We start from the raw sequence: 57467 nt of genomic DNA on the forward strand, positions 1-57467 counted from the left end.
CCGAGGAATTGCCGGTGGAAGAACTGGCGAACCTGATCCGGGATGCATTCGAAAGTCGTGAGATCTGGGTCGCCGGTGATCCGGTCGATTGCTATATGTCGGTTGATCCCGAGCAGCAGAAGATTGGCGCGCTGTATTGCAGCCGAACGGGGCAAGGCATCGGCAAGCGGTTCATCGATATCGCCAAAGAGGGAAGAGGGTTTCTTTGGCTGACGACCCACAGGCCCAACACCGCGGCGCAGCGCTTTTACCGCCGCGAAGGGTTTGAAGTGACCGTAGAGGAGCCTCCGGTACCGCCAGACACTGTGCCCGTCTATCGCATGGAGTGGCACGCATGAAGCAGGTCGTTGCCATACTCACAGTTGTCGCTGCAATCGCCCTGATTTGGTACGCGGCTTGTGTTCCGATGAATATCAAAGGTGTTCTGAGTGAGCTTGAGCGTGGCGGGGCCGAGGTTCAGCCGCCCACTGCAAGCGCGCGCCGCGACTTGGGCGAGTTTGGGCTGGTGGTAAACAACACGTTTGCGATCCCCGCCGCGTGGGAAAAGAAAAAACCCCGTTTGCCTTCGCCCCATCAGGTCGTGATTGAATTGTGGGAAACGACTGTCGAGAAGAAAATCACCTCGAAACGATCGTTGATCTATCATGGTTGGGTGACGCTCAGCGCGACGATGCTTGGCTTTGTGATCGGCACGGGGTTGGGCATCTTGCTGGCTGTGGGGATCGTTCATAGCCGCGTGATGGATTTGTCTGTCATGCCATGGGCCATTGTGAGCCAGACGATCCCCATTATTGCACTGGCACCAATGATCATTGTTGTCCTGTATTCGGTTGGCGTTCAGGGGATAATCCCCAAGGCCATCATATCGGCTTACCTTAGCTTTTTCCCGGTTGTCGTTGGTATGGTCAAAGGGCTGCGCAGCCCCGATGCGATGCAACTGGACCTGTTGCAAACCTATAATGCCAGCCGGTCGCAAGGCTTTTGGAAACTGCGCTTGCCTGCGTCGATGCCTTACCTTTTCACGTCGTTGAAAATCGGTATCGCGGCGTCTTTGGTCGGCGCAATCGTGGGGGAACTGCCGACAGGGGCCGTCGCCGGGCTGGGTGCTCGTTTGCTGGCTGGCAGTTACTATGGCCAGACGGTGCAGATTTGGTCGGCCTTGTTCGCGGCCGCCATTCTGGCTGCCTGTCTGGTTGGATTGCTCGGATTGGTTGAGCGGATGGTCCTGAAGCGGATGGGGATGGCGCAATGATGTTGGTTATCTTTGCTCTGCTGCTGTGGGCTTTTGGCTGGTGGTTGAACAGCCGCCTGGCCAGTGGACCGCAGGCGGACAGTCGGATCGTACGCTTTCTGGCGCCGGTGATTTTCGGGCTGACCGTCGTAGGTGCGTGGGAGCTGTTGGTGCGCGGACTAGAGGTTCCGTTGGTCATCCTGCCAGCACCTTCCGCCATCGCGCTGCGCTTTGCCGGTAGCCTTGACATTCTGTGGGCGGATTTTGTTCAGACAATTCTGAAAGGTGCGCTCAGCGGATATGTCATCGGCTGTGGATCGGCATTTCTTATGGCCATTGCTGTGGATCGGTGGGACTTCCTGCGCCTCGGTCTTTTGCCTGTGGGGAATTTCGTAGCAGCTCTACCCATCGTTGGAACGGCGCCGATCCTGGTCATGTGGTTCGGGTTTGATTGGCATTCCAAAGCGGCGGTGGTCGTTGTGATGGTGTTCTTTCCGATGCTGGTCAACACCGTGGCCGGGTTGCGTGAAGCCACGGCGATGCAGCGCGATCTGATGGAGACTTATGCCGCAACCTATTGGCAGAGTTTTGTGAAACTGTGTTTGCCTGCGGCGATGCCTTTCATTTTCAATGGGTTGAAGATTTCAACAACTTTGGCTTTGATCGGAGCCATTGTGGCAGAGTTCTTTGGCTCGCCAATCGTGGGGATGGGCTTTCGGATTTCTACCAGCGTAGGCCAGCTGTCGCTTGATATGGTCTGGGCCGAGATCGTGGTGGCAGCGCTTGCCGGCACCGCCTTTTATGGCCTCGTCGCAGGCATCGAGAAGGTCGTGACGTTTTGGCATCCGTCACAACGTGGATAAGAAAAGGAATAATTCAACAGACCTCGAAAACGGGGCAACCAAAAGCAACTAGGAGATATGAAGATGAACAAGCTACTTAGCGGGGCGGTTGCCGCCTTCAGTTTGGCAGCCACTACGGCGCTTGCGGCGGACGAAGTGACGTTGCAGTTGAAATGGGTCGGGCAGGCGCAATTTGCTGGCTACTTTGTAGCAGAAGCGAAAGGTTTCTACGACGAAGAAGGGCTTGATGTCACAATCAAACCGGGCGGTCCGGACATCGCACCGGAACAGGTTATTGCTGGAGGTGGTGCCGACGTCATCACCACTTGGATGGCCGCTGGTTTGGCTGCGCGTGAACGCGGTGTTCCGCTGGTAAACATTGCACAGCCGTTCAAAACCGGAGGGCTTCAGGTCAACTGCCTGAAGTCCACCGGCGTTGAAACGCCCGAGGATTTCCCCGGCCGCACCATGGGTGTTTGGTTCTTTGGCAATGAGTATCCCTTCTATGCCTGGATGGCGTCCTTGGGCATCGAAACGGATGGCGCGGACGAGAACGGGGTTACTGTTCTAAAACAGGCGTTTTCCGCAGATCCCCTGATTCAGGGGCAGGCGGATTGCATCTCCACCATGACGTACAACGAGTACCGCCAGATCCTTCAGGCCGGTATCACGCCCGAAGAGCTGGTGACTTTCAACTATCTTCAGATGGGTTTTGGGATGCTCGAGGACGGCCTGTATGTCATGGAAGAGAACCTGAGTGATCCTGAATTTGTCGACAAGATGGAACGGTTCGTTCGTGCCTCGATGAAGGGCTGGAAATATGCAGCTGAAAATCAGGAAGAGGCCGCCGAAATCGTGCTGGAATTCGATGAGACCGGCGCGCAGGAGCTGGACCATCAGGTTTACATGATGGGTGAGGTCGCAAAACTGATTGAAGGATCAGACGGTGCGCTGGATCCCGCTGACTACGAGCAGACAGTGAAAACACTGCTCTCGGCCGTTTCTGCAGAGAACCCGGCAATTACCAAGCAGCCCGAAGGTGCCTGGACGCACCAGATCACGGATGCAGCCTTGAACTGATCCAAGTTGTCAATCCGAACAATTTCAACGCGGTCCCGATTGGGGCCGCGTTTCATATTTCCTATGCCGGATTTGTGTCTGTACTCATTCGAAAAACAGAGTAGTATTAATCTGAAAATAAACGCATTTCGTACGAAACGCAGGCATCACGGTAGAAAATGCAAAGTTTTGCATCAGAATTCAACTCTGCCATTTCTCTGATCCTGCATGGGGACTCAGAGCTTTGGGCGATTGTGCTGTTGTCTCTGAAGGTTTCACTGTTTGCCGTGCTGATTTCCGCGCTGATTGGGATGCCTGTGGGGGCTGCTTTGGCCGTTGCCCGGTTTCCTGGAAGACGCATTTTGATCGTGCTGATGAATGCACTGATGGGGTTCCCGCCCGTGGTCGTGGGCCTGCTGGTCTATCTGATGTTGTCCCGTTCAGGCCCTTTGGGTGTACTGCAACTTTTGTACACGCCGACTGCGATGATTATCGCGCAAGTGGTGCTGGTCACACCAATCGTCGCGGCATTGACGCGGCAGGTGATCGAGATGCTGGCCGAGGAGTATTCGGAACAGTTGCGATCCCTAGGCGTGTCCAGGCTGGCTTCGGTTCCGGTTTTGTTGTGGGACGCAAGGCTGGCCTTGGTTACGGCCTTGCTGGCAGGCTTCGGACGCGCCATCGCCGAGGTTGGCGCGGTGATCATTGTCGGGGGCAACATCAACCACGTGACGCGCGTGATGACCACAACCATCGCGTTGGAAACTTCAAAGGGAAACCTCGCATTGGCGTTGGCATTGGGGGCGATCCTGATCGGGATTGCTGTGGCGGTGAACGCAATGGTCAGCGCCGTAAGCTTGAAGGCCGAGCAAGAGGGGTTGCGCCATGCGTGATGGCATCTGCAACTTGGTGAGCCGCCTTGAGGTCAAAGATCTTCGGATTCGCAGCAAAGGCCGTTCGTTGCTGGATGTGCCGTCGCTGGTTCTGGATGGTCCCGGACCAACCCTCATCCTTGGTCCGAACGGCGCAGGCAAAAGCCTGCTGTTGCGTTGTTTGCATGGTCTGATCGCACCGGATCGTGGGCGCGTCGTCCAGGACGGACTTCCGCTGAGCACGGCACAAAAGGCGCGCCAGGCTATGGTGTTCCAGCAACCGGTTTTGTTGCGTCGTTCGGTCTCTGCAAATCTGGACTTTGTTCTAAAGCGTCAGAGTATGGGGCGCACAGACAGAAAAAAACGCATCGCCGAATTGCTGGTCGAAGGGGGGCTGGACGGCAAGGCGCGACAGCCGGCTCGCTCACTTTCCGGGGGTGAGGCGCAGCGGCTGGCAATCCTGCGCGCCCTGGCGACTGAGCCCGAAACTCTGTTTCTGGATGAACCGACCAGTGCCCTGGACCCGAGCGCCACACAAATGATCGAGCGGATGATCCGGCGCGCCTCGGCACGTGGGGTGCGGATCGTTATGGTGACACATGACATCGGACAGGCGCGACGTTTGGCTGCGGATATTGTCATGATGCAGGGCGGTCAAGTGGTAGAACATGGGCCCGCGAAACAGGTATTGGATGCCCCCGAAAGCGAAGCATCGCGTCGCTATCTGGCGGGTGGGTTGGTTACTTAATAAGAAAAGACGGAGAACATGATGTTCCGGGCATTTATTCGGGCAGCAGCAGTTGCACTTGGCCTATCGGCAGGGGGGGTTTCAGCAGAAACGCCGTTCATTGTTGTTCAATCCACGACATCGACGCAGAATTCTGGACTGTTGGAACACATATTGCCGTGGTTCGAGGCTGAGTCTGGCATAGATGTGCGCGTTGTCGCGGTTGGAACAGGTCAGGCCATTCGCAATGCAGTCAACGGGGACGGGGACGTTCTGCTGGTCCACGCCAAACCAGTCGAAGAGAAATTTGTCGCGGACGGCTGGGGCGTTGAGCGAAAAGACCTGATGTATAACGATTTTGTTCTGGTCGGCCCAAAATCTGACCCGGCCGGTATTCGTGGAGGCACCGATATACTGGTTGCTCTGACGGCCATTGCAGAGGCCGAAGCCCCTTTTGCATCGCGTGGCGATGACAGTGGGACGCATAAGGCCGAGCTGGGCCATTGGTCGTCTGCCGGGCTTGATCCAAAGGGTGCTTCCGGCACGTGGTATCGTGAAACCGGATCGGGTATGGGCGCGACCCTGAACGTGGCCGGGGGCATGGACGCCTATACACTTACAGACCGGGCCACGTGGCTGTCTTTTGGCAACAGAGGCAATCTAGAGGTGTTGGTCGAAGGCGATCCGCGCCTGTTTAATCAATACGGTGTGATCCTTGTGAACCCGGAAAAGCACCAACATGTGCGGGCGGCATCCGGTCAACGCTTTATCGACTGGTTGACGGGGCCGGACGGGCAGGAGGCGATCGCGTCCTTCAGGCTGGAGGGACAGCAGGTGTTTTTCCCCAATGCCCAATAAGTTGGCCTGCAGCCAACACCTGCGGGGCGAGTATTTCTGAAAAGATGAAGCGGTTGGCGGAGGATCAGCCGCTGGCACCATTGTGATGGATCGTACCGAGGCCCGACAGGTCATAACCGCCGAATTCGCGGGCCCGTTGTGTGAAATGATCCGAGCGTAGCAGCGACATCAGTTTTTGCATCGGTGGATCGAAAAACGATCTGCGCCAGATCGCCAGGTCCAGTCTTTCGGAATGGGTGGGGACAAAGCCGAGGTTGTAAAGCCCGGCCAAAGCACCCAGGCCAAAGCCTGCTTCGGCCTTTTGATCGTGCAGGGCGATGGCCAACTCTTCTTCGGTGCGGGCGCGGCCGGGAAAAGTGTCAAAATCGTCGTAAGTTAGGTTATGTGCTTCAAGTTGCGCATTGAACAAGTGCTGGCTGGCTGCACTGTCTTGCCGCAGGATGATGCGTCGCGATTTGAGGTCCTGGAACGATCTGATGTCCAATGCGCCCGGTGCCAGTAACAAACCGCGTTCTCGACGGGCGACTTCATAGAGGATCACCGGGGCTTCGCCCAATGAGTCGCGCAGGGATTTGGTATTGAACCCACCGTCCTCGTGGATGTGCAGCACAGCGGCCTGCGCGCTGCGCTCGCTCAATCGTGTCAATCCGTCGAAAGAGCCATCATAATACGTTGCCAGCCCCGATCCGCTTTCGCGCAATGCCCAGTCCAGAAGGGGATCATGGCTGCCAGCAACGATCGGGGGCAGGGGCGGTTCCGCCACTTGAGGCCCAGACCGTGACGCGTTGAGCCAGGCGATGATCTCGGCCCGTGGGAACAAAAGCTTGCCCATGGCGCGCACACAAGGCACCTCGCCGGATGAGGCAAGGTCATAGGCTTTACGCTCGCCAATGCGCAAAAGATCGGCCAGTTCGCGGGTGGTCAGGTATTGAGACATTCAGTCCAGGCGCACCGCAGAACCAGATGTGCTGTCCGCGGCGCTGAACCCGATCTGGTCCAACGTCGTCGGGGCTGCAACTGTAATCACGACCATCGCGACAACCGCGGCTAAAAAGGCTTTCATAGTCTCCTCCGGTTCAGTTCTGGTCGTCCGTCGCACGGCGCAGAAAAGCGATCAGGTCGTCCCGGTCCTGCTGTTCTGTAATCCGTTGCATCGGCATCTTCGACCCCGGAATGTAATGATCCGGCCCCTTATCGAAAAGGGCATTTATTGTTTGTTCATTCCAAACAATATCAGAGTCTTGCAGCGTATCCGAGTACAAATATCCCGGCAGCGATCCGGCGGGTCGCCCAAAGATACCGTGCAGTGTTGGACCCGCCCGACGTTCGCCTTCGGGTGTCAGGCTGTGGCAGATCGAGCATTTGCGGGCGAATTGACGTTCGCCATTCTCCATTTCGTCGGGATCTTTCAGAAAACTGGGCTCGGTCGAAGCCATTTGCTGTTCATCCGACAGCGCACCCACGGGCCAGCTGTACATCGCCGCGTCTATGCCCCCTGCATGGATGTTCTGGCCATCATCAGAGAATGACAGCGCCCAGACCGGTCCGCGCAGCGTTGCGCGGAAATCCTGCGTGATGCGCCATTCGGTCGTGTCGATCATCATGATATAGCCTTCGCCGTCACCGACCGCCAAAAGGCTTCGGTCCGGGCTGAGCGCAAGGGCCAGGATCGGGCGGCGGTCCAGAGTGAAGTCGCGTTCTTCACCGGTTGTCAGATCGAGGATGCGCGTCACCCCGTCCACCGCGCCATAGGCGATCCAGTTTTCCTGCGCGTTGAAAATCAATTCGTTGATGCCAAATCCGTGCTCAACCAGCCGGTCCGTTTCTTCGCCGGTTGCGACATCCCACACGCGTAAGGACCCATCGACGCCAGCGGAAAAAAGCTTTGATCCATCCGGTGAAAAAGTGACCGCATTCACGCCACTGCCCGTGGGGCCGAACAGGGCGGGGGCAGTGCCATCGACGGGCCATAATCCGATTGTTCCGTCCCAACTGGCCGTTGCGACATGCGTTTTTGAGGCAGCTACAGAAACGATCTTGCCTTTGTGTTGGCCGACGATCTCTCCGCCCGGCCAGCGGCGGAGGGTAAAATCGTCTCCGGCGGAATAAATTGCTGTACCGTTGAAGACGACCGCGTTGACGGCTGCTTCGTGACCTTCCAGCCATTCGGGTGTCTGGTCCGACCATAGCCCGACAGAATTGTCGAAACTGGCTGTTGCGATCCGTCCATCAGGGGCCGTTGCGATACCCATGATCGGCCCGCCATGACCTTTGAGCGTGAAGAACTCCGCCCATGCGGGCAGGGGGATCAACGCACAGGCAAGGATCAGCCAGCGCATCTATTCGGCGGGTGAGGCCGCTGCCTTGCCAGCCTCTTTTTCCTGCACCTCTTCCAGCCACAACGAGTGGTGTTCGCGCGCCCATTGCTCTTCGACTTCACCAGTACCCATTGCATCAAACGCGCCCTCCATCCCGACCGAGCCGAGGTAGATATGCGCGATGATGATGGCGATGAAGACATAAGCGACCATCACGTGCCAGACTTGGGCGTATTGCATCTCTTCCTGAGGCGACATTTGCACGGGCAGGTTCAGACCAAGCGCCTGTGGAATGCCGGTGGCATTGGCAACCGAGAAGGTCTTGGCGAACATCGGCAATTCAAACGGAAACAGCAGCGACAGGCCGGACAGGCTGATCGAGACTCCCAGCAGTATGCAGGCCCAGAAGATGATTTTTTGACCTGCGTTGAATTTCTTGGCGGGTGGGTGGCTGTTTTTGCTGAATAAACCCCCACCGGCAGCCAGCCATTTCAGGTCTGTGCGGTTGGGGATGTTATGGGCAATCCAATTCACCGTGATGATGATCAGCCCCAGCATGAAGGCCCATGCCAGATTGTTGTGAAGCCATTTGCAGCCTTGCGCGATGGTTGCGAAACCTTCCTTGCCGAAGATCGGAATCAGGAAGTCGCGGCCATAGAGTGTCAGCAGGCCGGTGATCGCAAGCACGATGAATGATCCTGCAAACAGCCAATGCCCGAAACGTTCAAAACTGGTGAAGCGCAGAACGGTACGGCCGGTCTTTTCTCCGTCGATGCGAATCTTGCCTCGGATCAGGAAAAACAGAACGATGATGGCCAGCATTCCAGCGATGATGTAACCGCCATATTCGCGTAACGGCCCTGTGCGGAATTCCCACCACCAAATGCCGCCGTCTTGGATCAGCACACTGTCGGCAGGTCCGCGCGAGGACACGGTGACGTCCGCCGAGCCAAAGCGCAGCGCGCGGTATACATCACTGTCGGACGATACGCCGCTGGGTCCAAACTGGCCCAGAAGGCCTTCGACATTGCCTTGGCCAGTGTTTTCCGAGCGATAGGTGTTATCTACTTTTTCGCCGCGTTGACGCGCGAGAATATCCTCAAGCGTGGTCGCACCACCGGTCGAGGCGCGCTCATTCGTGGTGGCTGGTTCCCCAGCTTCGTTTGTTTGCGCAACGGTGGCCTGTGCCAGCCCAATGGTGAACAGCAATGCGATGAGTAAGCGGAACATCTGAACCTCGGTCAAAATCCCTGATCAGGCGACCCACGGATGCGGGTCGCCTGTTTGGTTCATCAAAGACGGTCCTAGCCGTCTTTCTGGTCGTAGGCGGTGCCCCAACCCCATGCGCCGGACCCGAAGCCACGGGCGACAACACGCTCGCGGTAGATGGCCGACACAACGTCGCCGTCACCAGCGAGCAGGGCCTTGGTGGAACACATTTCGGCGCAGATGGGCAGTTTGCCCTCGGCGATCCGGTTGCGACCATATTTGGCGAACTCTGCGGTCGAGTGCGTTTCCTCGGGACCACCAGCGCAGAAGGTACATTTGTCCATCTTTCCACGCGATCCGAAGTTGCCCGCCTGCGGGTATTGCGGCGCGCCGAACGGGCACGCGTAGAAGCAATAACCACAACCAATGCACAGGTCCTTGGAGTGTAGGACGACCCCTTCTTCATTCTGATAGAAGCAGTCGACCGGGCACACCGCCATGCAGGGCGCATCCGAGCAATGCATACAGGCCACCGAAATCGAGCGTTCGCCCGGGTCACCGTCATTGATCGTTACCACCCTGCGGCGGTTCACGCCCCACGGCACCTCGTGTTCGTTCTTACACGCGGTGACGCAGGCATTGCACTCGATGCAGCGTTCGGCGTCGCAGAGAAACTTTGCTCTTGCTGCCATGTTCTCTTCTCCTCCCTTACGCTGACCAGATTTTGCAAAGAGTCGCTTTGGTCTCTTGCATCTGGGTCACGGAATCATAGCCATAGGTCTGGGCGGTGTTGGTACTTTCACCCAGCACATAGGGATCGGCACCTTTCGGGTATTTCTCCCTCAGGTCCTCGCCCTGGAAATGGCCGCCAAAGTGGAACGGCATGAAGGCCACGCCGGCACCGACCCTGTTGGTCAGCATCGCCATCACCTTGACCTTGCCGCCTTCAGGACCTTCGACCCAGACCTGTGATCCGTCGCGAATACCAAGGTTGTTGGCATCGCGTGGATTGATCTCGACGAACATGTCCTGCTGAAGCTCGGCCAGCCACGGGTTCGACCGTGTTTCATCCCCGCCGCCTTCATATTCGACCAGACGACCTGACGTTAGGATTATCGGGTAATCCTTTGAAAAGTCGTTCTTCTGAATCGAAGCATAAAGGGTGGGCAGGCGATATGCGTGCCGGTCCTCGTAGGTCGGATAGTCCTCCACCAGGTCGCGCCGGTTCGTATAAAGCGGCTCGCGATGCAGTGGGATCGGATCCGGGAAGGTCCAGACAACCGCGCGGGCTTTGGCGTTCCCGAAGGGCGCACAGCCATGCTCGATCGCGACCCTCTGGATACCGCCGGACAGGTCGGTTTTCCAGTTGGTCTCTGGTCCCGCAACGGCGTCGATGGCTGCGCGTTCCTCGGCCGTCAGATCGCCATCCCAACCAAGGTCCATCAGCATCTGCATCGTGAACTCGGGATATCCATCCTGAATTTCCGATCCAACGCTATAGACCCCTTCGGCCAACAGGTTGTCGCCATCCCGCTCCACGCCAAAGCGCGCACGGAAGGTCAGGCCACCTTCGGCCACCGGTTTGGACATGTCATAGAGGTTTGGTGTCCCCGTATGACCCATCTCCGGTGTTCCCCAGCAGGGCCAGGGCAGACCGTAATATTCGCCGTCGTTGGGCCCACCAATGGCTTGCAGCGTGGTTCTGTCGAACGTGTGCTGGTTGGCCATATGGCTTTTCAAACGTTCTGGCGATTGACCGGTATATCCGATGGTCCAGAGACCCGCGTTGAACTCACGCGTGATGCTTTCAACATTGGGGGTTTCCGGATCGTCCATCTCGATATTGCGGAACAACCGATCCGCCCAGCCAAACTTGTTGGCGAACTTGGCCATAATGACCTCGTCCGGCAGGCTTTCGAACAGCGGTTCTACCACCTTGTCGCGCCATTGTAGCGACCGGTTCGATGCCGTGACCGAGCCACGGGTTTCGAACTGCGTACAGGCGGGCAACAGGTAGACGCCATCGGTGCGGTCATGCAGCACGGCCGAGACGGTGGGATACGGGTCGATCACGACCAGCATGTCCAGCTTCTCCATCGCCGTCTTCATTTCCGTCATGCGGGTCTGCGAGTTGGGCGCGTGGCCCCACAGAACCATGGCGCGGACATTGTTGTCCTGATCCATGTTGGCCGGGTCTTCCAGAACACCGTCGATCCAGCGGGAGACCGGGATGCCGCGCTCGTTCTGAAGCGGTTTATCCTTGCCTTCCTTGTCCTTGATCGTGGCGAACTGGCCCGCCAGCCATTCGGGATCTTCACCCCAGACACGAGCCCAATGACCCCATGCACCCTTGGACAGGCCGTAATAGCCAGGCAGGGTGTGGGACAGAACACCAAGGTCCGTTGCGCCCTGCACGTTGTCATGACCACGGAAGATGTTGGTGCCACCCCCCGAAGTGCCCATGTTGCCCAAAGCAAGCTGGAGCACGCAGTAAGCGCGGGTGTTGTTGTTGCCGTTGGTGTGCTGCGTACCACCCATACACCAGATGACTGTGCCGGGGCGGTTGTTGACCATGGTCCGGGCAACGCGCTTGAGCTGCGAGCCGGGCACGCCGGTTACACGCTCGGTCTCTTCCGGGTTCCAGTTGGCGACCTCGGTGCGGATCTGGTCCATTCCCCAGACACGGGTGCGGATGAACTCTTTGTCCTCCCAGCCGTTGTCGAAGATGTGCCACAGAATGCCCCAGATCAGAGCAACGTCTGTACCGGGACGGAAGCGGACATATTCATCCGCATGCGCCGCGGTGCGCGTAAAGCGCGGGTCGCAGACGATCAGCGGTGCGTTATTCTGCTCTTTCGCGCGCAGAACATGAAGCAGCGAGACGGGATGCGCCTCGGCCGGGTTGCCGCCGATGATGAAGATGGCCCGTGAGTTGTGGATGTCATTGTACGAATTGGTCATGGCGCCGTAGCCCCATGTATTCGCAACACCCGCAACAGTGGTCGAGTGGCAGATACGGGCCTGATGGTCCACGTTGTTCGTGCCCCAGTAGGCGGCGAACTTGCGGAACAGATAGGCCTGTTCGTTATTGTGCTTGGCCGAGCCCAACCAGTACACGCTGTCCGGCCCGGATTCCTGGCGGATGTTCATCATGCCGTCGCCGATCTCGTTGATCGCCTCTTCCCAGCTGATGCGCTTCCACTCGCCGCCTTCCTTTTTCATCGGATACTTGAGGCGGCGTTCGCCATGGGCGTGCTCGCGGACCGAGGCCCCTTTGGCGCAATGCGCACCCAGGTTGAACGGGCTGTCCCAGCCGGGTTCTTGCCCGACCCAGACACCGTTCTGCACTTCGGCAACAACGGTACAGCCGACCGAACAGTGGGTGCATACGGATTTAATATTCTCAACGGCGGTGTTGGCCGCTGTTTGGGCGCTGGCAGGCGTCACGGTTCCACCCGTGGCGCTGATCGCGGCAAGGCCGCCGATCGTCAGGCCCGAGCCACGCAGGAATGCGCGGCGATCGACGGTTTTCTCGCCGATCTGGGACAGGATACTTGTCCGCTGGGGGCGTCTCGCAACCCCGTTGGTCTTTTTCCTAAGCATTTCTTTCCTCCCTTGCTGGCCATGAGGATCACGGCTGGCTTGGTAACTGCGAAACCGACGTCAGGGCCAATCGCAACCGTCAGTCGGGTAAGTGACATCGTCCGGCTGGTGCGCCGGGCGCAGTCGAGGCGGCTTAGAAGCGCGCGCTTTCCAGATATGCGCGGGTATGCGCTGTATCTTGCATGCGGGTCTCGTCCGTCGGCAGCTCGGCTGCTTCGGCTTGACCGCTCAGGCTGGCGGCGGCAACGGCAGCGGGCGCTGCGGTTCCGGCCAGTTTGAGGAAGTCGCGGCGCGTTGCGCCTTCTTCCTTGGTCTTGCTCATGGGCTTCTCCTCTCCCATTTGCGATCTAGCGCCAATTCAGGCGCTGGCGAGTGGCGGGTTATGCCGCCATCATTCGGAAGGCCTCGCGTTCGATTTCCATGAACACTCGACCGGCGGTGCCGACCGAGGCATAGAGAACCGACGCTTCGGCGGCTTCCAAATCCGAATAGAAATGTGCGGCCCAGGGGCCGATATGTTTGTTCCAGAACGTTTTCTGGTCTTCTAACGTCGCCGGCGATCCGAAACGGCCTACGATCATGCCTGCCATCATCTCCATCAGTGAGGCAACGTTGTCTTCGGGTTCAAAAACGTTCTGCGTACGGGTGATCCCGCGAACAGCCATATCATTGCGCAATTGCGCCAAAGGTTTTTCGTTCAGGAACCCGGTCAGATAAAAACTGGCGTAAGGCAGTAATTCGCCACGTCCCAAACCAATGAATAGCGCGTTGAACTCACGCTCGGCAGCGGCGGGCTTGGTCACCTTGGCAACACGCGCCATAGCCTGAATGGCTTGGCCCAGATCAGTGTCGTCTCCGCTCAGCCCCGACATCTGGTCCAGAAGCAACTGATCAGGCGGGCCGGCCAAAAGCAAACCCAGAAAATTGTAAAAATCCGCGCGCAGCCGGTCTTCGGCTGAAATGTCTAAAGTCTGCGCGTTATCTGCGGTCATGGGTTATCCTTCGAATTCAAATCTCATGCGGCGCGGGGACGGGGGCAGTTCGACCTCTTCCTGCGTGTAGGCTTCGGCCAAATCCACTTCAGGTGTTGTGGGGGCGGCTTCTGTTTCTTCCATGGCGACCGAGGGTTCGGACATTGGTTCATCCTCCGAGGGGGTTTCCTCTTCGGTGTCGTCTTCACTTGCGGCCAAGGCCTCGACATGGGCCAGCATCCCTTTGCCCACCTGGTAGGCGGTCTGAAGGTTTTCGATCACACAAGCTGCGTCGGTATAGTCTTCGCCGTAATCAACCAGACCGTCCACGTTGGCCAGAACCGGATTCAGTCGCCACAACCGGCGCAAGGCCCGGCGACGCAACCGATCAGGCACCGCCTTGGCCATGAACCCCGTGACATCGTCGCCCGCCTGTAATTTATCCGGGTCAGGCAGGTTTAACTCGGCCAGAATGTCGGCGTCAGTCTTTTCTTCCAGTTCGGCGTGTTGTGCGGCTATGACGTGTTCTTCTGCCGCTATGACCTCAGCTTCGGCTTCTGCCTGTACGGCGGCCTTGCGACGGGACCAGAAATCGCGCGCCTGGGTCATTGCACAAGCCTCCGAGGTGCGCGGTAGACATCCGAGGCCTGTCTGATCCGTGGGTCGCCCTTGCCGTCCTCGACCAAATCCGTGCGTTTCTTGTCGCGGCGGCGCTTGATGAAAACTTCGTCTTTATGATGTTTGAGCGCGAAATCCCGCACCCAGGCAATCAGCCCTTCGGTCATGGGGATCTTTTCGACGATCTCTTCACCTGTGTCGGCATAGTCCTGCCCCTCAAAAGGCGAGGCCGTGATAAGCACCGCGTTCAAAGGGACGTCCCCCTTCAATTCATCCCGCAACACCAGATAAAGCGAGGGTTGTCCGTCTGACAGGTTGACCATGTAGGCTTCGGTCTCATCCGCCCAAAGGGTCAGGGGCAGGGTGGCTGCATGGTATTCAACCGCATCGCCTTCACGACGCAATTCCTGCCAATCGGCAGGACCAGCACCCGGCAAAACGGCTATGGCACGCCAACTCCATCGGGCCCAACGTGTGATCCCGGGTTTCTTGCGCACTATGACGCCAACTGGCATTTCGATCTGGCTTGCGGCCTTGGCCACTGGCTCCTCCCCGAAAGGCTCTCCCCTGCCTTTGCATGAACACTATGGTACACATTGTGTCTTTGTGCCAAGCCTGTGTCCTTAGACTTTGGTCGTATGTTTTGGTCGCAACTGCGTGAACGGAGCCGAAAACGCGTTTGTTTCCTTCGATTTTCTGCGCGAATGAGGGGTAAATAACTGCGCACGGCAGGGGGTTGAAGTTGCCGGGATGTGCGTACAGCCTAAGGTTCATGGGATGGGGAGAGCATCCCGCGGGAGGGAAAATGGGCACCAAACTACTGCTATGCGATTGCGCAGGAACTCAGGAATTGGATCCCGACAGGATCGAAAGCGCCTGTGGTGTTAGTTGTTCTAAGGTGCATACAGCGCTTTGCACGACCCAACTGCAATCTGCTGCCGAACTGATGCAAGACGGAGATACCGTGATCGCCTGCCTGCAAGAGCAGGACGTGTTCCAGTCCCTTGCCGAAGATTTGGATATCGACGTGCCTGGCTTCTTCGACCTACGCGACCGTGCGGGTTGGTCTGAACAGGGTACGGATGCAACGCCAAAGATGGCTGCACTGGCGGCTGAGGCGCTGTTGCCGCAGCCCGTCACACCCAGCGTCGATGTTATCAGCGAAGGAACTTGTTTCATCGTTGGCCCCGGCGCGGTGGGTTTTGATCTGGCTGAGAAGTTGGTGGGAACTTTGGCCGTGACTGTTCTGGCTACGGATCAGGCAGAGCCGACCTCGCGCGCTTTCGATGTGGTACGCGGACGGGTGAAGTCCGTGTCAGGGGCGCTGGGCGGGTTTTCACTGCGTCTGGACGCCGTGCAACAGGTCGTGCCGGGCGGGCGTGGTGCCTTTGCCTGGACCGAGCCCAGGAACGGAGCACAATCTGCCTGCGACATTATTCTGGACCTGACAGGCGGCGCGCCGTTCGTCCAGGCCCCCAACAAGCGCGAAGGGTATCTGAGGGCTGATCCAAAAGACGTGGTGGCCGTTGAACGCCTGGCTTTTGAGGCCATTCAGCTTGTTGGTACCTTTGAAAAGCCTTTGTACGTGAGATTGGAAGAATCCTTGTGTGCGCATTCACGGGCGGAACAGGTGGGTTGTACAAACTGTCTGGATATCTGCCCGACCGGGGCGATAACACCAGCGGGTGAGCATGTGAGCATCGACCCGATGGTATGTGCCGGATGCGGTGCGTGTGCCGCACTGTGTCCGTCGACGGCGATCACTTACGAGGATCCGACCGTTTCGGCGCTGTTGTCCCGGATGCACGTCCTGGCGCGCACCTATCGACGAGCAGGAGGGGCCGCGCCCCGGCTTTTGATTCATGATGCGCATGGGGCAGAGATGATCCGGTTGGCTGCGCGCTTTGGTCGTGGTTTGCCTTCGGATGTTATCCCGCTGGAACTAAATGTTATATCCGGTTTTGGCCACGCCGAGATGCTTGCCGCTTTGGCGCATGGTTTTGTCCGTGTGGATGTATTGCTTGCACCCACAACCGAACGGGATTCGCTGGACCACGAGATTGCTCTGGCGCGCGCGATCGCAGGCGCTGATGGGATTGGACTGATTGATGAGGCTGATCCGGACGCCATGTCTGATCTGCTCTATGGTCAAGACGTGCCGCAACCTTTGGCCGAACCGGTTCTTCCATTGGGGAACCGTCGACAGATCACACGCTTGGCCGCGCAGGCGCTAAATCCGCAGGCAGACACTCCATTGCCACTGCCCGATAACGCGCCTTATGGTGCGGTTGCAGTGAACACGGACAGTTGCACCCTGTGCCTCAGCTGTGTGTCGCTGTGTCCATCAGGGGCTTTGATCGACAATCCGGACAAGCCGCAGCTGAACTTTCAGCAGGATGCCTGCCTGCAATGCGGAATGTGCAAGACGATCTGCCCCGAAGAGGCAATCACTTTGGTTCCACAGCTTGATCTGAGCGATGCGGCCCTGTCCCAGCAGGTACTCAACGAAGAAGAACCTTTCGCTTGTGTTGAATGCGGTGCGTTGTTTGGGGTGAAATCCACTGTGGAGCGGATCATGGAAAAGCTTTCGGGCACACACCCGATGTTTGCCAGTTCGGATCAGGCGCGGATGATCCAGATGTGCGACAATTGCCGGGTTAATGTGCAGTTTCAGCAGCAGGACAATCCCTTCCAGTCAAAGCCTAAACCACGGGTCGTTACGACTGACGATTATTATTCAGATAGAAAAGATCATTGAAGCTGCAGCGGAGCCCCCAAATCTGCGGCTTTCATCCGCGAGACAAACGCGAGGATTGCATCGAGATCGTCCAGAGTCATCTGAACAGGATGGATCGGAGAAGGGCGCTCGGGGTCAAATGGCGGCGTCAGTCCGTCGATCTGTGTAAACGCAGGATGGGGGTTGAGAGCAAAGAAAGCCTCGAACCGTTCGGACCAGTCCGGCATCGCGCGCAGGACGGCAAACGATGGGGTCGAGCCCAGCCCGTTCATTCGGTTTTTGGGTCCGATCACATGGCATCGTCCGCAATGGGTCATCGACAGTTCTTCGCCAAGCACGGTATTACCGTCAACGGTTTCCTCCGACTCAGTGACCGTCAGATCGAAGCTGGCGGTAAAGGGCGCGCCTTGTGCTGGCGCAAAACTTTCAACGGTGCGCTTTCCAATATCCGAACGCAGCCAATCGCGAAAGCGGGCCTGCCGCTTATTGTCTTCGATGGTCAGATGGTAGATCACATCATCGCGGGCAAAGACCGGATCGCCGGGCGGAGCGGGATTCAGGACCATAACACCTGTGTCATCCGCAATAACGCGAATCCCGGTCTTGAGAGAGAAGCGAGGAAGAATATGTTGCAACAGACCCGAGTCTTTCACCTCGGCCGGGGCCGCAAGGCCAATCGCCTCCTGAGACAAGGAGGGGGTGGCAGAGAACGTGAGGCTCAGGCACAAGAGGACAAAGCGCATGGCTCAGCCTAACGGGGCAGGGCGCGGTGCGTCAAATAAACTGAAAGAGACGGAGACACATGCAATGAGCGGCGACCAGAATTTGGTGACACGCACGCCCCTGTCACACGGGCATATCGAAGGGGGCAAGGCATGAGTGTTCGTGACGCGGTTCTGGCGAACCTGAAAAAGATCACTGACCCGGTGTCTGGTCAAGATATTGTCAGCGCAGGTATCGTGCGTGCGCTGAATGTCGAAGGTGATACCGTACGATTTGTGCTTGAGATTGATCCAAAGCACGCGGAAAAGATGGAGCCCGTGCGAGCGACGGCCGAGAAAGCCGCGCAGATGGTCGCCGGTGTGGCCAATGTATCGGCGATGATGACCGCGCATTCCGACAAGGCTCCGCCGGATCTGAAACCGAAACCCAAACCGTCGCAAACCGGGCCGCAGGCCGTTCCGGGTGTTGATCGGATTATTGCTGTTGCTTCGGGTAAGGGCGGTGTCGGTAAGTCCACTGTCTCTGCAAACCTTGCCTGTGCGCTGGCCGCTGAAGGACGGCGCGTCGGTCTGCTGGATGCGGATGTTTACGGTCCGTCGCAGCCCCGGATGCTGGGTGTGTCCGGTCGCCCGGCCAGCCCCGATGGCAAAACCATTCTGCCTTTGCGCAATCACGGCGTGACCATGATGTCCATGGGGTTGATGACCAACGAAGGTCAGGCTGTTGTCTGGCGTGGACCCATGTTGATGGGCGCATTGCAACAGATGATGGGGCAGGTGCAGTGGGGCGCGTTGGACGTTCTGATCGTCGACCTTCCACCGGGAACGGGCGATGTGCAGCTGACGCTGAGCCAGAAGTTCCAGGTGGACGGTGCCATCGTGGTCTCAACCCCGCAGGACGTGGCTTTGATCGACGCCCGCAAGGGGATCGATATGTTCAATCAGCTCAAAACCCCGATCGTGGGCATGATCGAAAACATGTCGACCCATATCTGCTCCAACTGCGGGCACGAAGAACATGTGTTTGGTCATGGCGGTGTTGCGTCCGAGGCGGAATCTCTGGGTGTACCGCTGCTGGGTGAAATCCCACTGCATCTGGACATCCGCGTGGCCGCTGACGGAGGCGCGCCCATCGTGGTCAGCAAGCCCGATAGTCCACAGGCCGAGTCGTTCCGCAAGATCGCACGCGACCTGATCTCAAACGGTTTCGCATGAGCCAGCCGGTCTTTCCCCCTTTGCTGACGGGTCACCCGGTTCAGGGTGGGGAAGACCCGTTTGACAGGGCGCAGGCAATGGCCGCGCTGGGATGCGACGCGGGAACGGTCGTTTACAACATTCAGGCCGACCGTCTGCGCGTTGCCATCGTCTTTGCGCCTGAGGTGCCGTTGCAGGACGCGATGGCAATGCTGCCACTGTGTGCCGTAGGGTTTCAGAACGCGCTGGGCGCTCTGGCCCCGCCAGAGGTTGCTGTGCATTTGGGCTGGGACGGATTGATCTGCGTGAATGGCGCAAAATGCGGGAAGTTTCGGGTGACCTCTTCGGATGTGTCCGCTGATCAGGAGCCGGACTGGTTGATCGTAGGTTGGGAACTGGCGCTGCTGCAAACCAGCGAGGCCCCGGGTGAAACACCAGATGTCACCGCGCTTTACGACGAGGGATGTGCAGACGTATCCGCCACACAATTGGTTGAAAGCTGGTCGCGTCATACTTTGACCTGGCTGAACCGCTGGCAGGAAGATGGTAACGCGCCGCTGCACGCTGAATGGATGGGTTTGCTGCGCGGTGTAGGAGATCCGCTGGATCATGGCGGTGTTTTTTTGGGTACGGATGAACGGTTTGGAATGTTGATCCGGGACGGATCCGAAACGCACCTGCGTCCCCTGACCGAAGTGTTGGAGAACGGAAGATGAAACTGGCCCGAGCAATTCACTTCGACGAAAGCGACATGAACGTGTTTCATTCTCCGGCGCGCACCGGGGAATGGTGTGTGTCTGGCGGGTTCGAGTTCTCGAATTGGAGCGATGCAGATCTTGAAGGCAAGGCGCGTCAGGCCTTTGCGAATGGCTGGCTGGGTCTTGAAACCTTTGGCCGCGTGACATTTGTGGCCGTGACGCAGATCGAACCGGCAGAGAAAGATCAGATCGCCCGCAATCTGGCCGACCATTTTGTGCAGTTCTATGGTGCGCCTTCAGTTGAGGCAGCGCTTGGCGTGGCGCAGGCGGAAGTCGATCATATGTCAGAGCTGTGCGAAGATCATGCGCCCAACACGCTGTTGACCGTGGCCAGAGAACTGTCTGAAACTGGCGTGCACGAAGCCTATCGTGTGATCACGCCGCAGGATGCGCAGCTTGAGGCTTTGGCAGTTCATGGATCCCTCGACGACTAGATCAGATCGACAAACCCGCCGAACTGGCCGCGTTTGAAAATCAGGCCCTTTCCTGTGCGGTACATAACCTGTTCCACTTGTCCCACAATGATCAGATGATCACCAGCGTCGTGCCGCGCGTGCAGACGGCAATCGAACCGCGCCAGACATTGGGTCAATTGCGGGCGACCGGTCTCATCCTCAGTCCAATCTGCATGTGAGAAGTCTGTGCCGTCACGCGCAAAGAGCAGCGCCTGCTCTTGCTGATCCTGTGCCATCACATGAATCGAATAGTGTTCGCAGCTGCTGAAAGCGTCGAAACGGAACGATTCCTTGGCCAGACACCACAACACCAGCGGAGGGTCCAATGAGACCGAGGCAAAGGAATTCACGGTGATCGCGCGCGGTCCACCTTCGGTTTGCGTGGTAATCACAGTGACACCGGTGCCAAAACACCCCAGGGCCTCGCGAAAGGCCGGGCTTTGTTCCGGGGTGGGTATGAAAGTCTTTTCGGTCATTGCGCGCGTATTCCTTGGCCGCGCATCAGGTGCCACGCGAGGCTCGGATTGTCCATGAAAAGCTGACTGCTGCTTGCAATTTAAGCTGTCAGTTCAGGTCTTCCAGCAAGCGCCCGTGTTTTCGTGTTTCGATTATGACTTCACCGAAGGTCGTCATGCCGCGTGCCTGCAGAATCGGCAGCATCTTGACCAGCGCTTCGGCCGTGGCGACCGCATCGCCCAGCGCAGTGTGGCGCAGGGCCTCGGGGATCGTGATTTCCAGCCGTTCACACAGCGCGTCCAGCGTGTGTGTGTCGCTGGCTCCGAACAGCACGGCAGACAGCAGAACCGTGTCGAGGATCGGGTGATCCCATTCGACCTCCATCCGCTTGGCGTGACGACGCAGGAACGCCATATCGAAGGGTGCGTTATGCGCCACGATCACCGCGTCGCGGGCGAACTGATGAAATACGCGCCCGGCCTCAGTGATGTCGGGTGCGCCCTGAACCATACGGTCACTGACCTTGTGCACTTTGGTCGAAGCAGGTGGTATCGGGATGCCCGGATTCACCAGCATGTCCAAATGTTCACCCTGAACGATCTTGCCGTTGAGCACGCGCACCGCGCCGATCTGAACGATTTCATCTTTATGAGGAAGCAGCCCGGTGGTCTCGGTGTCGAAGACGACGAAACACAGATCCGACAAGGTGCGATTTTCAAACGCGTCATCCCCTGGCGTGTCGAGCAGCTCAAAATCGTAAACCAGAGGCCGCGCCTCATCAGGGGACATTTGGGCGGCACTGTCTTCGAAGACCAGCATGTAGCCGGGCGCGTCGCCCAGGGGCTTCATCCGCGCAGAATAGGTTTGCCGGCCATCTACGCTGTTCAGCGTACAATAAACGTCTTTGCCGGTTTTTCCCATTTTGGCATAGGCATCCGTCAGGCCTGTGGCCTCGATGTACTCGAAAAGCGACGCGTTCAGTCGAGGATGTGCAATCTGGGCCAGAACCTCGGCGGCCTGACCATCATACAGCACAATCTGATGCTTTGGGCTGGCCAGCAACATAGCGACCGGTATCTCGGTCAGCAGGGCGGTGAGACGTTGTTTCTCTGCTGCTAAGTACGCGGTTTCCGATGCTACGGCTTCGGCGGTTCGCATGGCGTTTGACGCCAGTTGTTCCGCCAGACCTGCCGCTGCGGGGGCCAGATCCCCCAGATAGCGCGCAGCCTGCATGTCCAGATCCGTACTGACCCCGGCATGCGCTCGGGCCCGTAGTTGGGCCGACAGGCGTTCAATTGGCTTGGCAATATTGTCGTCAAACAGCAGCCAGACACCTGCGATCAAAGCAAGCAGCCCAAACGCGATCAGGATTTCTGCAAAAATGAAGTCACCCAAAAGGTCGGGATTTCCTGCGCGGGCATAGGAAATCCACAGCGCAACTGCGCTGATCGCAATCCCGCCGAATGCCAGCAAGCAGAAGAACAAAAAAATCCTGAGCCTAAGGCTCAAATTGGTGAGCATGATCAGACCCCGCAGGTGGTCTCGATGATTGGATCGTTGGCCTCGGCTGAAATCCAGTCCGCGTTAATCAACCGACCATCATCAGCGAATTCAGCACCGTCTGCTAGATTGGCGCGGCTATTTTCAACACAGTTGACAGCCACCGGCACTTTTGAAACTGGAGCCCAGCGGCCAAAGAAGTATAGGTCGACAAGTCTTTGATCTGGAACATTTTCATTGCTGCGAACCGATATCGTGTCAATGGCGGCAAAACGATCTACGAAGGGCACCGCGTATGTCCAGGGGCGATAGAAAGCACGGCTTTCCACCTCTTGCACGATGGCCATTTCATCCGGCAGTTGATCGCGGGTGCGGTCGTACCAGGAATACTCGCTGGCAATGGTCATGCCGATCATGCCCAGACCCGCCGCAACCGGAGTGGTCCATTTCGGCAAGCGCCCACCGGTCAGCTTGTTCAGCACAAGCACGACGCCCGCAAACGCGAAGCCCGCAAAGATAGTGCCGATCAATTCCAGAAACATGTGGTCTCTCCGTTCTAGGGGGTCTTAGCCCAGCATACCCTTGCCGTGGCCAACCGCCGATTGCATTGTTTTTACCACAACAAATGCATCGCGTAGATGACTTCGCTCAAAGTCCGAAAGATCGGACGGTGGCAGATAATTGTCGGGTTTTTCACCTGACTTAACCAGCCGAACCTGATGCTCCAGGCGGGTTTCAGCGATCAGGTCGTAAGCGTCCAGCAGATCCCGAGCCCCAGACGGGCTGAGGACACCGCTGGCCTCGGCCGCTTTCAGGCGGGCACGGGTGTTGGCTTCGGTCAGCTCGCCCTGCAACGTGTATATCCGGGCCAGATCTACGACGGGCACAACACCATTGTGTTTGAGGTCCAGCGTATTGCGGTGTTCGCCCGAGCGAATGGTGGCGAACCCGCGCAACAGGCCAAGCGGGGGCGTGTGTTTCAGCGAGTTCGAAATCATATGCGCCACAAAGATCGAGTTCGCTCTGGCCGCTGCCAGTGTGTCGGCCTGAAGGTCGGCAAACAGCTCAAACGCGCCGCCGATAGGGCGCAGGTCGAACATGACCGAGGCCAGCATCTGCGCCTCTGGGTTTGGTTTGGCGATCCATCCTGTGAAATAATCGCGCCAGACGCGCACCGGCTGACACCAGCGCGGATTGGTCGCCATCATGTCGCCGGGGCAGTAGAAGTACCCGCAAATGTCCAGCCCGTCCGAGACGAATTTCGCCAACCTGGTGAAATAGGCCATGTCTTCATCGGTCACGCTGTCATCCAGCATCAGACAATTGTCCTGATCCGATACGCCGGTTTGTTCCTGCCGTCCCTGAGACCCGCATGCAAGCCACAGATAGGGTACCGGGGGCGGGCCCAGTTCAGCTTCGGCGAGTGCTAATAGGCGTCGCGTGGCGGTATCCGCGATATCGGTGATCAGTCGGGTGACAATTTCGTGCCGGTTCCCGCCGGCAACCAGCTGCACAAGAAGCTGCGGGATCTCTTCGGTCACGCGTGCCATTTCTTCGGCCGTGTCAGCCTGCGCAATGCGGCGCACCAGCTCGGCCGAGTTCACGGCCTGATAATGGGTCAGATCGGTCTGCGTCACGATCCCGACCAGCCGACCGCCTTCGGAGATCGGGATATGGCCAATGCCGCGCTCCATCATGATGTGCAGCACATCCGACCCGATATCGCTGGGCGACAATGTAACCGGGTTCGCGGTCATGATTTCAGAAATGGGCGTGGAGGCGGGTAGGCCGTCTGCAACGTATTTGCCCGAGATATCCCGCAGGGTCGCAATGCCCTGCAAGCTTTCACCGTCCGTGATGCAGAGCGACGAAATATGTTTGTCGCGCATGATCCGCGCGGCGTCCTGAACCGACGTGTCAGCGGGGCAGGTGGCCGGGTTATGCGCCATCAATACGTCGATCGAACTGGTAGCCAGGCTTTGCGGACCACTGCGGTCGCCACGTGTGCGGTCAAAGAACTTTGCCACAACATCATGGTTATCGATCAAACTCCGGACCAGATCCGGTGGCAGAACCATTAGAACTGACGGCGTATGCGCGCGGGCTTTGGTGGCGGCTTTGCCGTCTTTCAGCAGGCCCCTTTCGCCAAAGGAATTGCGCAGACCCAGATGAGAGACGATGGCACCGTTCTCATCGGTAATTTCGACCTGTCCTTCATAGATCACGAACACCCCGGGTAACTTGTGGCCCAGCTCAAAGACCGAGGCGTCTTCCTCAACTTCCCAGACCTCGATCTGTTTGACGATCTGATCCAGGGCGTCGGAAGGCAACGCGTCATAGGGATGAACGGATTTCAGAAACCGGGCTATTTCGTCATGGGACAGGGGCATGTGTCGTCTCCGGTGTTCTGGTTAAAAAATCCCGCCCAGTGATGTGCTGGGCGGGAACAGTGGATCGAAAGACGCGGTCGAAGGCAAGAACCAACGACCGCATCAAGCTCATTTGTTCTGAGCTGCGCCCGCACCACGGGGAATGCGTACGCTTTCGACCAGATCCTTGATCTCCTGCGGAGTCTCTTTGGTCGCGCCTGCAACAACGTAGGCAACCGCAAAGTTGATCATCGCACCGATTGCGCCGAACGAGGTCGACTTGATCGGACCCAGCAGCGGGTCAGCATCGGTGAACGAGTTGGTACCCGGAATGAACAACCAGCCCTTGTGCAGGAAGATGTAGACCAGGGTCACAACCAGACCAGCCAGCATACCTGCAACCGCGCCGGTGTTGTTGATGCGGGTCGAGAAGATCCCCATCATCAGCGCCGGGAAGATCGAGGCTGCCGCAAGACCAAAGGCCAGGGCCACGGTTTGCGCCGCAAATCCGGGTGGGTTCAGACCCAGGTAGGTTGCGACAACGATGGCGACGGCCATTGCGATACGAGCAGCCAGCAATTCACCCTTTTCAGAGATTTGCGGGTTGATCGCACCTTTGACAAGGTCGTGGGACACCGCTGACGAAATCGCTAGCAAAAGACCCGCAGCGGTTGACAGAGCAGCCGCAAGACCACCGGCAGCGACCAGACCGATCACCCAACCCGGCAGGTTGGCGATTTCGGGGTTGGCCAGAACCAGGATGTCACGGTTGAACTTGGTCAGCTCGTTACCGACCCAGCCGTTTTCTTCCGCAATGGAAGCCATGGCTTCGGACTTGTCATTGTAGTACTGGATTTTGCCGTCACCGTTCTTGTCTTCCCAATCCAGAAGACCGGTTTTCTGCCAGGTTTTCATCCAGTCATAGCGCGGATCGGTGTCGATTTCCTCGACCGAGACAGCGCCACCTTCGATGCCACCATTGGGCCACATCATGTCGGTGATGTTCAGACGTGCCATTGCGCCAACCGCAGGGGCGGTCAGGTACAGCAGCGCGATGAAGACCAGAGTCCAGCCAGCCGACCAACGTGCGTCAGATACTTTCGGCACGGTGAAGAAGCGCATGATCACGTGCGGCAGACCGGCGGTACCGATCATCAGCGACAGCGTGAACAGAACCATGTTCAGCGTGTTCGAATGGTGGGCGGTGTACTCGTTGAAGCCCAGCTCGGTCACGATTGCATCCAGCTTGGTCAGCAGGGGCTCACCGCTTGCGGTGTCACCAAACAGACCCAGAGCAGGGATCGGCGTGCCGGTCAGCTGCAGCGAGATGAAGATCGCCGGGATGGTGTAGGCTGTGATCAGCACGCAGTACTGAGCAACCTGGGTGTATGTCACACCTTTCATCCCGCCAAACACCGCGTAGGCAAAGACCACACAAGCACCGATCAGCAGACCGGACGTGTTCGACACCTCAAGGAAGCGGCCAAAGGCCACGCCAACACCGGTCATCTGACCGATAACGTAGGTCACCGACGCAACGATCAGACAGATCACCGCAACAACGCGTGCGGTCTGGCTGTAGAAACGGTCGCCGATGAATTCCGAGACAGTGTATTTGCCGAACTTGCGCAGGTAAGGCGCAAGCAGCAGAGCCAGCAGCACGTAGCCACCGGTCCAACCCATCAGGAATGTCGAGTTGTCATAGCCGGTAAAGGCAATCAGGCCCGCCATCGAGATGAACGAGGCCGCAGACATCCAGTCCGCCGCTGTCGCCATACCGTTGGTGACCGGGTGAACGCCGCGACCGGCGGCGTAGAACTCCGATGTGGAACCCGCGCGGGCCCAGATCGCGATGCCGATGTATAGCGCGAATGATGCGCCAACAAACAGCAGGTTGATGGTAAACTGATCCATAATCCCCGCTCTCCCTTATTCTTCGTCTACGCCGAATTCGGCGTCCAGCTTGTTCATGCGCCAGGCGTAGTTGAAGATCAGCACCAAGAAGACCAGGATCGATCCCTGTTGTGCGAACCAAAAGCCCAGATCGGTTCCGCCAACGGCGATCCCCGACAGCAATGGACGCAGCAGAATGCCGAATCCAAACGACACCAGCGCCCAGATTGCGAGGCTGATGTAAATGAGGCGCAGGTTGGCTTGCCAATAGCCCTTATCGGCTTCGGACGCCTGCGCGGAGTTTGTTGAATGATCCGCCATCGCGGGTTCCTCCTTCGCTTCCTCGTTGGGCGGCCCGTGCCCAATTCCTCCAGTGACGCGGACCGCTTCTCGATTGTACCAAACGCCCCGTGACGTCCGGCAAAACTTCTCTGTTCCGCCAAGGCGGTTCATTGAAGTATTCTTTTAAGGATCAAGGCCTTGCGGCCGATCTCCTCCCCTTACTTCATCGCGCCGCTGACGATTTCCTCCAGGTCGCGGGCGATGTCTTCAATCTTGCCCATGGCGTTGGTGCGTTGCAGCACGCCATGGCCTTTGTAATAGGTGATCAATGGCGCGGTCTGTGCGTGATAAGCTGCCAACCGCGACGCCACGGTTTCGGCATTATCATCCGCACGGCGCTTGAATTCAGTGTGACCACACTTGTCGCATGTGCCGTCTTCGACAGGCTTTTTGAACGTGTCGTGATAGCCTTCGCCACAGCCGGCGCAGGTGTAGCGACCCGAGATGCGGATCACCATTTCGGCGTCTTCGACCTCAAGGCTGATCGCAGCGTTGATCTTCTGATTGTTCGACGCAAGCAGTCCGTCCAGCGCTTCGGCCTGAACCGTAGTGCGGGGGAAGCCGTCCAGAATGACGCCCTTGGCGCAATCTGGCTGGGCCATACGGTCGCGTAGGATGGCGATGACGATGTCGTCACTGACCAGGTCGCCCGCTTCCATGACGGCTTTGGCGGCAAGACCTGCTTCTGTACCAGCCGCGACAGCCTCGCGCAGCAAGTCGCCGGTGCTGAGTTGAACCAGCCCGAATTTCTCTTCCAACATACGGGCCTGTGTGCCCTTCCCGGCGCCCGGAGGGCCGAGAAGGATCAGAACGGCGGGAGTGGTGATCGTGGCAGCGTCCATCACGTCCTCACTTATTCGCACGGTTTTCGATCAGGTCTTCGACAACCGACGGGTCGGCCAGTGTCGACGTGTCACCCAGGCTGCCAAAGTCGTTCTCGGCAATCTTGCGCAGGATACGGCGCATGATTTTGCCCGAACGTGTTTTGGGCAGGCCAGGGGCCCACTGGATCACATCCGGCGAGGCAATCGGGCCGATTTCCGTGCGGACCCAGGTGCGCAGCTCTTTCAACAGCTCATCCGAAGGCTCGCGGTCATTCATCAAGGTGACGTAGCAATAGATGCCTTGCCCTTTGATTTCATGGGGATAGCCGACCACGGCAGCCTCAGCGACTGCGGCATGAGCGACCAGCGCGCTTTCGACCTCGGCCGTGCCCATGCGGTGACCGGACACGTTGATCACGTCATCGACGCGGCCGGTGATCCAATAGTCACCATCTTCGTCACGGCGGCAGCCGTCACCGGTGAAGTAGTAGCCTTTATAGTCCGAGAAATAGGTCTTCTCGAACCGCTCATGATCGCCCCAGACGGTGCGCATCTGACCGGGCCAGCTGTCTTTGATACACAGAACACCCTCGACGCCGTTGCCCTCGATCTCGACACCCGACTGAGGGTCCAGAACGACAGGCTGGATGCCAAAGAACGGCTTCATCGCGGAACCGGGCTTCATCGCATGTGCACCGGGCAGGGGGGTCATCAGGTGACCGCCGGTTTCCGTCTGCCACCAAGTGTCCACGATGGGGCATTTGCCCTTGCCAACGACGTCGTTGTACCAGTTCCAGGCTTCGGGGTTGATCGGCTCACCCACTGTGCCCAGCGTGCGCAGATCGCTCAAGTCGCATTTCTCGACAAACTCGTTGCCCTGTCCCATCAGCGCACGGATCGCGGTTGGCGCGGTGTAGAACTGATTGACTTTGTGCTTTTCACAGACCTGCCAAAAGCGCGAAGCATCTGGGAAGGTCGGAACGCCTTCGAACATCAACGTGGTCGCGCCATTGGCCAGCGGGCCGTAGACGATATAGCTGTGGCCGGTGACCCAACCCACGTCCGCCGTGCACCAGTACACGTCGCCTTCGTGGTAATCGAAGGTGATCTCATGCGTCATCGAGGCATAAACCAGATAGCCGCCAGTGGTGTGCACAACGCCCTTGGGCTGTCCGGTTGAACCGGATGTATAAAGAATGAACAGCGGATCTTCGGCGTTCATCTCGGCGGGCGCGCAGTAGTCGTCCGCCTCAAGCGCCATTTCGTTGTAGTCAAAGTCGCGCCCGTCGATCCAGGTGGTCTGACCACCGGTGCGCTTGACCACCAGACATTTCACACTGTCTTTGCAGTGTAGCAAGGCCGCATCCGCGTTGGACTTCAGCGGTGTCTTGCGACCGCCACGTGGCGCTTCATCCGCTGTGATCACAACCTTGGCGTCGCAGCCATTGATCCGAGCTGCCAGCGCGTCGGGCGAAAAGCCAGCGAAAACAATCGAGTGAATGGCGCCGATCCGTGCGCAGGCTAGCATTGCATAAGCGGCCTCGGGGATCATCGGCAGGTAGATGACAACACGGTCGCCTTTGCGCACGCCCAGCGATTCCAGGATGTTGGCCATCCGGCAGGTACGGCGGTGCAGTTCGGCGTATGAGATATGCTGCGCCGGATCATTTGGATCGTCCGGCTCCCAGATGATGGCTGTTTGGTCGCCACGTGTCTTTAGATGGCGGTCCAGGCAGTTGGCCGAAACGTTTAGCGTGCCATCAGCGTACCAGTTGATCTTGACCGAGCCGAAGTCGTAGTTGACGTCCTTTACCTGTGAGAAGGGCTTGATCCAATCGACGCGCTTGCCTTGCTCACCCCAAAACGTGTCGGGGTCAGAGATTGAGGCGGCGTACATGTCTGCGTATTTCGCAGCATCGACATGTGCACGAGCAACAGTGTCTGCGGATGGCGGATAGGTCTTGGCATCTGCCTGGGCAGCGGTGGTCATCTTTGAGGCTCCTCCCTCTGGACTGGATTACGTTGGGTCGTTTTTGCCCGATTGTTCAGCAAAGTCGATCCCGTTCCTCCCCGGTCAAAGTATTACCGGGTTCAGAAAATAAATAAATAAATTGCCGTAATCTTTGGATTTGTTTGTAAAGAAATTTCGGCGCGTTGCTTATTTTTGTAAAAATTTACGGTCTAAATTGAATAAATTACTATTTAACAGAGACATAAATGTAACGATTACTCCTGGTGGTTTCGCGCGTTTCTACGGTCGGCAAACTTGGCCAGGTGTTCCTTGTGGTCTCGGATCTAGGAACACATGCGACCCTGAGGGTTGGCACATCCGAATGTTGGCGCTAGCTTCGTTGCAAGCGCTTCGGGAAGAGGCGCACCAAAGGGAGACAAAATCATGAAAAATATGTTGAGCGGTGCTGCCGTCGCCGCCTTGAGCTTTGCGTTTGTCAGCGAGGCTGCCGCGACCGAGTGGAATGCATCCGTCTGGGGCAAGCGCCGCGCATTTACGGAACATGTCGAAAAGCTTTCCGAGCTTGTCAGCGAAAAGACAAATGGAGAGTTCACGATCAATGTCAGCTATGGTGGCCTGTCCAAACCACGCGAAAACCTGGATGGTATCGAAATCGGGGCCTTTGAAATGGCTCAGTTCTGCGCTGGCTATCACCGCGACAAGAACCGGGCGATCACCGTTCTGGAACTGCCGTTCCTTGGTGTAAACAATCTTGAAGAAGAGGTTGCTGTAAGCCACGCTGTATATGATCACCCGGCGGTCAAAGATGAGATGGCGCAGTGGAATGCCCGTATCATCATGACCTCGCCCATGCCGCAGTATAATATCGTGGGTACGGGCGAACCCCGCGACCAATTGGCTAAGTTCGACGGAATGCGTGTCCGTGCAACGGGCGGTTTGGGCCAAGCGTTCGAGGCTGTGGGTGGTGTGCCAACTTCAGTCCCGGCAACCGAAGCTTATAATGCAATGGAATCGGGTGTTGTGGATACAGTGGCCTTCGCCCAGCATGCACACTTGTCTTTCGGCACGATCAACGAGGCTGATTGGTGGACGGCCAACCTGAACCCTGGCACGGTGAACTGTCCCGTGGTTGTGAATATCGACGCCTATGAAGCACTGCCTGCCGAGCATCGCGAAGCGCTGGACAGCTCAATTGACGAGGCGATTGATCACTACCTAGCGAACTATGGCGGTCTGCTCGAACAGTGGGACAGCGTCCTCGAAGAAAAGGGTGTGCAGAAGGTGATGATTGACGACGCCGTGATCGAGGAATTCCGCACCAAAGCCGCAGATCCGATCCGAGAGAAATGGATTGCAGACATGACGGAACAGGGGCTGCCGGCGCAAGACCTGTATGATCTGGTTCAAACCACTTTGAAGCAGCAGCGCGGCGGTAACTGATCTTTTAGACCGGGTGCCCCGTCGGGTGCCCGGTTCACTTTCAAGAACAAGGAACCACCGGAATGGCAGGACAGGCCACGGTGCTGGAAGACGGTAGCCGTCTAAGCCAGCTGGACCGGCATTTGTTAAAGCTTGAACGCTTTCTTGCATTGATCAGCGGCATAGCGGTTTTTGGATTGATGGTTCTGGCCGTCGTTTCGGTCAGCGGGCGCAACGCGATCAACGCGCCGTTGCCCGGTTATGTCGACTGGATCGAACAGGCGATGCCACTGATTGCTTTCCTGGGCATCTCTTTTGTGCAGCGCGACGGCGGGCATATCCGCATGGATATCGTCATCTCGCGGCTTCACGGCCGGGCCTTGTGGCTGTTCGAGCTGATCTCGGTCCTTCTGATCTTGGTGTTGATGCTGGCACTTGTGTGGGGCAGTTGGTCCCATTTCGACCGGTCCTTCGACTTTGGTGCGCCGCTCTGGAGCAGAGACAGTTCCATCGACATCGGTATTCCCTTGTGGCCGGCCAAGCTGTTGGCGCCCGTAGCCTTTTCGGTGTTGTGCGCGCGGCTGGTGCTTCAGGTGTGGGGCTATGGGCGTGCATTTGTGCTGGGGCTCGAGACCCCTGTGGCGGTTCCACTTCTTCAGGATGCTGCGGCCCAAGCGGCGGCTGAGGCCGAACAGTTCGAAGGGCAGGACTAGAACATGGACACGATTGATATTGGCCTTTGGGTCACAGGCGGTCTGCTGGTTCTGGTCGTTGCCGGCATGCGAGTGGCTTTCGCAGCAGGGCTGGCGGGATTGGTTGGGCTGGTCTGGATATTCTGGGCCAAGTTTGGCTATGACCCGGACCGGTTGGGCAAAGCCTTGACGGTTGCGGTCAAGACCGCGGGGCAGGTTCCGCATTCTAAGGTTGCAGCTCATACGCTCAGCCTGATCCCGACCTTTATCCTGATTGGCTATCTGGCCTACTATGCTGGCCTGACGCGCGCATTATTCGAAGCCGCCAAACGCTGGGTGGCCTGGGTTCCGGGTGGGCTCGCCGTGTCCACAATTTTCGCCACCGCCGGTTTTGCTGCCGTATCCGGGGCATCGGTTGCCACATCTGCCGTCTTTGCTCGCATTGCTATCCCTGAGATGTTGAAGGTGGGGTATAACAAACGCTTTGCAGCGGGTGTTGTCGCTGCGGGTGGAACACTGGCCTCGCTTATCCCACCCTCGGCCATTCTGGTGATCTACGCCATCATCGTCGAGCAGGATGTCGGCAAGCTGCTGCTGGCCGGATTCATACCGGGTGCGTTCTCTGCAATCATCTATGGCCTGCTGATTGTCGGGATTGCAGTGATCTTCAAAACCGTCGGTCCACCTGTTACTGGCTTCACCTGGAAAGAGCGTTTTTCCGCTTTACCAGGCGCCATTCCGATTGTGGCCGTGATCCTGATCATCATTTGCTTTGTCTACAACCCGTTCGGAGACAAAGCCTGGGGCACCCCTACGGAAGGCGGCGCAATCGGGGCCTTCATTGTGTTCTGTTTCGCCCTGTTTCATGGAATGCGCTGGAAGGAATTCAAATCCGCGCTTTTGGAAACGGCCAAGCTGACGGCCATGATCTTCTCGATCATCTGGGGCGTTCTGATCTATGTGCGGTTTCTTGGCTTCGCAGACCTTCCTGGTGCGTTTTCCGACTGGATTACCGGGCTTGAGATGTCCCCGATGATGATCCTGATCTGCATCCTTCTGGCCTATGCGGTGCTGGGCATGTTCATGGATGCAATCGGGATGCTGTTGCTGACATTGCCCGTCGTCTATCCAGCGGTCATGGCGCTGAACGGAGGTGAAACTGTGAGCGCAGCCGACAGCGCCTTTGGCATGTCCGGCCCGATGTGCGCCATCTGGTTTGGTATTTTGGTGGTCAAGATGGCCGAGTTCTGCCTGATCACGCCGCCCATTGGGCTGAACTGCTTTGTCGTGGCCGGGGTGCGCCCGGACCTGAGCGTTCAGGATGTGTTTAAAGGCGTGACGCCGTTTTTCATCGCCGATGCGATGACCATCGCATTGCTTGTGGCATTCCCGGGGATTGTTCTCTACCTGCCGTCGCTTGCGGGTTAGCAGGGGAGCGAGGCTCTGCCTCGCGCTCCGAGGTATTTTTGGGCCAGATGAAGCAAGGGATCCGATCTTCATCTGGCCGAAAATACCTCGGGGGAGGCGCGCGCAGCGCGGCGGGGGCAGAGCCCCCATGACTGCGTTTTACCCGGCTCGCATCAGCATTCCGAACAGATCGCGCGGATCATCCGGATCGGCCAGCATGTCCAAAGGCTCAAAGAAACCTGTGCCTTCAATCGCTTGTTTCACATAGCGCAGGGCCGAGAAATCTTCGATCGCGAAACCTACGCTGTCGAACAACGTAATCTGGCGATCATCTACGCGCCCTTTGGCGGTACCGTTGATGACCTGCCACATCTCGGTCACCGGATGATCCTCGTCCAGCGCCTGAATTTCTCCTTCGATACGGGTCTGTTCCGGGTATTCAACGAAAATGTCCGAGCGGAGCAGGATATCGCGGTGCAGTTCTGTTTTGCCCGGACAGTCGCCACCGATGGCATTGATGTGAACACCGGGGCCAACCATGTTGTCGGTCAGGATGGTTGCGTATTTTTTGTCTGCCGTGCAGGTGGTGACGATCTGGGCACCTTCGATGGCCTCCTCTGGCGTCGTGCAGGGAACAACAGTCAAACCCTTGCCCCGCAGGTTTTTCGAACATTTTGCGGTTGCGTTAGGGTCAGTGTCGTAGAGCCGGACTGTACTGATGCCGCACATTGCCTTAAATGCCAGACACTGGAATTCAGACTGCGCGCCGTTGCCGATCATTGCCATGGTGGTTGCGTTTGTCGGGGCGAGATAGCGCCCGACCAGTGCCGAGGTTGCCGCTGTGCGCAGTGCGGTCAGCAGCGTCATTTCGGTCAGCAGTGTTGGATAGCCGGTATAAACATCCGCCAACAGACCAAAGGCCGTGACCGTTTGCAAACCTTCCGAAGTATTTTTGGGATGGCCGTTCACGTATTTGAAGCCGTAGGCCTCACCATCCGAGGTTGGCATCAGCTCGATCACACCATGCGGTGAATGCGCCGGAATGCGTGGGGTTTTGTCGAAGCTCTCCCAACGTTTGAAATCGGCTTCGATCTGTGCGGCGATCTGCGTGATCATCTGTTCGACGCCGATGTGATGAACCAATCGCATCATGTTGTCGACGGATACAAACGGCACGAGGGCCTTGTCAGAAGGTTGGGTCATCAGAAACTCCGGGTGGGGCGGTCAAAGATGCGGCGGCCCATAAGTGAGGCGGCCAGATCGACCATAAGTTTGGCGGTGCGACCGCGTTCATCCAGAAACGGGTTCAATTCAACAAGATCCAGCGAACTGACCAGCCCGCTCTCATGTAGCAGCTCCATCGCCAGATGGGCTTCGCGCTCGGTCGCTCCGCCTGGAACCGTTGTACCTACGGCTGGAGCTATAGCGGGATCGAGGAAGTCGACATCCAGCGACACGTGCAGCAGAGCGTTTTCTGCGCGCACACGGTCCAGAAAGGCCATCAAAGGGGCCTTGATCCCGTGTTCGTCGATGCTGCGCATGTCGGCCAACATCGCGTGATTCTGCTCCAACGCCAGCCGCTCAGCCGGGTCGACAGAGCGTAGGCCGATCATGCCAACGCGATCCGTCGGGACCACCGCAGGCAAGGGCGGGAAAGCGTCAAAACCCGGTCTTCCAGCAAAATATGCCACGGGCGTTCCGTGCAGGTTGCCGCTGCCTGTGCTGTCCGGTGTGTGAAAGTCGCTATGCGCGTCCAACCACAACACAAACAAAGGCCGATCCACCTGATCGGCGTAGGCTGCCATGCCCGCGACAGTGCCCATGGACAGCGCGTGATCACCGCCCATAAAGATGGGCACGCCCCGACCAGCGGCCGCTTGTGCAGCTTGGCTAAGAGCCCGAGTCCAGCCGACACATTCCGGCAGGGCAAAAAGATGCGGGTGTTCGGGCATGCCAGTTTCTTCGGGGGTCACGTCGCCCTGGTCCTGAACAGAATGGCCAAGATCGGTCAAAGCTTCTTGCAGCCCGGCCACACGATAAGCGTCCGGACCCATCCGGCATCCCTGACGACGTTTTCCAGCGTCCATTGGCGCGCCGATGAGAATTATTTTCTTCATGTCCATGTGTCCATTTAGGCTGGCAGAGTGTCTTGCGTGAAGGCAGCAAATTGCTCAAAATGGGTCGAGAAAATCCTTAACGGGAAAAAGATATGGACGATTTGGATAATAGACTGCTCAATGCGTTGCAACGTGATGCGCGTGCCAGTCTGTCCGAGCTTTCGGAAACCCTGGGTGTAACGCGCACCACGGTGCGCAGTCGGTTGCAGCGCCTGAAACAATCCGGAGAAATCGTCGGTTTCACTGTCCTGACTCGCAGGGATCTGGCGCAAAGCCCGGTACGCGGTTTGATGATGCTTGAGATTGAAGGGCGCGGGACAGAACGCGTCATGGCGCGGATAGCAGCCTTGCGGCAGGTGACAGCAATACATTCGACCAATGGCAGCTGGGATCTGATCGCAGAAATCAGTACCGAAACCTTGGCCGAGCTGGATGAGGTCCTGTTTCAAATCCGCCGCTTTGACGGTATCACGCGATCCGAGACGAATTTGCTGCTGTCCACGCGCAAGGGGCGGCTCTAGCACTTTGAGATGAAAACAATTTGTGTCAGAGTTTTAGGGCAGATGATGTCTGAATATTCAGCAGACTGTCTGGCGCGGCAAACAGGCAGGGACGTGCAGGATGACCACTTCGCAGAAAACTGACGAACCTCTGGCTGTGCATTGGGCGGAACGTATGACGGCGATGCTGGAAAAGCCTTGGCTGCGCATCGCAATACCCGTTGTGATCACCGCAATCGCCCTGACTGTTTTGCACGATCTGTCGGCGCATGTGAAATGGTCGGATGTGCAGACCGATATCGCTGGAACGTCATGGAAGCTGATGCTATTCGCGCTTTGCTGGACGGCGTTCAGCTTTCTTTCTCTGTCGCTCTATGATGTTTTTGCGGTGCAAAGCGTGGCAGAGGGCAAAGTGCCCTTGCCTGTGGCTGGAATGGCAGGGGCAAGTGGTTACGCCGTATCAAATTGCCTTGGCTTTTCCTACATCACCGGTACTGCGATCCGGTACCGGATTTATGCGTCGCTGGGGCTGGATCTGGGACGTGTGGCCGGAGTAATCGCGACCTCTTGGGTGGCGTTCTGGATGGGGCTGGTGTTGATACTGGGCCTGCTGTTGACCCTGCATCCTGACGGCATATCCAAGGTGGTGCCGGTCAGCCCGACGGTGGAAACAGCCATCGGGCTGTCGCTGCTGGGGGCATTGGTCGTCCTGTTTATTTGGCTGTCGCGCGGGGGCAGGCGGTTGTCCTTCGCAGGCGTTGGTTTCGATTTGCCGGGTGGAAAGCTTGCCAGCCTTCTGACGCTGGCCGCGATCGGCGATCTGTTTGGCGCGTCCATGGTGCTCTATGTTCTGATGCCGGACGATCTGGGGGTTGGCTATCCGTACTTCTTCACAATCTATATCGCGGCCATTGCTGTGGGCATCCTCAGCCACGCTCCGGGCGGGATTGGCGTGTTCGAGGCTACGCTGATCGCGGGGCTGGGTGCATCGGGGCGGTCGGATGTTATTGCCGCGCTGCTGCTCTATCGTGTGGTTTACACGTTTGTCCCGTTTGTTGTTGCGAGCCTGTCAATTGCGGTAGCGTCGGCGCTGACGCAACGCCAAAGGATAAGTGGGGCCGCGACCTGGGTATACCGGGCCATCCGCCCCATGGTGCCCATTGTTGCCGCCGGAGTCGCAGCGGTGGCCGGGGTGATCCTGCTGGTGTCAGGGGCGCTGCCTGCCGGTTCACAGAACCTTGGTGTTTTGAAAGACGTTTTGCCGCTGTCCTTTGTCGAAGCCTCGCATCTGGTAGGAAGCGCCATCGGAGTTCTGCTTTTGCTGGTGTCACGCGGATTGTTCCGCAAGCTCTACCGCGCTTGGATAGTTGCGATGTTGCTGATGGTGGCAGGATTCTTTGCCTCGCTTGCCAAGGGCTTGGACATGCACGAAGCGGTGTCGATGTTGGGAACGATAGGCGTTTTGGCCTTGTTCCGTGGCGCGTTTTACCGGGTCAGTGGGGCATCAATTTTCCGCCTGAACATCCCATGGCTGATCAGTGTCGTGGTGCTGCTTGCCGTGATCTTCTGGATCGGGCTGTTCGCGTATTCCCATGTGGAATACCAAAACGCTTTGTGGTGGGAGTTTGCATGGAATGGCGACGCCTCTCGCTTTTTACGCTCGAGCCTCGTTGTTGCCGTGATCGTTGGCGTGGTCGCTGTGAACTCATTGTTTGGGCGTGAGATCCCGACACCGCAACGCACCGAAATTCCCGAGGTCGTCGAGCGTCTGGTGATGGAGAGTGATGATACTGAATCCCAGATCTCGTTGACCGGTGACAAGCAATTCCTGATCTCACCGGATGAAACGGCCTTCATCGCTTACGCCGATACCGGCAACGCGGTCATCTCAAAAGGCGAACCGGTGGGGGATGAGGCCGCTGGCCGCCAATTGATCTGGCAGCTTCGGGAAATGGCGGACCGTGAAGGAAAGCTGTGCGCGTTCTATAGTGTCTCGACCAAATACCTGCCGACCTTTTTGGATTTGGGCCTGTCGATCCTGAAAATTGGTGAGGTCGCGCGGGTGCCGCTGCAAGATTTCTCGCTGGACGGAAAGTCGCGCAAACGGTTCCGGCAGGCCAAGAACAGGGCCGAGCGGGAAGGCTATGTGTTCGAGATTATCCCAAAGGAAAACCTGGTACCTGTCTTGCCAGAATTGCGCGAGATTTCAGATCATTGGCTCGAGCAAAAGGCCGGCGCCGAAAAAGGATTTGCGCTTGGGGGCTTTGACGATCAGTACCTGTCTTATTTCGACCACGCGGTATTGCGCGATGGAAACACAGGCAAGATCAAGGCGTTCGCCAACCTATTCCAAGGCGGCAACAAATCCGAACTGTCGCTGGACCTGATGCGGTATGAGCCGGACAGCCCCAGCTTTGTGATGGATGCGCTGTTTGCCGAGATGATGGTTTGGGGTGCAGAGCAGGGTTTTCACTGGTTCTCGCTGGGGGCTGCGCCGTTTTCAGGCATAGAAAACCGGCAACATGCCTCGCTCTGGAACCGGATCGGAGGGTTCGTTTATGAGCACGGCGAACAGTTTTATCATTTCGAAGGCTTGCGCAGCTTCAAGCAGAAGTTCGACCCGGAATGGAGCCCGAATTATCTGGCCAGCCCCGGCGGGTTGGCCGCGCCGCGTATCCTTTATGAGGTCAATATCCTGATCTCAGGCGGGCTGCGCGGTCTGACAAAGTAGGTTCAGTTCAGGCTGGCACCGGTTGGGGTTTTCTGCAGCAGATCCCCCCAGTCGGTACGATAGGCCATTTCGGCCAAGACGGTCTCGGGCAGAAACTCCTGATTTTGACGGATCTGCCAACCGCCGCCTAAACCTTTGTAAACCGCGACCAGATTGCTGGACACTTGCTGACGCGCTTCGATTAGATTGGCTTGTGAGCGTAGCAGCGCGGTTTGCGTGTTCAGAATGCGCGAATAGCTGGCAATGCCGTCCGTGTACTGGCTGACTGCAATCTCAGCCGCCTTGCGCGAAGCGTCGACGCTTTGCTGATAGAACCCAACCTGTTTGCGTGCCTGCGCATAAGCGACCATTGCGCTTTCAACCTCGGAATACGCAGTCAGCACGGTGTTCTGGTAATTGGCGATCAGCGCCTGATAGGCGGCATCCTGCGCGCGGACATTGTTCTTGATGCGGCCATAGTTCAGCACGTTCCAGACCACACCGGCGCTGGCCAGACCGGTGGTGCTGTTGCCACTGAACAGGTCGCGCCCGCCCGAAGCCTGTAGGCCAATCGAGCCGGACAGCACGAATTGCGGATACAGATCCGCCATCGCGATGCCCACCTGCGCCGATTGCGTTGCTGCGGCCAGCTCCGCGGCCCGCACATCCGGGCGGCGGCGCAGCAGTTCGGCGGGTACACCCACAGCCACATTTGTCCGCGCGGACGGGATGCGGCCCGAGTTCCCCAACAGGCTGGTCATCCGGGACGGCGTGACACCCAGCAGCACGGCCAGGGCATTCTTGGTTTGTTGCAGGTCACTTTCCAGCTCGGGCACCAAAGCTTTGGTGTTGTTGAGAAGGGCGGTAGACTCCTGCACGTCCAACTCGGTGGTGACACCGTTGTTGAAACGCAATTGGGTCAGATCTGCAGATTCCTGCTGCAACTTGATGTTTTCGCGGGCGACCGCAAGCGACTCCTGTAACGCACGAATATTGACGTACAAGGCCGCCACATCCCCGGTCAGTGTCACCAAAGCGTCGTCGTAATTGGCCACCTGAAGTGCCAGGTTGGACCGCGCGGCCTGCACCCCGCGCCGCTGCGCGCCCCAGACGTCCAGCTCCCATTGGGCATCGAAACCGACTTGCGAAGTCGAAAATTCCGTATCCAGCGGAATGATGCGGTTGATATCAGCGATGGGTCCAAGATTGTCGCTGATTTGTCGGCGCTGCAACGACCCGCCAATGGCCTGGGATTGCGGGTAAAGCTCACCAAATGCGATGCCCAACTGTGCACGGGCCTGCAACACACGTGCACCCGCAACCTGAAGGGTCAGGTTTTGCGCATAAGCTTCCGCAATCAGCTTGTTGAGGGTGGGGTCATTGAACGTCTCCCACCATTTCACCACGGGCGCGCTGCGCGATGTCAGGCCGCTTTGGCCGGTGCTGGGGGTGTTCACCTCGATCCATTGCTTCACGACCGGAGAGTTCGGGCGCACGAAATCCGGCCCCACTGGCGCACAAGCCACCAGACTAGCAGCGCAAAGGGCAGTTCCCAGCAACCGGCGGAGTGTCATGGCGCGCATCCTCAGATATCCAGCGGGCGGATGAAGTTGGCGAAGGAATAGAGGCGGATATTGATGCGCCTCAGGAACTCAAAGCTTTTGCCCATACCGGTATAGATCGCTACGGCCGCATGGCCACCAGCAGGGAAAGTGTGGCCTTCAGGCAAGTCGACCGTGATCTGTACGGCAATCCGACCGGGCAGTTTGGGCAGTTCAAAACCGGGCAGGCGGCCCGACGGGATGAGTTGCCCTTGCCGGGTGGCCCACCAGATCGCCTCGACCTTGCCTGTCAGGATTTCACCGGGATAGAGGTCCAGCGCTACTTCAACTTCTTGTCCTGGTTCGACAAATTTCAGGTTCTGTTGACGGAAGGTGGCAAGGATATAGGGGTTGCCTTCGGTCACGAAGCTCGCGATTGCGCCCAATCGGACGTCGCCGACAACCAGACCGGGACGTGCCTGCTGTGACACGATCATCCCGTTTTCAGGCGCATAGATGGTGGTGTTTTCCAGAAAGTACTCGGCCTCGGCCAATTGGGCCTGAGCCTGAAGAATACCCGTGTTCACGCCGTCAATCTGCGATTCCACAGCCAGTTGTGCCTTTTCCAGATTGGCCTGCGCTTGTTTGACGGCAGCCAGATCTTCGGTCACCTGCTCGTTCCAACGGTCCAGATCGTCTTGCCGCGCTCCGCCAGCGGGCACCAGGTTCTCATAGCGGGCTTGTTGGGTCTGCGCATAGGCTAGTTGCGCGTTTGCGCGTTCCACAGCTTCGGTCGACGCGATCACATCCTGTTCCAGGATTTTGGCATTCTGCTCGGCCGCGACCAGTTGGGCCTTTGCATTGTCCACCGCCAGAGAAAACACCGTGTCATCAAAGCGATAAAGCGGATCGCCTTTTGTGACTTGAGTGTTCGGCTCGACCAGTACCTCGGTCAATATTGTTGGCTGCGTCAGTTTGGGCACGATCTGTATGGTCGAACGCACCACGTGGCTGTCTGCCGAGAAGGGCTGAAAAAACCGAAGCGCCACCAGAAAGATCAGCAGCAGATGCGCGCCCACCCAGAACGAGACGATGCCCCAGGCAATATTGAATTTCAGAAGTTCCAGCTTGAAGAAGATGAGCCAGACAAAAATGATGTAAAAAAGCGTGATGCCGAGGGCAACGAACATAGGTATTTCTTTCCTTCGGCCTTAGCTTTTCTGCGTGTTGTCTGTCTCCAGACGATCCTTATACTCAGGTCTGACCTTGCCGCCCAGACGTTTGATTTCGTCGCGAATGGCGTCTTTCTCTTCATCCGGGCCCCGGCGAATGTCCACTGTAACGCCATCATGGAACGCCCACATAAAGGCGTGAACCCATGGAACCACGGCCAAAAACCCCATCCATCCCATGATCTTGACGGCTTCGGCATGCGGGTGATTGCGCTTGATAGCGATCCGCCCCGGAAGCCCCATGAGAAACAGAAACACACCCATCACCGCTGCAAGAAGCAGGATCAGCGCAACAAATGTCAGATAGTCGTAATAGCCTAACGGCTGCCCCAATAGTCCCATGCTCGTGCCTCCTCTTCGGGCGAAGGTTGTCTTATCCTCCGTCGTCCGCGTCCAGTTCGTCAATCAATTTGTAGCTTGTAGGCGGGTCAGCGCAGATGCCGGGGCCGCATTCCAGAAGGGTTGACCCGGCATTCAGCACAGCCAGCGCCAGCATGACGAAAAAGGCAGTTTTGGCCAGTTTGTTGCCTCCAAATTTCGGCTCTGCAGACGCGTCGTGGTCGTACTGACGCTCAAACAACAGCATGACTGCCGTGCCCAGCAAGACGAGGAAGAAGGCGATTGCTGCCCATGTGTAATAGTGAAGCCCCAGAACCGGTGATCCGTAATGGCCTGTTCCGGGTACGATATGCAGCAGGATCTGACGGATCGAAACCGAGACCCCATACAGCGCAGCGATCAGAACAATCGCATAATGGTGGGGTCTTGCGCCGTATAGCAGGTTCAGGCCAAGCCCAACCCCCACGGCCACAAAACCGACCCGCTGCAACAGGCAAAGCGGGCAGGGCAGTTCATAGAGCGCAAATTGGTAAACATATGCCAGAACCAGAACGAGGCTGACAGCAAGCATTCCGATCGCATTGAGGGTTCGGGACAGTTCAGGTGTCATAACGGTCCCTTTACAGTTGAATGGTCAATTGGCTGGTGGCGTGGAATTTCAACCAATAGATGCTGAGCGCCAACGTGGCGAAAAACAGCAAACCCCCGGTCTTCGTCAGGTTGAAATAGTTGAGCCCCATTGTGACGGTAAACAGCAGAAACAATAACGCAATCATGGCCCGGTCCTTCCTTCCCGTGCACATTGTAATTACAGTGAATAGTGTCAGGTCGATCGGCATCTGACAAGCTGCGCAATTCACCCAAACGTTGAAGCGTGAAAGCTACTGCGCGCAGAGAACGACCTCTGTTTGCCATTCCCGACAGTGTTGCGGCAGATCACCCGGCAGATGAACGTCTGTGTAAATCCTGTCGATTTCGGACATCGATGTGATCCGCGCAGGGGCTGAACGTTGAAACTTTGAATGATCTGCCACCAGAAAGGTACGCCGGGCTTGTGCGATGATCGTTTGGCTGACCTGAACCTCTTGGAAGTCGAAATCCAACAGATCTCCGTCTCGATCCAGTGCCGAGCATCCGATGACGGCCAGGTCAAACTTGAACTGCTGTATCGTCGAAACAGTCAGATTGCCGATCAGCCCGCCATCCGAACGTCGCAAGACGCCGCCCGCCACGACGATCTCGCAGTCGGGGTTTTCAATCAGGATGTTGGCGACGTTCATGTTATTGGTCACGACCATCAGATTCTTATGGCTCAGCAATTGCCGTGCTACGGCCTCGGTTGAGGTGCCGATATTCATGAAGATTGAGGCACCATCCGGAATATCAGAGGCGCAGGTCTGCGCGATGCGGGTTTTGGCATCCGCATTCAGCGCGCGCCGGTCGTCATAACCGATATTGGACACGCCCGAGCGTAGAACCGCGCCGCCATGAACCCGGTCAAGTTTCCCGGCATCCGCAAGTTCCGTCAGGTCGCGCCGGATCGTCTGTACGGTGACGCCAAACCGCTCGGCCAACCCTTCGACCGTGACGCGCCCTTCAATGCTGGCGATGTCCAGAATGTCGGATTGGCGGAACGAAAGAGACATGGGGCAGATCCAAAGCAATGCGCTCTTTCGTTTTTGTTCTTTTCTAGGGAATTGGCAAGAAGGGCTGTGAAAATTTCATATCAGCGTTGCAAAAAGAAAATAAACGAACATAAACATTGACCATACGAATGGTATTCTGGCTAATACGCCTGATCAGGCCTTGCGAGGAATCAAGGGATATGCAGCCGACGGATAATCAGATCACAGACCTTTTCATCATTGGTGGCGGCATTAATGGCTGTGGCATCGCACGGGACGCTGCTGGGCGGGGCCTGTCCGTTATGCTTGCGGAAATGAACGATTTGGCGTCTGCTACGTCTTCTGCTTCGACTAAGCTGTTTCATGGCGGGCTGCGATATCTGGAGTTTTTTGAAATCCGGCTTGTTCGCGAGGCACTGATCGAACGTGAAACCCTGCTGCGGGCCATGCCTCATATCAGCTGGCCGATGCGCTTTGTATTGCCTTACCACGCGGATATGCGGTTCGATTCCGAGACACCGACATCGCGATTGCTTAGCACAGTTATGCCGTGGATGCGCGGGCGGCGTCCGGCTTGGCTGATCCGGTTGGGGTTGTTCCTCTACGATAATCTGGGCGGGCGCAAAATTCTGCCCGGAACCACGTCGCTGAACTTGCGCACGGCCGCAGAAGGAACCCCTCTACAGGATAGATTCGAAACGGCTTATGAGTATTCCGATTGTTGGATCGAGGATTCCCGCCTGGTGGTTCTGAATGCACGCGACGCTGAGGCGCGTGGTGCGCAGATCATGGTGCGGACCGAGGTGATTTCGGCCGAGCGGGTGGACGATCTGTGGAGGGTAACTGTTCGGGATCGTGACAGCGATCAGACCCGTGTAATTCAGGCCAAAATGCTGATCAACGCCGGTGGCCCGTGGGTTGGCGACATCATACAGACGAAGATCCGCGTGAACTCGCGCGAGGGCGTCAGGCTGGTACGTGGCAGCCATATCGTGACGCCCAGGCTGTACGATCACGACAAGTGCTATTTCTTTCAGGGTGAAGATGGCCGTATTATTTTTGCCATTCCCTATGAACAGGACTTCACCCTGATTGGCACAACCGATCAGGATCATCCGGATCCGTCCACCGCGCCGGTATGTACCGAGGCCGAGCAGGAGTATCTATGCGCCTTCGCTTCGAAATACTTCCAACGCGCCGTGACCCGCGACGATATTGTCTGGACCTATTCCGGCGTGCGCCCGCTGTATGACGATGGGGCCAGCAGCGCGACAGCAGCGACGCGCGACTACACGCTGAAAGTTGACGCTCAGGGTGGGGCACCGGTCCTGAACGTATTTGGCGGTAAGATCACCACCTATCGCAGGCTCGCAGAAAGCGCGTTGGAAAAGGTGGCTGAGTTCTTTCCAGACCTGCCCAAACCCTGGACTGCCGGAGTTGCCTTGCCCGGCGGCGACTTTCCGGTGGATGCCGTAGATGCCCTGAAAAGCAAACTTCTGGCGGAGTATCCTTTTCTGAACGCAGCATGGGCAGCTCGGTTGATCCGCGCCTATGGGACCGAGGCGTCCGCAGTTATTGCTGGCGCTAAACTAGCGTCTGACCTGGGTGAAGATTTTGGCGCAACCCTGACCGCGCAAGAGGTTACTTGGTTGATGGACAAGGAATATGCGCGCACCGCCGAAGACGTCGTCTGGCGACGCAACAAGCTGGGGCTTCGGCTAAACGACGAACAGATCGCGCGGATCGATGGTTGGATGGCCGAGCGCCGCGCCGCGTAACAGGGGCGCATGCCCCTTGGCGATCGACCGCTGTTATGCTAGCCATCGGGCACGGTCGGCAGACACCGAGGCGCCGCTGCTCTGTTTCAGAGCGCTAAACCTGCCTTTAGGACAGGATTGACATCGCAACACTCAGGGCGTTGCTTCGTCAGGTCAGCGGCCAACGAATGCGCAGAACGCCCGATATGGATGTGTGATGAGCAAGACACCAGTACCTTTGCATGTGGATGATCTAACCCCGTTTGTTCGTACCCTGGCCATCCAGTTGGGAGGGGCCAGCCCTTCGCACTTAAAACTGATGAACATGGTGGCACGCGCAGCCGGTTATCAGAATGTGCAACATATGCGAGCCGACAGCGCCGCCAGTCGCCGATTACAGGCGCGCTCGGACCCACCACCACCCAATGCGCGAGCAGTGGAACGCGCACTGCGTTTGTTCGATTCAAACGGCAGGTTGCAGCTTTGGCCTTCGAAACGTTCGGTGCAAAACCTTGCACTCTGGGCTGTTTGGGCCGCTTTACCCTCAGGTGCATCCTTGCATGAGGCCGAGGTTAACGCGTGCCTCAACGCTGAACATTCCTTTGACGATCCGGCCACCTTGCGGCGCACGATGATTTCTTGCGGGCTGCTTACACGGCGCAGGGATGGATCAGAATATCGCAGAATCGAGCAGGAACCTCCAGCCGATGCGAAACAGGTGATCCACGAGGTTACCAGCCGTCGTCGCGCAAGATCACCCTAAGAAAAAACCCCGCCGTTGAGGCGGGGTTTTTGAGGATCAGGTGGCAGTCTCGGTCGGGCCGGGATCGTTTTTGCTGCCCTTCAGCCATTCCCTCATGCTTTGCATGAGGGCATACAGCACCGGAACCACGATCACACCAATCAGCGTCGCCGCCAACATGCCGCCGAACACCGCCACGCCAATCGCTTTCTGGCTTGCAGCACCGGCTCCGTTCGCCGCCAAGAGGGGCACAACACCCAAGAGGAAGGACAGGGCGGTCATCATCACGGCGCGGAACCGCTGATGCGCAGCCTCGGTTGCAGCCTCTTTGATTGACAGGCCATTGGCGCGTTGCTCCATTGCAAACTCAACGATCAGAATACCGTTTTTTGAGGCCAGCCCAACAAGCATAATCATACCGATCTGCGTATAAAGGTTGATGTCACTGCCGACGATAGCGACAGCCGCAACCGCCCCAAATAGGGCCACGACCACAGATAACAGGATCGAAACCGGCAATGTCCAACTTTCGTACTGCCCCACCAGGAACAGGTATCCGAACAGGATTGCGAGGCCCAGGATAATGATCACCAGACTGCCTGAGGCCAGCTGTTGCTGCGCCGTACCGGTCCATTCGAACGTGTAACCAGGGGGCAGGGCGGTGGCCGATTCCTCAGTCATCACTGTGATAGCGTCACCACTGGAAAGGCCTGGTGCGGGCACTGCCGTCACTGTGGCCGAGCGAAACAGGTTATGTCGCTTCAACAGAACCGGCCCCAACACGTTTTCAACGTCAATCAGTGTGCCCAACGGAACCATATCGCCCTTTTGCGAGCGGACATAAAGGTTCGCAATATCATCGACATTGTCCCTATAGGTCCCATCTGCCTGTATCATGACGCGATAGACGCGTCCGAACAGGTTGAAGTCGTTGACATAATACGATCCAAGCTGTGCCTGCATCGTCTGGAATACCTCGGCGACGGACACATCCAGCGTTTTGGCTTTTTCACGATCCAGATCCACGAATAGCTGTGGAACGTTGGCCCTGAAGGTGGTGTAAGCCTGCCCAATCTCGGGCCGCTGGTTCGCAGCATAGACAAAGGACCCCACGGCTGAGGCCAGATCCTGAGGCGAGCCGCCGCCAGTTTGCTGTACCTCCATCTCGACACCAGCCGACATGCCCAAGCCCTGAATAGGCGGTGGGTTGAAGGCCACGATCGAGGCCGCGGATTCGGCATTGGAGATGGCAAGGACCTTGGCCAGGATCGCATCGGCGCTTAGGTCTTCCTCTTGCCGTTCGCTCCAGTTGTCGAGGTTCACGAAGATCGCAGCGCCATTGGTGATCGTGCCGTTCAGCAGCGAAAAGCCATTGACCAGAACCGTGCTGGCCACACCTGGGATTTCGCGCAATTGATCGTCAAGGCGTGCAGTCACGGCCTCGGTCCGTTCTAGCGTGGCGGCGTCGGGCAGTTGGACATCAACAAAGAGATAGCCGTTATCCTCAAGCGGAATGAACCCGGCTGAGGTGTTCGACATGATCGTCCCTGTACCCATGCCAAGTCCAACCACGATGGCCAGCGCAATGGCAGGAAAAACCAGCAGTTTGCGCACAATGGCGACATAGCCGTTGCGCATTGTGCCGATAAAACCTTCGAAGACAGCCAGCAGCCCCTTGGGCGGGCCCGAGCGCGCACGCAAAACCAGCCCACAGAGTGCAGGGGACAAAGTCAGGGCGTTGATGGACGAAATCACAACCGCGGTCGAAATAGTGACAGCAAACTGTGAATACAATCGTCCCGAAATGCCAGGCATGAAAGTTACCGGTACAAACACGGCCAGCAACACCAGTGTGGTTGCAATGACTGGACCGGTGATTTGGCCCATCGCTTTACGCGTTGCCTCGGCAGGGGGCAGACCTTCGTCTGCGATGATGCGCTCTACGTTCTCGACCACGACAATGGCGTCATCCACCACGATTCCAATGGCCAGAACCAGCGCAAACAGAGAGATCGTGTTCAACGACATGCCGAAGGCCAAAAGGAATGCAAAGGTCCCGATCAAAGACACCGGGATTGCGACGGCCGGGATAATCGTGGCGCGCCAACTGCCCAGGAACACAAACACAACCGAAATCACCAGAATAAAGGTCAGGATCAAGGTCGAGACCACGTCACTCAGCGATGCCTCGACAAAATCGGTGGTGTTGAAGGGCACTTCATATTCCACGTCCGTCGGGAAGGAGCGGGACAGGCGTTCCAGTTCTGCTTCCACGCGCTCGGACACGGCCAGCGCATTCGCGCCGGGTGCCTGATAGATACCGATCACAGTAGCTGGAACGGCCTGGAAATAGCCCGAGGCCGAATAGAACTGCGCGCCAAGTTCAGTTCGGGCGATGTCTTTCACGCGCACGATCGCGCCATCTTCACCTGTGCGGATTACGATATCGCTGAACTCTTCGGCGGATGTGAGGCGACCCTTGGACTTGATCGTGTATTGAAACGTCTGCCCTTCGGGCACCGGAGGGGCGCCGATCGAACCCGCCGATACTTCTATGTTCTGTTCGCGGATCGCATTGATCACGTCGCCCGGCGTGATGGACAGAGCGGCCATCTTGTCCGGGTCCATCCAGATCCGCATGGCGTATTCCAGGTTGGTCAGAACGTCCGCCTTACCAACGCCCTGCACACGCGCCAGCGCGTCTCGCAGATTGATCGAGGCGTAGTTGGACAGGAACACGCTGTCATAGGTGCCATCGGGCGACGTCAACGTGACCAGCATTAGCATGTTGGTCGATGATTTCTGTGTGACCACACCCGACGATGTCACTTCGGCTGGCAGCGAAGACATTGCCTGCGCCACCCGGTTTTGCACGTTGACCGATGCGATGTCGGGGTCGGTGCCGACCTCGAAGGTGACATCCAGCGAATAGGATCCGTTATCAGACGATCTGGACGTCATATAGATCATGTCGTCCACACCGTTGACCTGTGCCTCAATGGGCGCGGCGACAGTGTTTTCCACGGTTTCCGCATTTGCACCGGTGTAAGTGGTAGAGACGTTGACCACGGGCGGAGTGATATCCGGGAACTGCGCCACCGGAAGAACCAAATAGCCAATGCCGCCCATGATGGTCAGCACAAGCGAGATGACAAGCGCCAGCTTGGGCCGGCTAATGAACAGGGCTGAGAACATCAGTTATTCTCCTGGCTGTTCAGAGGCAACGACCGCGTCAACAGCCACGCCGGGGCGAACGCGTTGAAGGCCCTCAACAATCACACTTTCACCTTCGCGCAGGCCTTCTTTTACAATGATGGCCGTGCCAACAGCGTCGCCGGTGGTGATGTAGCGTTGCTCAACCATCTGCTTGTCGTTGACCACCAGAACGAACTCGCCGCGCTGATCACGCTGCAAGGCGGCCTGAGGCACCAGAACTTGCAAGGTTGGCTCCAGCGCTTCGATTTGTACGGTCACGAAGGCGCCGTCCAGGATCAGACGGGCGGCATTGTCGAATTGCGCCCGGACCCTGATTGCGCCTGTCAAAGGGTCGATGCGGTTATCGACAAAGACAATTTTTCCGGTTTCATCCAACTCGCTTCCATTTGGCAGGATCACGTGAACATTGGGGCTTTGCGGGCTTTCCGCCAAAGAGGCCGAGTTTTCGCCATAAGATTCCAAAACCGTCGTGAATACTTTTTCATTGAGGGAAAAATTCACGTAAATTGGTGTTTCGCTAACGATATTTACCAATGGAGGGTTGGTTGGACCGACCACGTCACCAACGCTGGTCGTGATGCTGCCGATACGCCCATCAAATGGCGCATGGATCTGCGTATAACTCAGGTCAAGCTCGGCTTGTTGGATCGCGGCATTCGCTGCCTTGACCTCTGCTTCTGCAACCAACTCGTTGGCGCGCGCGATGTCGCGTTCCGACTCTGGTGTGGCATCGCGTTTGTAAAGTTCTTCCTTGCGCGCAAGATCGACTTTGGCGAGTTCCAGATTGGCCTCGGCCCGGTTCAAATCGGCCTTGCGAGCTTCAAGCGTCGCTTCATACAGGTCGGGTTCGATGGTGAAGAGCAGGTCTCCCTCTTTGACTGTAGCGCCATCTTCGACTTCCCTGCTGTTGAGAAACCCGTTCACTCGGGCCACGATGTCGACCTTGTTGATTGCCTGAGCACGCCCGATGAACGAGGCTTCATCCGTGATTTCTTGGGTATAGGCTGCCGCAATTGAGACTTTGGGGGGTGCGCCTTCCTCTTGTGCGACAACCGGATACGCCAATCCGAGAGACAACAGCAGGGACGCTGTGGCCAGAGGCCTGCTGATCCGGTTGGATGAGAAACGTGTTGGGAACATGGCGAAAGCCTCGTGCGTGACAGAAACAAATGATGCCGGGCCCGCCGTATTGGAGGCCCGAGTCGGAAGAACTTCGCATCAGGATGACTTTTTTGACATGGTTTCTCAAGCGTGATGACGCCTGAACCTGTTGGCACTGGTGCGAAAAATTACTTCGCTTTGACCATGTTAGGTGTTCACTTTGATCATGCCCAAAAGCAAAACAGGGGCCACGCGGGCCCCCGAATACTGTCAGCATGCAACAAGATTAGTTGCGTGTGCCAGCGAATTTTTCCTGCCAGTCTTCACGCTGCTCATCCAAGACTTTGGCGAACAGTACATCAGGCACAGTAAACGCGTGACCCGCAGGCAGCGCGTCCAATGCGGCGGCCAAGTCATCGGGCCATCCCGTGTCCAGCGTGTTCATCGCGCTGAGCATTCGGGCCGAGGTATCGGGAATGAACGGCGCGCTGAGAACAGCATAAAGGCGGATCAGGTTCAGCCCCAGACGCACCTGAGCCGCAGCTTGTTCCGGATCTTCCTTGAAGGTTGACCATGGGGCAGCGGCCTGAAGATATTCATTGCCCGCAACCCAGATCGCCCGCAATTCCTGAGCGGATTTGCGAACCTCCATTGTTTCCATGTGGTCCTCATAAGCGCGGACGCGGCGGGTCAATTCGTCGATCAGAGCGTTTTCGCGTTCGCCAAAACTGCCGCCTTCCGGCACGGCTTCACCGAATTTCGAGCGGCAGAATTTGGTGATGCGGCTGACAAAGTTGCCGAGTACATCCGCCAGGTCCTTGTTCACCGATTGCTGGAAGTTTTCCCACGTAAACTCACTGTCGCTGCTTTCAGGCGCATGGCTCAGCAGCCACCAGCGCCAATAGTCGGCGGGCAGGATCTCAAGCGCCTGATCCATGAACACGCCGCGCCCCTGGCTGGTCGAGAACTGGCCACCATCATAGTTCAGGTAGTTGAAAGACTTGATGTAATCGACCAGCTTCCAGCGCTCGGATGATCCGGTGTCTTCATTGTGCGAGTTCGTGCCCAGGATGGTGGCCGGGAAAGACAAGGTGTGGAAGGGGACATTGTCCTTGCCCATGAACTGCACATAACGCACGTCTTCTGCGCCTTTGTCGGTGCGCCACCAGCGCTCCCAATCGGCATCGGTTCTACCGCTGGCATCCGCCCATTCCTTGGCACAGGCGATGTATTCGATGGGGGCGTCGAACCAGACATAGAAGACCTTGCCTTCCATGCCGGGCCAGTCCTGGTCACCCTTTTTGACCGGAACGCCCCAGTCCAGATCGCGGGTGATGCCACGATCTTGAAGACCGTCGCCATCATGCAGCCATTTCTTGGCAATTGATGTGGTCAGGACCGGCCAATCGGTCTTGCTGTCGATCCACGCATCCAGTTGATCCTTCATCGCCGACTGGCGCAGATACAGATGCTTGGTCTCGCGCACCTCAAGATCGGTCGAGTCACTTATCGCGCTGCGTGGCTCAATCAGGTCGGTCGGGTCCAACTGCTTGGTGCAGTTCTCGCACTGATCGCCGCGTGCGCGGTCGTACCCGCAATTGGGGCAGGTACCTTCGATGTAGCGGTCGGGCAGAAACCGACCATCCGCGTTGGAATAGACCTGTTTCTCGCTGACCTCACGGATCAGGCCGGCGTCGTCCAGCTTGCCCGCAAAATGCTGGGTCAGGCGCTTGTTCTGTTCACTGGACGAGCGGCCAAAGTGATCGAAGCTGAGGCCGAACCGGTTGGCGATATCGGCCTGAACCGCGTACATGTCAGCGCAGTATTCGGCCACGGGCTTACCGGCTTTGGCAGCCGCCAGTTCCGCGGGCGTGCCGTGTTCATCCGTGGCACACAGGAACATGACCTCATTCCCCCGGCCACGCTGGTAGCGTGCGTACAGGTCGGCTGGCAGTTGCGAGCCGATCAGGTTGCCGAGGTGCTTGATCCCGTTGATGTAAGGGATCGCCGAGGTGATGAGAATCCGAGCCATTTTGCGTGTCCACGTAACTGTCTGCGCGCTCGTCTACCTTATGTAACCCGCCAGCAAAAGGCCGGGTTTTGCGTGGATGTCCTGAAATGCCACGATCCAGTCAAAAAACGCTTTATCAATTGAGTAGCGATTGCAGTTAAACAGGTGTCTACACTACCCATAGGTTGAAAATAGAATCACGATCTCTTGTATTTTTATTATGACTACCCATATTGAGTGTATACAAAAGTATACAAAAACGAGGGCATATTCCTAATGTTCGACTTCCTGCTTGAGGGTGCATTCGTGCCCTTTACCATGGCGCTTGCGCTGCTGTTTGGCCTGCTGGCCCTGGAGCTGATTGCTCTGGTGCTGGGTGGAAGCCTGCTGGCAGGTGAGGGCGAGGTCGATCTGGATGCTGTGGATGTTCCGGATCTGGCTGTTGCAGACTTCGATCTCGACATAGATGCTGACATTGATCTGGGCGAATTCGAACTGGCCGAGATTGAGACGGACGTGCCTGATGCCGCCGCTGCCGGGCCGATGGCATGGTTGGGGATTGGCAAAGTGCCATTCATGATTTGGCTTGTGGTCCTGCTGGCGGGTTTTGGTCTGTCGGGCATCGGCCTGCAATTGGCGCTGCGTGATTTGTTGGGCTTTGATCTGCCAAGCTGGATGGCTGCGATCCCGGCAGCTGCATCCGGTCTGTGGTTTGCGCGCGGCTTTGGTACCGTGTTCGCCCGCCTGTTGCCGAAGACCGAGACTGAGGCGATGTCCGAAAGGATGCTGGCCCGCCGTCGCGGCGTGATCTCGCAAGGGACGGCGTCTCGCGGACGCGCGGCAGAGGTGAGGGTGATGGACCGGTTCGGAAACACCCATCACCTGCGCGCCGAGCCGCTGCAAGACAAAGACATCCTTGAGCAAGGCACTGACGTTCTGGTGCTGCGCGACAGACAGCGGGACCGGTTCGTTCTGGTCGGCTTGTCGGACTAACCAAATTATCAACTCTTAAATCGGAGGATTTTGCATGGAAGTTTCATTCCTGGCGATTACGGTCGTCACCATTCTGGCCGTCCTGCTATTCATCGGCCTTGTACTTGGCCGCCTTTATAAACGCGCGACCCGCGAAGTGAGCCTGGTGAAAACCGGGGCGGGCGGTAAAAAAGTTATCATGGACGGCGGTGTGGTCATCGTGCCGCTGTTGCACGAGGTCAGCCCCGTCAACATGAAGACCCTCCGCCTTGAAGTGCAACGCAGCGGCGAGGCTGCACTGATCACTCAGGACAGGATGCGCGTGGACGTGGGTGTCGAATTCTACGTCTCGGTCATGGCGACGGAAGAGGGCATCGCGCGCGCCGCGCAGACGCTGGGCTCACGCACGTTTGACGTCGAACAACTGCGCGAGATGATCGAAGGTAAACTGATCGACGGTTTGCGCGCCGTGGCCGCGCAGATGACTATGGACGGGCTGCACGAAAACCGCGCTGACTTTGTGCAAGAGGTGCAGAACGCAGTGTCCGAAGACCTGTTGAAGAACGGCCTGTCGCTGGAATCTGTGTCGCTGACTGCGCTTGACCAGACGCCGTTCGAAGCACTGGATGAGAATAATGCCTTTAACGCGGTGGGTATGCGCAAACTGGCCGAGGTGATTGCAGCCTCGAAAAAAGAGCGCGCGCAGATTGATGCGGATGCCGAGGTTGAAGTACGCCGGGCCGCGATGGAGGCCGAGCGTCAGAAACTGCTGATCGAGCAGGACGAGGCACAGGCGCGGATCGAGCAGACTCAGAAGGTTGAAACCCTGCGCGTGGCGCAAGAGGCCGAGATTGCGGCGCGGACCGAAGATTCGGTGCGCGAAACCGAACGTGCCCGGATCGCCCGTGAAGAAGCCATCCGCGGGGCCGAGATCGAGCGCGAGCGCAAGATCCGCGATGCTGAGATTGCGAAAGAACGTGAGATCGAAGTGGCCGAGCAGGAGCGTCAGATCATCATCGCGCAGAAATCCGAAGAGGAAAGCCGTGCGCGTGCATCTGCTGACCTCGCCCGGGCCGAGGCGACAAAGGCGACCGAAGCCGTCGTGACCGCCCGCGAAGTGGCCGAGGCCGAACGCCAGAAACAGATCGTATTGATCGAAGCGACGCGCGAAGCGGAACGTCAGGCGACCGCGATCCGTCTGGCCGCGCAGGCCGAGAAAGAGGCAGCCGCAGACCGTGCCGAAGCGCGTCGTGAAGAAGCTCAGGCCGAAGCAGATGCGTTGAACATCCGTGCCGAGGCGAAGAAAAATGACATGCTGGCCGAAGCGGAAGGTAAGCGCGCCATTGTTGAAGCCGACAACGCTCTTTCTGCTGCGCAGATCCGCATGAAGGTCGATATGGCCAGGATTGAAACCATGCCGTCGATCATCTCGGAAATGGTGAAACCGGCCGAGAAGATCGATTCGATCAAAATCCATCAGGTTGGTGGGATCGGTGCCGGTGCTTCAGGCGGTGGCGCGGCCAACAGCGACAAGCCGGTGGTCAATCAAGCGTTGGATTCGATCATGGGCATGGCTGTGCAGATGCCCGCGCTCAAGAAGCTGGGCGAGGAGCTGGGTCTGTCGATGGAAAACGGTGTCGGCGGAGTAGTGAACGGCGCGCTAGAGGCGACGCCGGAACCCGCAGAAATGGTCGATGTTGTCGAGGAAGAAACGCTGCCGACTCAATAATATGCGAACAAACAACAAAAGGGCCGGGGATTTCCCGGCCCTTTATTATTCTTCCCGAGAGCGTTTCAGAAGGCGCCCGACGGTAAAGGATGTGCGCGGAGCGTAAACATAGTTCGTCCGCTCTTCTGGCGTTGGGCGAGAGCGCATCCGCGCAAGACCAAAGATGATCAATCCCAGATGTCCGACGGCCACAAATGCAAACAAAGCGCCGGGGCCGAACTGTTCGATCAGTGTCGAGGAAATATAGGGCGATGCAATAGCGCCCAAAGCGTACCAGAACATCAATGCAGCGGACAGTTCGACCCGTTCTTCACTGGTGGCAAAGTCATTCGCGTGGGCCGAAGACAGCGAAAAGATCGGAAAGGTCGTCAGACCAAAGAACCCGGCGGCCAGCATCACCCCAACCGTCCCAGCGCCGCTGGCGGCCATCGTGATCCCGCAGCTCAGTACAGCAGCGGCCGACAGCCAGATCAGAACCCAGCGTCGGTCATACTTGTCAGCCAGCCAGCCTAACGGGTATTGCGCCAGGGCTCCGCCCAAAACAAACGAAGCAAGGAAGAAAGCAATCTGGTCAATGCCCAGACCAACCTCTTGCCCGTAGACCGGGCCAACCATTCGGAAGGACGCAGAGCTGAGCGCTGAAACGATCACACCCGCGACGGCCAGAGGGGAACAGGCCCAAGCCAGCTTGGGCCGCAAGCGCTGTGTGTTGGGTGTTGGCGGCTGGTTCGCTCGGGTCAGCGTCAGCGGCAGCAGCGAGGCACAGCACAGGATCGCCAACAGGTTATAAGACACGTAAGATGCTGGCGGCAGAACCGCGATGATCATCTGTGCGCCAAGCGAGGCGCCCAGGTCAACAAGCCGGTAGATGCCCATCGCCCGTCCGCGTGTTTCATTCGTGACCTTTGCGTTCAGCCAAGCCTCGATCACAGTGTAGCAGCCTGCGATACATGTTCCTGATGCGATCCTGAGGATGGCCCAGATATAGGGATCGTTGGTTAGGGTGTGGCCGATCAGCCCCATCGCGCCCAATGCAGTACAGACGGCGAAGGCGCGGGAATGTCCGACACTGCCCATCAGTCGTGGGGCCCACCAACACCCTACGAAAAAGCCGATAAAATGAGCCGATCCCAGCAGACCGATCTGTTCGGTCGTGAATTCCAGGGTGATGCCGGATATGGCGTCAAGCGGGCCAACCCCGCCTGTCGACAGTTGCAATAGAATGGCTGAAAGGAAAAGGGCGGCAAAGGAAATAATGGTACGCATAGTGATCTCAGATTGGCGTCATTGCCGCACAATGCGCGCACCTATTCGACTTTATCGAGTCGTTTTTGCGCTTTGTGGATCAACTTGCACGACTGATCTCGGCGTGGATGTTCAGACCGACATTGTCCCGAACAAGATCGGGATAACCCGACGCGCCAAAATCATGCCTGTTCAAGGCCCCCGTCAGACCGATAGACAGGTTTGTCAGGTCGTCAACCGTAGTGCCTGCCTTGCGATAGAGATTGGCGTTCAGCGTGATGGGGCGCGTTACACCGCGGACGGTCAAATCGCCGGTTATGCGGGCCCCGTCCGAGATACGCCCTTGCGCGCCAAGCTCAATTTTTGTTGAGACAAAACGGATCGTCGGGTGCTGTTTGGCGTCCAGTACGCTGGGGCTAAGCATGGGCATTCGGGCAAAGGGCAACCGAGTTCTGGCCTTGCTGACATCCAGCACTACGGTGACCTGGCTGTTTTGTAGTTGGCGCGTATCGACCTGGACGTTGGCGAAGCGTATCGGCATGGATCCCGACTGCATCACGCCTGAAAGGTTGAAACTGAAGCCAACCCTGGTGTCCGTTGTCGACAGAACATAGGGGCTAAGTGCGGCAAGCGACGGTCGGGCGAAGGGCAGGGATGCAAGCCCGGCAAGGACAGTACGGCGGTTTACAAACGTCATGCCATGACCTTTTCCCGTCTGGGGCGGGATCGCTTGAGAAGCATCAGAACGATCGCGATGTTCAGCCCGTTCCAGAGAATACCGTTCACGAATGCCAGTTGGTAGCTTCCGGTGAGGTCGTAAATCCAGCCCGACATCCAGCCGCCAAGGGCCATGCCAAGAATGGTCATCATCAAAACAAATCCGACCCGCGCGCCTGCCTCTTGCGGAGGCATGTACTCGCGGACAACCAAGGCATAGCTGGGCACGATGCCGCCCTGGGCCAGCCCGAACATCAGGCTGATAAAATAAAGCGAGACCATCCCGTCATAGGGCAGGAACAAGAACAGCGCGATGCATTGCAGGACTGAGCCAATCAAAAGGGTCATGACCCCACCAAGGTGATCGGCCAGAAGGCCCGAGACCAAGCGGCTTACGACACCACCCAACAACATTAGTGACAGCATCTCGGCGCCCACCGCGGGGCCATATCCCAACCCGACGCAGTAAGAGACGATATGGACCTGCGGCATGGACATAGCTACGCAACAGCCAATGCCAGCCAAGCCAAGAATATATTGCAGTGTGCGAGGTGATACACCTGCACTGCGTGCGTTGATCTGGGCAGAGGCTTCGGCCGTACTGTGTGCCTCGACCGGGACCCGGCGGCGTAGGAGTAGGGACAGTGGGATAACGACGAGCAGTGTTAGAACGGCTAATGTCACATAGACCTGTTGCCATCCATCGCGCGCCAGAATGCCCGACAGCATGGTGGGCCAGATAGCTCCGGACAGGTAATTTCCGCTGGCCACCAACGCAACGGCAATACCGCGTCGTTTCATGAACCAATGCGATATATCGGCGATCAGTGGGCCAAATCCAATTGACGTGCCTAACCCAAGCAGA

At 57.6% G+C, this 57467-nt stretch carries 54 protein-coding genes (2 of these 54 cut by a window edge); 21 read left to right on the forward strand and 33 right to left on the reverse strand.

Translation table 11 applies throughout. The features are described from left to right. From I9187_RS06280 to I9187_RS06310, 7 genes are all read left to right on the forward strand, one after another. Window positions 1–338 carry the 3' portion of a GNAT family N-acetyltransferase gene (locus I9187_RS06280; protein WP_171174585.1) on the forward strand. It extends 106 nt beyond the left edge of the window, so the window shows 338 of its 444 coding nt (coding positions 107–444); the start codon falls outside the window, past its left edge; it ends in the stop codon at window positions 336–338. Then, window positions 335–1252 (forward strand): ABC transporter permease, encoded by a 918-nt coding sequence (locus I9187_RS06285; RefSeq protein WP_171174583.1) that lies wholly within the window; start codon window positions 335–337, stop codon window positions 1250–1252. Before I9187_RS06280 ends, I9187_RS06285 begins: the two co-directional genes overlap by 4 nt. After that, window positions 1249–2094 carry an ABC transporter permease gene (locus I9187_RS06290; RefSeq protein ID WP_209940115.1) on the forward strand — a complete coding sequence of 282 codons (846 nt, stop codon included), beginning with the start codon at window positions 1249–1251 and terminating at the stop codon, window positions 2092–2094. Before I9187_RS06285 ends, I9187_RS06290 begins: the two co-directional genes overlap by 4 nt. 63 nt (window positions 2095–2157) lie before the next feature. After that, window positions 2158–3153 carry an ABC transporter substrate-binding protein gene (locus I9187_RS06295; RefSeq protein WP_171174578.1) on the forward strand — a complete coding sequence of 332 codons (996 nt, stop codon included), beginning with the start codon at window positions 2158–2160 and terminating at the stop codon, window positions 3151–3153. A 158-nt stretch (window positions 3154–3311) separates the two neighbouring features. Continuing rightward, window positions 3312–4025 carry an ABC transporter permease gene (locus I9187_RS06300; RefSeq protein WP_171174576.1) on the forward strand — a complete coding sequence of 238 codons (714 nt, stop codon included), beginning with the start codon at window positions 3312–3314 and terminating at the stop codon, window positions 4023–4025. Then, entirely contained in the window at window positions 4018–4752 is a 735-nt protein-coding gene (locus I9187_RS06305) for an ATP-binding cassette domain-containing protein (RefSeq protein WP_171237428.1), read from the forward strand. The genes I9187_RS06300 and I9187_RS06305 overlap by 8 nt, the downstream gene beginning before the upstream one ends. A gap of 21 nt (window positions 4753–4773) precedes the next feature. Beyond that, window positions 4774–5589: a substrate-binding domain-containing protein gene (locus I9187_RS06310; protein ID WP_171174571.1), complete on the forward strand. Its 816-nt coding sequence runs from the start codon at window positions 4774–4776 to the stop codon at window positions 5587–5589. Window positions 5590–5653: 64 nt separating this feature from the next. On the opposite strand, the gene I9187_RS06315 is transcribed toward I9187_RS06310, so the two are convergent. The 10 genes from I9187_RS06315 to I9187_RS06355 form a co-directional block, all read right to left on the reverse strand. Further along, window positions 5654–6526, reverse strand: a complete 873-nt coding sequence (locus tag I9187_RS06315) for a helix-turn-helix transcriptional regulator (RefSeq protein WP_171174569.1) — start codon at window positions 6524–6526, stop codon at window positions 5654–5656. Beyond that, window positions 6527–6652, reverse strand: coding sequence for a hypothetical protein (locus tag I9187_RS22080; RefSeq protein ID WP_256368496.1), 126 nt, complete (start codon window positions 6650–6652; stop codon window positions 6527–6529). A gap of 13 nt (window positions 6653–6665) precedes the next feature. After that, window positions 6666–7928 (reverse strand): c-type cytochrome, encoded by a 1263-nt coding sequence (locus I9187_RS06320; protein WP_209509229.1) that lies wholly within the window; start codon window positions 7926–7928, stop codon window positions 6666–6668. Then, entirely contained in the window at window positions 7929–9137 is a 1209-nt protein-coding gene (locus tag I9187_RS06325) for a formate dehydrogenase subunit gamma (protein WP_171174565.1), read from the reverse strand. Window positions 9138–9211: 74 nt separating this feature from the next. Next, window positions 9212–9808 carry a formate dehydrogenase FDH3 subunit beta gene (gene fdh3B, locus I9187_RS06330; RefSeq protein WP_039530246.1) on the reverse strand — a complete coding sequence of 199 codons (597 nt, stop codon included), beginning with the start codon at window positions 9806–9808 and terminating at the stop codon, window positions 9212–9214. A gap of 16 nt (window positions 9809–9824) precedes the next feature. After that, window positions 9825–12719 carry a formate dehydrogenase subunit alpha gene (locus tag I9187_RS06335; RefSeq protein ID WP_171174563.1) on the reverse strand — a complete coding sequence of 965 codons (2895 nt, stop codon included), beginning with the start codon at window positions 12717–12719 and terminating at the stop codon, window positions 9825–9827. A gap of 133 nt (window positions 12720–12852) precedes the next feature. Further along, a complete protein-coding gene (locus tag I9187_RS06340; protein ID WP_170376587.1) occupies window positions 12853–13041 on the reverse strand; it encodes a ubiquinol-cytochrome c reductase iron-sulfur subunit N-terminal domain-containing protein in 189 nt (62 codons plus the stop codon). A 58-nt stretch (window positions 13042–13099) separates the two neighbouring features. Further along, a complete protein-coding gene (locus tag I9187_RS06345; RefSeq protein WP_171174561.1) occupies window positions 13100–13711 on the reverse strand; it encodes a molecular chaperone TorD family protein in 612 nt (203 codons plus the stop codon). A 3-nt stretch (window positions 13712–13714) separates the two neighbouring features. Beyond that, entirely contained in the window at window positions 13715–14299 is a 585-nt protein-coding gene (locus I9187_RS06350; RefSeq protein ID WP_171711949.1) for a DUF3306 domain-containing protein, read from the reverse strand. Then, window positions 14296–14850 carry a DUF3305 domain-containing protein gene (locus tag I9187_RS06355; RefSeq protein WP_171619223.1) on the reverse strand — a complete coding sequence of 185 codons (555 nt, stop codon included), beginning with the start codon at window positions 14848–14850 and terminating at the stop codon, window positions 14296–14298. Before I9187_RS06355 ends, I9187_RS06350 begins: the two co-directional genes overlap by 4 nt. A 263-nt stretch (window positions 14851–15113) precedes the next feature. Here I9187_RS06355 and I9187_RS06360 point away from each other — a divergent pair, with 263 nt between their 5' ends. Further along, window positions 15114–17066 carry a 4Fe-4S binding protein gene (locus tag I9187_RS06360; protein ID WP_209509230.1) on the forward strand — a complete coding sequence of 651 codons (1953 nt, stop codon included), beginning with the start codon at window positions 15114–15116 and terminating at the stop codon, window positions 17064–17066. On the opposite strand, the gene I9187_RS06365 is transcribed toward I9187_RS06360, so the two are convergent. After that, window positions 17060–17788 (reverse strand): hypothetical protein, encoded by a 729-nt coding sequence (locus I9187_RS06365; RefSeq protein WP_171174553.1) that lies wholly within the window; start codon window positions 17786–17788, stop codon window positions 17060–17062. The two genes, I9187_RS06360 and I9187_RS06365, sit on opposite strands and share 7 nt — an antisense overlap. On the opposite strand from I9187_RS06365, the gene I9187_RS06370 reads away from it, so the two are divergent. From I9187_RS06370 to I9187_RS06385, 4 genes are read left to right on the forward strand one after another with little or no spacing between them, the layout of a single operon-like run. Further along, window positions 17787–17924, forward strand: a complete 138-nt coding sequence (locus tag I9187_RS06370; RefSeq protein WP_171174551.1) for a hypothetical protein — start codon at window positions 17787–17789, stop codon at window positions 17922–17924. The two genes, I9187_RS06365 and I9187_RS06370, sit on opposite strands and share 2 nt — an antisense overlap. Beyond that, complete coding sequence (locus I9187_RS06375) at window positions 17921–18982, forward strand: Mrp/NBP35 family ATP-binding protein (protein ID WP_171174549.1); 1062 nt, start codon at window positions 17921–17923, stop codon at window positions 18980–18982. Before I9187_RS06370 ends, I9187_RS06375 begins: the two co-directional genes overlap by 4 nt. After that, window positions 18979–19677 (forward strand): biotin/lipoate--protein ligase family protein, encoded by a 699-nt coding sequence (locus I9187_RS06380; RefSeq protein ID WP_171174547.1) that lies wholly within the window; start codon window positions 18979–18981, stop codon window positions 19675–19677. The genes I9187_RS06375 and I9187_RS06380 overlap by 4 nt, the downstream gene beginning before the upstream one ends. Continuing rightward, window positions 19674–20153, forward strand: a complete 480-nt coding sequence (locus tag I9187_RS06385; RefSeq protein WP_171174545.1) for a DUF6505 family protein — start codon at window positions 19674–19676, stop codon at window positions 20151–20153. Before I9187_RS06380 ends, I9187_RS06385 begins: the two co-directional genes overlap by 4 nt. Here the strand turns inward: I9187_RS06385 and I9187_RS06390 are convergent. The 8 genes from I9187_RS06390 to acs form a co-directional block, all read right to left on the reverse strand. Further along, the gene (locus I9187_RS06390) at window positions 20150–20650 is read right to left on the reverse strand and encodes a flavin reductase family protein (protein ID WP_171174543.1); all 501 of its coding nucleotides are present in this window, start codon (window positions 20648–20650) and stop codon (window positions 20150–20152) included. The genes I9187_RS06385 and I9187_RS06390 overlap by 4 nt on opposite strands. An 88-nt stretch (window positions 20651–20738) precedes the next feature. Beyond that, window positions 20739–22151, reverse strand: coding sequence for an exonuclease domain-containing protein (locus tag I9187_RS06395; protein ID WP_171174541.1), 1413 nt, complete (start codon window positions 22149–22151; stop codon window positions 20739–20741). A gap of 2 nt (window positions 22152–22153) precedes the next feature. Then, window positions 22154–22672, reverse strand: coding sequence for a hypothetical protein (locus I9187_RS06400; protein WP_171234094.1), 519 nt, complete (start codon window positions 22670–22672; stop codon window positions 22154–22156). A 24-nt stretch (window positions 22673–22696) separates the two neighbouring features. Then, complete coding sequence (locus I9187_RS06405; protein ID WP_209940116.1) at window positions 22697–24520, reverse strand: DUF294 nucleotidyltransferase-like domain-containing protein; 1824 nt, start codon at window positions 24518–24520, stop codon at window positions 22697–22699. Between the two features lie 108 nt (window positions 24521–24628). Next, on the reverse strand, window positions 24629–26413 hold the full coding sequence (locus I9187_RS06410) for a sodium:solute symporter family protein (RefSeq protein ID WP_171174535.1): 1785 nt from the start codon (window positions 26411–26413) through the stop codon (window positions 24629–24631). A 15-nt stretch (window positions 26414–26428) separates the two neighbouring features. Beyond that, the gene (locus I9187_RS06415; protein ID WP_171174533.1) at window positions 26429–26713 is read right to left on the reverse strand and encodes a DUF4212 domain-containing protein; all 285 of its coding nucleotides are present in this window, start codon (window positions 26711–26713) and stop codon (window positions 26429–26431) included. A 179-nt stretch (window positions 26714–26892) separates the two neighbouring features. Further along, window positions 26893–27576, reverse strand: a complete 684-nt coding sequence (locus tag I9187_RS06420) for an adenylate kinase (protein ID WP_171174531.1) — start codon at window positions 27574–27576, stop codon at window positions 26893–26895. Between the two features lie 7 nt (window positions 27577–27583). Beyond that, the gene (gene acs / locus I9187_RS06425; protein WP_171174529.1) at window positions 27584–29548 is read right to left on the reverse strand and encodes an acetate--CoA ligase; all 1965 of its coding nucleotides are present in this window, start codon (window positions 29546–29548) and stop codon (window positions 27584–27586) included. Window positions 29549–29953: 405 nt separating this feature from the next. Between acs and dctP the strand changes: the two genes are divergently transcribed. The 3 genes from dctP (at window position 29954) to I9187_RS06440 (ending at window position 33069) form a co-directional block, all read left to right on the forward strand. Further along, complete coding sequence (dctP, locus tag I9187_RS06430) at window positions 29954–30970, forward strand: TRAP transporter substrate-binding protein DctP (protein ID WP_171174527.1); 1017 nt, start codon at window positions 29954–29956, stop codon at window positions 30968–30970. Window positions 30971–31032: 62 nt separating this feature from the next. Continuing rightward, window positions 31033–31662 (forward strand): TRAP transporter small permease, encoded by a 630-nt coding sequence (locus I9187_RS06435; protein WP_209940117.1) that lies wholly within the window; start codon window positions 31033–31035, stop codon window positions 31660–31662. A 3-nt stretch (window positions 31663–31665) separates the two neighbouring features. After that, window positions 31666–33069 (forward strand): TRAP transporter large permease, encoded by a 1404-nt coding sequence (locus tag I9187_RS06440; protein ID WP_171174523.1) that lies wholly within the window; start codon window positions 31666–31668, stop codon window positions 33067–33069. A gap of 138 nt (window positions 33070–33207) precedes the next feature. Here the strand turns inward: I9187_RS06440 and I9187_RS06445 are convergent, their stop codons facing one another. Further along, window positions 33208–34251, reverse strand: coding sequence for an ornithine cyclodeaminase (locus I9187_RS06445; RefSeq protein ID WP_171174521.1), 1044 nt, complete (start codon window positions 34249–34251; stop codon window positions 33208–33210). Beyond that, window positions 34251–35171, reverse strand: a complete 921-nt coding sequence (gene rocF / locus I9187_RS06450) for an arginase (RefSeq protein ID WP_171174519.1) — start codon at window positions 35169–35171, stop codon at window positions 34251–34253. Before rocF ends, I9187_RS06445 begins: the two co-directional genes overlap by 1 nt. An 86-nt stretch (window positions 35172–35257) precedes the next feature. On the opposite strand from rocF, the gene I9187_RS06455 reads away from it, so the two are divergent. Together I9187_RS06455 and mprF are read left to right on the forward strand one after the other, a co-directional pair. Next, window positions 35258–35686: an Lrp/AsnC family transcriptional regulator gene (locus I9187_RS06455; RefSeq protein ID WP_171174517.1), complete on the forward strand. Its 429-nt coding sequence runs from the start codon at window positions 35258–35260 to the stop codon at window positions 35684–35686. A gap of 100 nt (window positions 35687–35786) precedes the next feature. Continuing rightward, window positions 35787–38396: a bifunctional lysylphosphatidylglycerol flippase/synthetase MprF gene (mprF, locus tag I9187_RS06460; protein ID WP_171174515.1), complete on the forward strand. Its 2610-nt coding sequence runs from the start codon at window positions 35787–35789 to the stop codon at window positions 38394–38396. A gap of 2 nt (window positions 38397–38398) precedes the next feature. Here mprF and I9187_RS06465 read toward each other — a convergent pair whose 3' ends face one another. From I9187_RS06465 to I9187_RS06490, 6 genes are all read right to left on the reverse strand, one after another. Next, a complete protein-coding gene (locus I9187_RS06465; protein ID WP_245223146.1) occupies window positions 38399–39949 on the reverse strand; it encodes an efflux transporter outer membrane subunit in 1551 nt (516 codons plus the stop codon). Between the two features lie 11 nt (window positions 39950–39960). Then, window positions 39961–41106 (reverse strand): HlyD family secretion protein, encoded by a 1146-nt coding sequence (locus tag I9187_RS06470; protein WP_171174511.1) that lies wholly within the window; start codon window positions 41104–41106, stop codon window positions 39961–39963. Window positions 41107–41127: 21 nt separating this feature from the next. Further along, window positions 41128–41490, reverse strand: coding sequence for a DUF3302 domain-containing protein (locus I9187_RS06475; protein ID WP_171174509.1), 363 nt, complete (start codon window positions 41488–41490; stop codon window positions 41128–41130). Window positions 41491–41521: 31 nt separating this feature from the next. Beyond that, on the reverse strand, window positions 41522–42097 hold the full coding sequence (locus I9187_RS06480) for a disulfide bond formation protein B (protein WP_171174507.1): 576 nt from the start codon (window positions 42095–42097) through the stop codon (window positions 41522–41524). Window positions 42098–42107: 10 nt separating this feature from the next. Continuing rightward, on the reverse strand, window positions 42108–42263 hold the full coding sequence (locus tag I9187_RS06485; protein ID WP_171174506.1) for a DUF5993 family protein: 156 nt from the start codon (window positions 42261–42263) through the stop codon (window positions 42108–42110). Between the two features lie 105 nt (window positions 42264–42368). Continuing rightward, window positions 42369–43133, reverse strand: a complete 765-nt coding sequence (locus tag I9187_RS06490) for a DeoR/GlpR family DNA-binding transcription regulator (RefSeq protein ID WP_171174504.1) — start codon at window positions 43131–43133, stop codon at window positions 42369–42371. Window positions 43134–43312: 179 nt separating this feature from the next. Between I9187_RS06490 and glpD the strand changes: the two genes are divergently transcribed. Both glpD and I9187_RS06500 read left to right on the forward strand, forming a co-directional pair. Next, window positions 43313–44890 (forward strand): glycerol-3-phosphate dehydrogenase, encoded by a 1578-nt coding sequence (gene glpD / locus I9187_RS06495; protein WP_171174502.1) that lies wholly within the window; start codon window positions 43313–43315, stop codon window positions 44888–44890. Window positions 44891–45086: 196 nt separating this feature from the next. Further along, window positions 45087–45632 carry a DUF2087 domain-containing protein gene (locus I9187_RS06500; RefSeq protein WP_171174499.1) on the forward strand — a complete coding sequence of 182 codons (546 nt, stop codon included), beginning with the start codon at window positions 45087–45089 and terminating at the stop codon, window positions 45630–45632. Between the two features lie 36 nt (window positions 45633–45668). Here I9187_RS06500 and I9187_RS06505 read toward each other — a convergent pair whose 3' ends face one another. From I9187_RS06505 to metG, 3 genes are all read right to left on the reverse strand, one after another. Beyond that, complete coding sequence (locus I9187_RS06505) at window positions 45669–48806, reverse strand: multidrug efflux RND transporter permease subunit (protein ID WP_171174498.1); 3138 nt, start codon at window positions 48804–48806, stop codon at window positions 45669–45671. 3 nt (window positions 48807–48809) lie between these two features. Beyond that, on the reverse strand, window positions 48810–49967 hold the full coding sequence (locus tag I9187_RS06510) for an efflux RND transporter periplasmic adaptor subunit (protein ID WP_171174496.1): 1158 nt from the start codon (window positions 49965–49967) through the stop codon (window positions 48810–48812). 247 nt (window positions 49968–50214) lie between these two features. After that, window positions 50215–51960: a methionine--tRNA ligase gene (gene metG / locus I9187_RS06515; protein WP_171174494.1), complete on the reverse strand. Its 1746-nt coding sequence runs from the start codon at window positions 51958–51960 to the stop codon at window positions 50215–50217. A gap of 255 nt (window positions 51961–52215) precedes the next feature. Between metG and I9187_RS06520 the strand changes: the two genes are divergently transcribed. Both I9187_RS06520 and I9187_RS06525 read left to right on the forward strand, forming a co-directional pair. Continuing rightward, window positions 52216–52932: an OB-fold-containig protein gene (locus I9187_RS06520; RefSeq protein ID WP_209509234.1), complete on the forward strand. Its 717-nt coding sequence runs from the start codon at window positions 52216–52218 to the stop codon at window positions 52930–52932. Between the two features lie 34 nt (window positions 52933–52966). Continuing rightward, window positions 52967–54640 carry a flotillin domain-containing protein gene (locus I9187_RS06525; protein ID WP_171174491.1) on the forward strand — a complete coding sequence of 558 codons (1674 nt, stop codon included), beginning with the start codon at window positions 52967–52969 and terminating at the stop codon, window positions 54638–54640. A gap of 45 nt (window positions 54641–54685) precedes the next feature. On the opposite strand, the gene I9187_RS06530 is transcribed toward I9187_RS06525, so the two are convergent. The 3 genes from I9187_RS06530 to I9187_RS06540 form a co-directional block, all read right to left on the reverse strand. Further along, window positions 54686–55906, reverse strand: a complete 1221-nt coding sequence (locus I9187_RS06530) for an MFS transporter (protein WP_171174489.1) — start codon at window positions 55904–55906, stop codon at window positions 54686–54688. A gap of 79 nt (window positions 55907–55985) precedes the next feature. Beyond that, window positions 55986–56582 carry a YceI family protein gene (locus tag I9187_RS06535; protein ID WP_171174487.1) on the reverse strand — a complete coding sequence of 199 codons (597 nt, stop codon included), beginning with the start codon at window positions 56580–56582 and terminating at the stop codon, window positions 55986–55988. Continuing rightward, window positions 56579–57467, reverse strand: the 3' portion of a protein-coding gene (locus I9187_RS06540) for an MFS transporter (RefSeq protein WP_171174485.1). The gene runs 326 nt beyond the window's last position; the window shows 889 of its 1215 coding nt (coding positions 327–1215); its start codon lies off the right edge, out of view; the stop codon is at window positions 56579–56581. Before I9187_RS06540 ends, I9187_RS06535 begins: the two co-directional genes overlap by 4 nt.

Source organism: Ruegeria sp. HKCCE4148, from assembly GCF_017872495.1.
Taxonomy (GTDB): Bacteria; Pseudomonadota; Alphaproteobacteria; order Rhodobacterales; family Rhodobacteraceae; genus Ruegeria.

Bases quoted from the DNA above. Each gene is read 5' to 3' on its own strand.
- I9187_RS06380 (WP_171174547.1), top strand. From the start codon at position 18,979: ATGAGCCAGCCGGTCTTTCCCCCTTTGCTGACGGGTCACCCGGTTCAG.
- I9187_RS06345 (WP_171174561.1), bottom strand. From the start codon at position 13,711: ATGACCGCAGATAACGCGCAGACTTTAGACATTTCAGCCGAAGACCGG.
- I9187_RS06335 (WP_171174563.1), bottom strand. From the start codon at position 12,719: ATGCTTAGGAAAAAGACCAACGGGGTTGCGAGACGCCCCCAGCGGACA.
- I9187_RS06530 (WP_171174489.1), bottom strand. From the start codon at position 55,906: ATGCGTACCATTATTTCCTTTGCCGCCCTTTTCCTTTCAGCCATTCTA.
- I9187_RS06360 (WP_209509230.1), top strand. From the start codon at position 15,114: ATGGGCACCAAACTACTGCTATGCGATTGCGCAGGAACTCAGGAATTG.
- mprF (WP_171174515.1), top strand. From the start codon at position 35,787: ATGACCACTTCGCAGAAAACTGACGAACCTCTGGCTGTGCATTGGGCG.
- rocF (WP_171174519.1), bottom strand. From the start codon at position 35,171: ATGGACATGAAGAAAATAATTCTCATCGGCGCGCCAATGGACGCTGGA.
- I9187_RS06535 (WP_171174487.1), bottom strand. From the start codon at position 56,582: ATGACGTTTGTAAACCGCCGTACTGTCCTTGCCGGGCTTGCATCCCTG.
- I9187_RS06420 (WP_171174531.1), bottom strand. From the start codon at position 27,576: ATGGACGCTGCCACGATCACCACTCCCGCCGTTCTGATCCTTCTCGGC.
- I9187_RS06455 (WP_171174517.1), top strand. From the start codon at position 35,258: ATGGACGATTTGGATAATAGACTGCTCAATGCGTTGCAACGTGATGCG.
- I9187_RS06305 (WP_171237428.1), top strand. From the start codon at position 4,018: ATGCGTGATGGCATCTGCAACTTGGTGAGCCGCCTTGAGGTCAAAGAT.
- I9187_RS22080 (WP_256368496.1), bottom strand. From the start codon at position 6,652: ATGAAAGCCTTTTTAGCCGCGGTTGTCGCGATGGTCGTGATTACAGTT.
- I9187_RS06395 (WP_171174541.1), bottom strand. From the start codon at position 22,151: ATGCTCACCAATTTGAGCCTTAGGCTCAGGATTTTTTTGTTCTTCTGC.
- I9187_RS06415 (WP_171174533.1), bottom strand. From the start codon at position 26,713: ATGGCGGATCATTCAACAAACTCCGCGCAGGCGTCCGAAGCCGATAAG.
- glpD (WP_171174502.1), top strand. From the start codon at position 43,313: ATGCAGCCGACGGATAATCAGATCACAGACCTTTTCATCATTGGTGGC.
- I9187_RS06510 (WP_171174496.1), bottom strand. From the start codon at position 49,967: ATGTTCCCAACACGTTTCTCATCCAACCGGATCAGCAGGCCTCTGGCC.
- I9187_RS06440 (WP_171174523.1), top strand. From the start codon at position 31,666: ATGGACACGATTGATATTGGCCTTTGGGTCACAGGCGGTCTGCTGGTT.
- I9187_RS06475 (WP_171174509.1), bottom strand. From the start codon at position 41,490: ATGGGACTATTGGGGCAGCCGTTAGGCTATTACGACTATCTGACATTT.
- I9187_RS06500 (WP_171174499.1), top strand. From the start codon at position 45,087: ATGAGCAAGACACCAGTACCTTTGCATGTGGATGATCTAACCCCGTTT.
- I9187_RS06350 (WP_171711949.1), bottom strand. From the start codon at position 14,299: ATGACCCAGGCGCGCGATTTCTGGTCCCGTCGCAAGGCCGCCGTACAG.
- I9187_RS06490 (WP_171174504.1), bottom strand. From the start codon at position 43,133: ATGTCTCTTTCGTTCCGCCAATCCGACATTCTGGACATCGCCAGCATT.
- I9187_RS06465 (WP_245223146.1), bottom strand. From the start codon at position 39,949: ATGACACTCCGCCGGTTGCTGGGAACTGCCCTTTGCGCTGCTAGTCTG.
- I9187_RS06310 (WP_171174571.1), top strand. From the start codon at position 4,774: ATGTTCCGGGCATTTATTCGGGCAGCAGCAGTTGCACTTGGCCTATCG.
- I9187_RS06295 (WP_171174578.1), top strand. From the start codon at position 2,158: ATGAACAAGCTACTTAGCGGGGCGGTTGCCGCCTTCAGTTTGGCAGCC.
- I9187_RS06290 (WP_209940115.1), top strand. From the start codon at position 1,249: ATGATGTTGGTTATCTTTGCTCTGCTGCTGTGGGCTTTTGGCTGGTGG.
- I9187_RS06320 (WP_209509229.1), bottom strand. From the start codon at position 7,928: ATGCGCTGGCTGATCCTTGCCTGTGCGTTGATCCCCCTGCCCGCATGG.
- I9187_RS06400 (WP_171234094.1), bottom strand. From the start codon at position 22,672: ATGTTTCTGGAATTGATCGGCACTATCTTTGCGGGCTTCGCGTTTGCG.
- I9187_RS06435 (WP_209940117.1), top strand. From the start codon at position 31,033: ATGGCAGGACAGGCCACGGTGCTGGAAGACGGTAGCCGTCTAAGCCAG.
- I9187_RS06385 (WP_171174545.1), top strand. From the start codon at position 19,674: ATGAAACTGGCCCGAGCAATTCACTTCGACGAAAGCGACATGAACGTG.
- I9187_RS06410 (WP_171174535.1), bottom strand. From the start codon at position 26,413: ATGGATCAGTTTACCATCAACCTGCTGTTTGTTGGCGCATCATTCGCG.
- I9187_RS06525 (WP_171174491.1), top strand. From the start codon at position 52,967: ATGGAAGTTTCATTCCTGGCGATTACGGTCGTCACCATTCTGGCCGTC.
- I9187_RS06285 (WP_171174583.1), top strand. From the start codon at position 335: ATGAAGCAGGTCGTTGCCATACTCACAGTTGTCGCTGCAATCGCCCTG.
- I9187_RS06325 (WP_171174565.1), bottom strand. From the start codon at position 9,137: ATGTTCCGCTTACTCATCGCATTGCTGTTCACCATTGGGCTGGCACAG.
- metG (WP_171174494.1), bottom strand. From the start codon at position 51,960: ATGGCTCGGATTCTCATCACCTCGGCGATCCCTTACATCAACGGGATC.
- I9187_RS06365 (WP_171174553.1), bottom strand. From the start codon at position 17,788: ATGCGCTTTGTCCTCTTGTGCCTGAGCCTCACGTTCTCTGCCACCCCC.
- I9187_RS06340 (WP_170376587.1), bottom strand. From the start codon at position 13,041: ATGAGCAAGACCAAGGAAGAAGGCGCAACGCGCCGCGACTTCCTCAAA.
- I9187_RS06485 (WP_171174506.1), bottom strand. From the start codon at position 42,263: ATGATTGCGTTATTGTTTCTGCTGTTTACCGTCACAATGGGGCTCAAC.
- I9187_RS06480 (WP_171174507.1), bottom strand. From the start codon at position 42,097: ATGACACCTGAACTGTCCCGAACCCTCAATGCGATCGGAATGCTTGCT.
- I9187_RS06375 (WP_171174549.1), top strand. From the start codon at position 17,921: ATGAGTGTTCGTGACGCGGTTCTGGCGAACCTGAAAAAGATCACTGAC.
- I9187_RS06445 (WP_171174521.1), bottom strand. From the start codon at position 34,251: ATGACCCAACCTTCTGACAAGGCCCTCGTGCCGTTTGTATCCGTCGAC.
- I9187_RS06505 (WP_171174498.1), bottom strand. From the start codon at position 48,806: ATGTTCTCAGCCCTGTTCATTAGCCGGCCCAAGCTGGCGCTTGTCATC.
- I9187_RS06470 (WP_171174511.1), bottom strand. From the start codon at position 41,106: ATGTTCGTTGCCCTCGGCATCACGCTTTTTTACATCATTTTTGTCTGG.
- I9187_RS06390 (WP_171174543.1), bottom strand. From the start codon at position 20,650: ATGACCGAAAAGACTTTCATACCCACCCCGGAACAAAGCCCGGCCTTT.
- I9187_RS06315 (WP_171174569.1), bottom strand. From the start codon at position 6,526: ATGTCTCAATACCTGACCACCCGCGAACTGGCCGATCTTTTGCGCATT.
- I9187_RS06405 (WP_209940116.1), bottom strand. From the start codon at position 24,520: ATGCCCCTGTCCCATGACGAAATAGCCCGGTTTCTGAAATCCGTTCAT.
- acs (WP_171174529.1), bottom strand. From the start codon at position 29,548: ATGACCACCGCTGCCCAGGCAGATGCCAAGACCTATCCGCCATCCGCA.
- I9187_RS06520 (WP_209509234.1), top strand. From the start codon at position 52,216: ATGTTCGACTTCCTGCTTGAGGGTGCATTCGTGCCCTTTACCATGGCG.
- I9187_RS06370 (WP_171174551.1), top strand. From the start codon at position 17,787: ATGGCTCAGCCTAACGGGGCAGGGCGCGGTGCGTCAAATAAACTGAAA.
- I9187_RS06300 (WP_171174576.1), top strand. From the start codon at position 3,312: ATGCAAAGTTTTGCATCAGAATTCAACTCTGCCATTTCTCTGATCCTG.
- dctP (WP_171174527.1), top strand. From the start codon at position 29,954: ATGAAAAATATGTTGAGCGGTGCTGCCGTCGCCGCCTTGAGCTTTGCG.
- fdh3B (WP_039530246.1), bottom strand. From the start codon at position 9,808: ATGGCAGCAAGAGCAAAGTTTCTCTGCGACGCCGAACGCTGCATCGAG.